We start from the raw sequence: 57037 nt of genomic DNA, 5'->3' as shown, positions 1-57037 counted from the left end.
AGACCACATGCCAGCCATCGGAGGGCGTGGGCGTCGGGGTCGGATTCGGCCCGGGTGTCGGCGTCGGGGTGGGGTTCGGAGTGGGATTCGGCGTTGGGGTCACCGCGCCGCTGAGATTGAATTGCGTCCACGCTGTATCGAAGGCGCCACCGGCCGCCTGCCCCACAGTGAGGAAATAGCGTACCACCGCGCCCGCTGGCAGGCCGGACACCGTGTAGCTGTTATTGGTACCCGATACCGTCATGCGCACGTTCACCTGTGCACCGCCGTTGACCTGATAGTGCAGATCCGCCCACGGCGCATTGTTGGCATAGAAGCGTACGCTGGAGGAAGACAGGATCTGGTGGCCATAGCTGCCTACCGGCGTCGGTGCCGGGGTGGGCTGCGGTGTTGGCGTCGGCGCCGGTGTGGGCGCAGGCGTCGGTACAGGAGTCGGGCTACCGCCACACACCCCCTGATCCGCCCATAGCGACGGCGTGGCCGCCGGGTTCCAGTTGGCGCCCACATAGGCGGTATGGGTTACCAGGGCCCGGTAATTGTGGCCGTTGTACGATACAACGGTGCCGGCGGCATAGGTGTTTCCTTCCACCCACCCGGCGACGCAGGCCGCCGCGTGGGTCAACATCGGGGCGCCTGCCAGCCCCGCGATCAACAGACATGAGGCCAACAGGCCCAGTTTGGGATTGTGCTTCGTCTTCATGGGGTTCCATCCTCTCCGCGTCGTTTGGCAGCTTGCGACTGCCTGTCATGAAAGCGGTTTCATGATGCGATCAACTTCGGCAAAAGTCATGAATGAAACCGACGAAGGGAGAAAACCGGCTGGCACGCCATCGCAGCCGATGAGCAAAAACGGCACCTGCAAGCACCATTGCAGTGCAGCAGAGCCTATCGTTCAGCCGATGATCGGCGGCGTTTTCAGGGCAAAGCGCGCCACACCGGTTGCCAACCGCTGGCGGTGCGATATTCCGTGGCAACCCCCAGGCCCGGCACGGCGATCAGAACGTCGTCCAGATAGAGCAATGGCAGGGCCTCGCGCAGCCAGGGGGCGATGGATGCTTCCTGATACAGCGACTTCAACGGGCGCGTGCCGTGACCGGGGTGAACGCACAGGCCCTCCCCGCCCTGCCGCCGCCGCAGGCTCAACTGCCCCCCCGCGAGCCTGGCGCCATCCAGCCCACCCGGCATGGGTAGCCATTCCAGCACACCACCCCAGGACGCCACGGGTTGCGCAGCCCCCTCCAGCCAGGAAACAGGCGTGGTTGGCCCGGCAGCCCGGGGATGCACCGGATACCAGGTCCGGCGATAACAGCGCAGGCGCTGGCCGCGCCAGCGCCAGAGCGGCATCGCGTCCGGCGCCGCATCCCCCTGACGCCACAGCTCCTCGAAGGCGCGCTCGTCGGGCACGATGCCTTGGGACCGCAACCAGTGCCGCAACGCGTGGCGCCCCCTGGGGACCCCAAGCGGAGCCGCCTGGGCGAGTGAAAAGCCGCCACTACCGTTCAGGCACTGGGGCAAATCCTGCTCCGCCTGGGCGATCAGCAACTGTGCTGCCTCCGCGGCATGGCCGGCGGTGCGCGCCAGCGCCGCATCGCAGCCTGGAAAACGCTCCCGCAGCAATGGCATCACCTGATGCCGGAGAAAGTTGCGGTCATAGCGTGGATCGGCATTGCTTTCGTCTTCCACCCAGTCCAGCGCCCGGGCGCGCGCATGGCTGAGCAATGCGTCGCGCGGTACGTCCAGCAAGGGGCGAAGCAACTGCAAATCCCCCAGCGGCCGCGATGCCGGCATCGCCGCCAGGCCGGCGGGCCCCGCGCCACGCAACAGGTTGAACAGCAGGGTCTCGGCCTGATCGTCGCGATGGTGCGCCAGGCAGAGTGCATCGGCGGCACAGCGCTCGAAGACGGCATAGCGGGCGGCACGGGCCGCCGCCTCGACCCCCAGCGCGGCGATATCGACCACCCGCACCCGCTCTACCGTGCACGGCACGCCAAGGCGATCGGCAACCGCCGCGGCATGCCGTGCCCATGCATCCGCATTGGGCGAAAGACCATGATGGACGTGCAGCGCGGTGAGGTGGAATCCGAGCCGGGAACGTAGCGTTGCCAGAATATCCAGCAACACCACGGAATCGAGGCCGCCGGACAACCCGACGCAGAGACGTCGGGCCGCCGGGGCAAGGTGGCGCGCCAGTTCGGCCGCCACCTGTTGCGCCAGATCAGGCGACGTTGACTTCCTTGAACTTGCCATAGCCCATCAGGCGCTCGAAACGGGCGTCCAGCAACTCATCGACCGATTTTTCCTGCAAGCCCTTCAGGGCATCGGCAATGGCCTTCTTCATCGAAGCCATCATCTGCGGGTAGTTGCGATGCGCGCCACCCAGCGGTTCGTTGACCACCTTGTCGATCAGGCCCAGCGTCTTCAGCCGGCCAGCGGTGATGCCCATCGCCTCGGCCGCCTCGGTCGCTTTCTCGGCCGTCTTCCACAGGATGGAAGCACACCCCTCGGGCGAGATCACCGAATAGGTGGAGTATTGCAACATCATCACGATGTCGCCAACGGCAATCGCCAGCGCGCCGCCGGAGCCACCTTCGCCGATCACGGTGGTGATGACGGGGACGCGCAGCTTGGCCATCTCGAACAGGTTGCGACCGATGGCTTCCGACTGCCCGCGTTCCTCCGCACCAATCCCGGGATAGGCGCCAGGGGTATCAACAAAGGTGAGCACAGGCAGCGCGAATTTTTCCGCCAGCTTCATCAGGCGAAGTGCCTTGCGATAGCCTTCGGGACGCGGCATGCCGAAATTACGGTACTGGCGATCCTTGGTATCGCGCCCCTTCTGGTGCCCGATGACCATCACGCTCTGGCCATTGAAACGGGCCAGGCCACCGACGATGGCAGCATCGTCGGCATAGGTGCGATCACCGTGCAGTTCCTCGAAATCGGTGCACAGCGCCTTGATGTAATCCAGGGTATAAGGCCGCTGCGGATGGCGGGCCACTTGCGAAATCTGCGTGGCGGTCAGTTTGCCGTAGATGGTCTTGGTGAGTTCCTGGCTTTTCTTTTCCAGATGGCCGATTTCCGCCGAGATATCGACGGCGGAATCGTCTTGGACAAAGCGCAGTTCTTCGATTTTGTTCTCGAGCTCCGCGATGGGCTGCTCGAAATCCAGGAATGTGGTCTTCATGCTTCTCTTTCCCCGCCCTGCGGGAGCAAGGCCGCCTTACCCCCCTGGGCATGGCGAAAAATCAGGCAATCATACAGCAAGCACCCAGGGGGCCCAATACCGGCAGCCGCCTGGGGCCCGCATGGCGGACAAAGCCATCCCGGCGCCCTTCGGTCACCCGGTGTACGCCGCATACCCACCAGCAACCGAAGGATGTCCGCTTTCCCGCTTTCCAGGGCCTCAGCACGCGATGCCGGCCCTGGGACGGGTCAGATCGCGTTGCGGAATACGATATCCGCTTGCAGCCCGGTCTTTTGCAGGCCCAGGCGACTCTTGGAATTGATGATCAGCGGCGCCTGGGTATTGGCGCTGATCGGGCGATCGCCTTCCTCCGGCGGCCGGGCCAGCACCAGCAGCAGCGTGACGTCATCGGGCTCTTCCAGTTGCAGCAACTCGCACTCTTCGTCCGAAAGCTGGATCTGGTAATTGACGCCCAGCAGTTCGCTGGTCACGACGCTGAACGCAAGCGCCGGCTCATCCAGCGATTGCAGCCACAGAATCTTGGGCTGGGGCTTGTCTTCATGCAGCAGCTTGAAGCGCGTGCACGGTTCGAACCCCGGCAGGCCCAGCGGGAAGGTAAGAACGGTGTTCGGATCGACTTCGACTTCGCCGAAGCGGGTTTTGACGATTTGCATGGTTTCTCCTCTCGACTGCGTCGGTTGCTTTGATGTGTCGTAGCATAGCGAAACGCAGCCTCGAACAATACGGCGTTGTCCTCGCATTAGGCTTAACTTATAGATCAATGATTCTCTAAAGTTTTCGGAATCGTTGTCGATAGTGAAGGCATAATCCTGAACTGCACGCCCGCGCAGAGGCGCGACGAGGTACACCGTCATGAAAATCGACAACACTGGCAAGAACACGCTGACCCAACCCCCTCGTACCGGCGGTCGCCCCGTCGAGGAGGCGAGCAAGCCTGCCGGAAACGCGGTTCAGGACAGCGTGACCCTCAATCCGGTTGCCGCGCAGATCAGCCAGGGCGACGAAACCGGCAGCACGTTCGACAGCGCCCGCGTGGCCAGCCTGCGCCAGGCCATCGCCGAAGGACGATTCTCCGTCCGCCCCGACGCCATTGCCGACAAGCTGCTCAACAGCGTGAAGGAATTATTGAGTGAGTGAAGCGGGCCATGCGCAATTGTCAGCGTTGCTGATCCAACTGGAAGCCACGCTGGCACACTTCAATGAACTGCTGGCGCAAGAAGAGGAAATTCTCGTCCACTCCAGGATAGACCTGCTGCCGCCGCTGACCGCCGACAAGCTCGCCACCAGCAATCAGCTCGACCAGCAATTCCAGGCTTTCCGCGCCTTTGCACAGTTCTCCGGCATGCCGCTCAGCCCCGCCCATGTGCTGGACGAAGCGCTGATGCGCTTCGATGCCGGACTTGGCGAGCAGTGGCACCGCATCCGCGACCTCAGCCTGGTGGCCAAAGCGCGCAATACCAGCAACGGCCAGTTGATCGATAGCCGCAAGCATCTGAACGACCGCTTGTTCAACGAGCTTTCGCAGTTGCGCGAAACACCGCAGCTCTATGGCGAGGATGGCCGCGTGCGCAGCACGATCGGCGGCCAGCCATTCGACAAGGCCTGATCGGGCCTTCGTCGCCTGTCTGCCGCCCGCTTTTCCCCATTCACTCGGCATCACGCCGCTCAACGCGCGGCGAACAGGCTGCGCCCACCCTCGAAGCGTTGGGCGAAATAGGCTTTGTCCAGCGAATCCACGCGAATCTTGCCGCCGCTCGACGGCGCGTGGATGAACTTGCCGTCGCCGATATAAACGCCGACGTGCGAGAACGATCGGCCCAGCGTATTGAAGAAAACCAGATCGCCCGCCTGTAACACGTTGCGCTCCACCGGCCGCGCCATCTGCGCGATCTGCGCCGCGTTATGCGGCAAGGCCACGCCGGCTGCGTTCCGGTAGATGAAGCTGACCATGCCGCTGCAATCGAGCCCGGCTTCCGGATTGTTCCCGCCAAACTGATAACCCACGTCCAGTAACCCCAGGGCATACATCAGGACCTCCTGCCGCTGGGTGGAATCGACGACGATCTGCCCGATCGGCGTGGGCGCCGGTGGGCGGGCGGGTCTGGCCGTTTTCTGCGGCGCGGTACCACAGGCCGCCAGCAGTATCGCAGCCATCAACAGCGATGATTTCAGTTTCGTGTGCACGGACTTCCCCGTCATCAAGGCCTGCCGATGATACCGGACGCCGCGGGCCGGAAAAACGTTCCCGCCCCATTGCGCAAGGGGTGCAATGCCCGACACATTTTCTTTCTTGCTCTTGCGGTGCATCATTCATGTCGGGAGTCCCACGCCGGAGCCACCATCATGGTAAGCACCGGTTCAGTGGTTATCGTCGTTGGGCAGCATTACTTGAATAATCGTTTATGCTCAGACGGCGATATATGCGTCCAGCATTGACTGCCAGGCCACCCCGGCCTGCCTCCAGTCGTGCGCTCGCCCTACCCCGGGGTGCTGCGCCTGGACGGGACCTCATCGCCGACGACGGTTCCCGAATCGTGTTTTCCCGCCGCGAACCGTTCGCCATCCTCGGTACATGTTATCAGGAGGGTATCAATGTTCTGGCAAGCACTGATCGACGACTTCATGAGCCGGATGCAGCTTCATGCCATTCCGGTGCGCATCCAGCTCTGGAACGGCCACGCCGTGGACCTCGCGCCCGAGCCGCCCGTCGTCATTCGCGTCAAATCGCTCAAAGGGTTGCGTCACGTGGCGCGGGCTTCGCTCGACAGCCTGGGACAAGCCTATGTCGAAGGGCATATCGATCTGGAAGGCAAGCTGCTCGACCTGATCGACGTGGCGACACAACTGGCATGCCATTCCGGCCAGGCCGAACGCAATGACAACGCCGAATCCAGCTCGCATAGCCGCGAACTGGACCGTTCGGCCATCCAGTATCACTACGATGTATCGAACGCCTTCTATGCCCAGTGGCTGGACCCGCAGATGGTGTATTCCTGCGCCTATTTCCACACGCGGGACGATACGCTGGAAGCGGCTCAACGCCAGAAGATCGACCACATCCTGACCAAGATCCGCCTCCAGCCGGGACAGACCTTACTCGACATCGGCTGCGGCTGGGGTGCGCTGGCGATCCGCGCCGCCAGTCACTACGGCGCGAAGGTGCTGGGCGTGACACTCTCCGAGAACCAGTACGAGTTCGCGCGCGAGCGCATCCAGCGCGAAGGCCTGGCCGATCGCTGCGAAGTCCGGTTACTGGATTATCGCGACGTCAGCGGGAAATTCGATCGCATCACCAGCGTCGGCATGTTCGAGCATGTCGGCCTGGCCAATCTGGAAACCTATTTCCGTTGTATCGACGAGCATCTCGAGGATGGCGGCGTGGTGATGAATCACGGCATCACCAGCACCGACCCCTGGTCGCGGTCATCGCCCTGGGGTGGTGGCGATTTCATCGATCGCTACGTGTTCCCACACGGGGAGTTGCCGCATATCAGCCTGGTGCTCCAGACCATGAGCGCGGCCGGGCTGGAAGCGGCGGATGTGGAAAACCTGCGCCATCACTATGCGCTCACCCTGCAACACTGGGCCGCGCGCTTCGAAGCGGCGGGCGACAGTATCCGCACACTGGCCGGCGAGGAGCGTTACCGGATCTGGCGCATCTACCTTGCAGGCTGCGCCCACGCCTTTACGCACGAATGGGTGGCGCTGCATCAGGTACTGGGGATCAAGCGCGGCGGCGCACGTCCGGGATATCCGTTGCCACTGACCCGCGACTACATGTACGTCCACTGAGCCCGCCATGGCGACCCGGGCCCTGCCAGGCAGACGGCGGGCCTGGATCGGCGAACGGGCCAAACAGCAATACCGGAACACCCAGTCATGTATCCCACCGCCTACCATGGCGATATTCCCGTTTCCGGTAAATCACCCATGCTGCGCGCCGTGTTGACCCTGAGCCTGCTCATGCTGTCCCTGGAAGCTGTCGCCAGCGATACCCTGCGTTGCGGCAATTCGCTGATCACCGAGGGCATGAGCGAAGAACAGGTTGCCGCCAAATGCGGCACACCTGCCAGTACCACTGTGCGCACCGCACCGATCATGTCCTACAAGCGAAATGGCACCCGCTATCAAAGTGGCGAACGCGTGATGCACCGCTGGCACTATCAACGTTCCCCCGGCCAGTTCGATGCGGTGCTGGTATTCGAGGGCGGCGCGCTCACCGCCATCGAATTGCTGCACTGACCACCCCGGCACAAACGCCCCGGCAGCCCGTCCCCATCGCTTTTTCGCGCGTTTACTTGCGCAGCTTCAACCCAGCCAGCGCCGCCGCCATCGCACCCTGCGTCTCGGGCTGACGCTCCGTAGCCCGCTGTTGCGCGCGGCTGGCGGGTACCTTCGCCGGCTCGCTGGCCGCGTGATCACGCGCGCTATCGCCCATCCGCATGGTCAGCGCCACGCGTTTGCGCTTCAGATCGACCTCCAGCACCTTCACCTTGACCACGTCACCCGCCTTGACCACTTCGCGCGGATCCTTCACGAAGCGGGTGGACAGCGCGGAGATATGCACCAGCCCGTCCTGGTGCACGCCGATATCGACAAAAGCCCCGAAGTTGGTGACGTTGGTGACCACGCCTTCCAGCACCATGTCCGGGCGCAGGTCCTTCAGGTCTTCCACGCCGTCGGCAAAGCTGGCGGTCCTGAACTCCGGACGTGGATCGCGACCCGGCTTTTCCAGTTCGGCCAGGATGTCCTTCACGGTCGGCAAACCGAAGCGCTCGTCCGTATAGGTTCTGGCATCCAGCTTTTTCAGGTAGGCGCTGTCGCCGATCAGCGTACGCACGTCCTTCTGTACCTGGGCAATGATCTTTTCCACCACCGGATACGCTTCGGGGTGCACCGCCGAGGCATCGAGCGGGTTGTCGCCATTCATCACGCGCAGAAAACCCGCCGCCTGCTCGTAGGTCTTTTCGCCCAGGCGCGGCACCTTGAGCAGCGCGGCACGATTGGCGAAGGCGCCGTTGGCATCGCGGTACTGCACGATGTTGGCCGCCAGCGTGCCGCTCAGGCCGGACACACGTGCCAGCAGCGCGGCGGAGGCGGTATTCACGTCCACGCCAACTGCGTTCACACAGTCTTCGACCACCGCATCCAGCGAGCGGGCCAGTTCCCCCTGGTTCACATCGTGCTGATACTGGCCCACGCCGATCGATTTCGGGTCGATCTTGACCAGTTCGGCCAGCGGGTCCTGCAAGCGCCGGGCGATGGATACCGCCCCGCGCAGGCTGACATCCAGATCGGGAAACTCGCGCGCAGCCAGCTCCGACGCGGAGTAAACCGACGCGCCCGCCTCGGAGACCACCAGCTTGGTGAGGCGTTGCTCGGGTTGCAGCCTGATCAGATCGGCAGCCAGCTTGTCGGTCTCGCGGCTGGCAGTGCCGTTGCCGATAGCGATCAGCTCTACCTTGTGCTTGGACGCCAGTGCCGCCAGCACGGCCAGCGAGCGATCCCAGTCACGGCGCGGCTCGTGCGGATAGATGGTGGCGGTATCGACCAGCTTGCCGGTGGCATCGACCACGGCCACCTTCACCCCCGTGCGCAGGCCGGGGTCCAGCCCCATGGTGGCACGCGGGCCAGCCGGCGCGGCCAGCAGCAGGTCCTTCAGGTTGTGCGCGAACACGCGGATCGCGTCCAGCTCGGCCTTGTCGCGCAACTGCCCGACCAGTTCGGATTCCAGGCTGAGGAAGATCCTGGCCCGCCAGGCCAGGCGCACGGTATCGCTCAGCCATTTGTCCGCCGGCCGGCCCTGGTTTTCAATGCCAAAGCACCGGGCAATCTTCATTTCGCAGACATTGGGGCCCGCTGGCCGGACGCTGGCGTCCAATTCCTCCGGCAGCAGCAGAGCCAGGTTCAGCACGCCCTCATTGCGGCCGCGCAGCACCGCCAGGATGCGGTGCGACGGCATTGCGGACAGCTTTTCGTCATAGGCGAAATAGTCGGAGAACTTGGCGCCCTCCTCCGCCTTGCCCTCCACCAGCGTGGTCTTGACCACGCCCTGTTGCAGCAAGTGATCGCGCAACTCGCCCAGCAGCGCGGCATGTTCGCCGAACTGCTCCATCAGGATGGCGCGGGCGCCATCGAGCGCGGCCTTGACATCGGCCACACCCTGCTCGGGATCGACGTAGCGCTGCGCCACATCCTCCGGCGTCTGGGCGGGGTCAGCCAGCAGACCGTCCGCCAGCGGTTGCAGGCCTGCTTCACGGGCGATCTGCGCGCGGGTGCGACGCTTGGGCTTGTAGGGCAGGTACAGGTCTTCCAGCCGTTGCTTGTTGTCGGCCTCCAGCAATTGCGCCTTCAGCTCCGGGCTGAGCTTGCCCTGCTCTTCGACACTGGCGATCACCGTCACCCGGCGATCTTCCAGTTCGCGCAGGTAGCGCAGCCGCTCATCCAGCGTGCGCAACTGGGTGTCGTCCAAACCACCGGTGACTTCCTTGCGATAACGCGCGATGAAGGGAACGGTTGCGCCATCGTCCAGCAACTGGATCGTGGCATCCACCTGATTGGGACGGCAGGCGAGTTCTTGGGCAATGCGGTGGGAAATCGGGGGCAGCATGCGAAACCTGTGAACGGTTGAAGCGAAACGCGGCGCCCCGAGGGGCACCAGCATGAGAACGCGTGTAACGCGAAGCGGCTCAGGCGCCCTGGCGCGCGGCGATCAGCGTCAGCAATTGCAGCACTGCCAGTGCCGGCAAGCGCGTGTTGTCCGCAACGCTCCACAACGTGACGCTGCGTCCATCCGCCGAAGCGCGCAACCGGCTCACCCAGACCTTGTCGGCCCCTACTGCATCCTGGCTGGCGGCCATGCCGGCGGTACCGGGCACCTGCAACAGGAACACGCGCTCGGCCGATTTGAGCGCCTCAGCAACCGCATCGAGCGCGACCGGCGCCGCGAAATGCAGCGACACCGAGGCACCATGCCCGAAGAAATGCGGCGTCCGCACGCAGGTGACGTCCACGGGGCAATCCTCGGGGACCAGGCGGCGCAGCAAGGTCAATGCCGCCTTCTCTTCCGGTGTGTTGCCGGCCTCGTCCGGCTCGCCGAAGCCGCCGAGCAGGTTGTAGGCGATGCGTTTGGGGTAGACGGCGGTTTCGTGCTCGGTCTGGGCGAACAACGCACGCGTCTGCCCGGACAGCACGTCCACGCCAGCCTGGCCTTCGGTGGACACCGAGAGCATGCCGGTGGCACTGACGGACAGCAGTTGCCCCAGTTCCGCCAGTGGCGCGACGACGCTGGCCAGTTGCTGCGAGAACGGGTCGGGCAACGAGAGGACCTGCCCGCGCGCCAGCTTGCCGCCCGGGGCCTGGCTGCCGGTCAGGTCGATCACGATCAGGCCCGCGCTGGCGGCGGCATCCATCGCTTCCCGCGCGTCGGGCAGACAGTTCACCAGCACTGGCGCCTGCGACCAGTCGAAATCGGCGACTTCCAGCTCCGGGTAATCGTCGCCACGGAACTCCACCATGCCCGGTTCGTCGCCCGGCGTGAGCGGGAACAGCATCGGCAGGCGCAAGGGGCTATCCGAAATCACATCGAGCAGGGCCGTGCCCAGCGCAGTGTCGGCGCCCAGCAGCGCAAGGTTCATCGTGGACATCCAGTTCTCCCAAAAAACGCACAGGGCGCGGCTGCGCCCTGCAAACGCGCAATTGTAAAGGATTCGCCTGCCGGAGTGCCGCACTACAATGTCGGCATCCGCCGCTTTCGCGAGGCTACCGTGATCGATCAGACTACCCGCCGCTTGCTGCCCTGGCTCGTCGCCATCGGCTTTTTCATGCAGACGCTCGACTCCACCATTCTCAACACGGCCTTGCCCGCCATGGCGCGCGGCCTGAACGAAAGCCCGCTGCGCATGCAGTCGGTGGTGGTGGCCTATATGCTGACGGTCGCGTTGCTGATTCCCGCCTCGGGCTGGCTGGCCGACCGTTTCGGCACGCGCAAGGTCTTCATGAGCGCCATCGTGCTGTTCAGCCTGGGTTCGTTGCTGTGTGCCCTGTCGAGCAGCCTGACGCAGTTGGTGGCATCGCGCGTGGTTCAGGGCATGGGCGGTGCGCTGCTGCTACCGGTGGGGCGGCTGGCCGTCCTCAAGGTCTTTCCCAAGGAGCAACTGCTGCGTGTCCTGTCGTTCGTCACCATTCCCGGCCTGATCGGGCCGCTGGTGGGCCCGACACTGGGCGGCTGGCTGGTGGAAGTGGCCACCTGGCACTGGGTGTTCCTGATCAACATCCCGGTAGGGGTCGTCGGCTGCTTCGTGACCTCGCGCTACATGCCCGAATTGCTGGGCGGCGAAACGCGGTTCGACTGGGTGGGATTCGCGCTGTTCGGCACCGGGATGGTGCTGGTATCGGTGTCGTTGCAGGGCATGGGCGAGCATGCGCTGCCATTGGCCACCTCGCTGGTCCTGCTCTTCGCCGGACTGGCCGCGATGGCGGGCTACTGGCTGCACGCCGCGCGCTCGGCGCTGCCGCTGTTCAGCCTGCGACTGTTCCATATCCATACTTACGCCATCGGCGTACTGGGCAACCTGTTTGCCCGGCTGGGCAGCGGCGCCATCCCGTTCCTGACCCCGCTGTTCCTCCAGATCGGGCTGGGCTTTCCACCCACCCAGGCCGGGATGTTCATGATTCCCACGGTGTTGGGCGCAATGGTTTCCAAGACACTGGTGGAACCATTGATCCGCCGCCAGGGCTACCGCCGAGTGCTGGTGGGCAACACCTTGCTGCTGGGCATGATGATCGCCAGCTTCGCCCTCGTCGATCGCGAGACCCCCCACTGGATGCTATTACTGCAACTGGCGGTGTTCGGCGTGATCAACTCCTTGCAGTTCACGGCCATGAACACGCTGACGTTGGGCGATCTGGAGCCGGATACGGCCAGCAGCGGCAACAGCCTGCTGTCGGTGGTCATGCAGTTGTCGATGAGCCTCGGCGTGGCCGCCGCCGCCGCGTTGCTGGCGGGCTTCTCCGATCATGGCATCGCGCCGCAGCCGGAACGGCTGCTGAGCGCATTCCAGGACACCTATATCTGCGTGGGCGTGCTGTCGATGCTGGCGGCGTGCATCTTCATGCAATTGCGCCCCGGCGATGGCGATCACGCCCGGGCGCCAGTCGTCTCCGTCGAGGAAGGCTAGGGAGTGTCACCCCAGGACCACAATCCGCCGCCCCGAAAACGAAGATCGCCCCACCCGCGGGCGGGGCCTTTCGGCCTCGCCACCAATTCAACTGACCTGAGGAAAACATCATGCCCTTGGCCCATGTCTATCTCGCCCCCGGCTTCGAGGAAGTGGAAGCGCTGACCATCGTCGATGTATTGCGCCGCGCCGGTGTCGAAACGCTGCTGGTCGCCCTGGACGATCAGCTTTCCGTCACCGGCGCACACGACGTGGTCGTGCAGGCGGACCGGGCTTTCGCCGCGGTGGAAGGCCAGTTGGCCGACGCCATCGTGCTGCCGGGTGGCCCCGGTGCCGAAGCGCTGGCCGCCCATCCCGGCATCACCACCCGACTGCGCGCCCACCAGAGCGCCGGCAAGCACGTGGCCGCGATCTGCGCCGCGCCATCGGTACTGTCACGCGCCGGCGTGCTGGAAGGCCGCAAGGCAACCTGCTTTCCGGGATACGAGGAAAAACTGCGCGCAGGTGGCGCCGAATATGCGGGCTACAACGTGGTACAGGATGGGCAGTTCACCACGGGCCGTGGTCCGGCCACCGCGGGGTTGTTCGCACTGGAACTGGCCCGGCAACTGGCGGGCGAGGAAGCCGCGCTGAAGGTGGGCCGCGCAATGCTGTATGTCTGATCGACACCGAAAACGAAACGGCGGGCAATGCCCGCCGTTTTTTTACGCGTTCAGCGTCCGGGAGGATGCGGCACCACCCGCGCCAGTTCGTAGACGGTCTTGCCGCGCAGCTTGAACAGATCGGCCGCGTGGTACAGGTTCTCGGAGTGCCCGACGAACAGCAACCCTTCCTGCTTCATCAAGGGCGCGAAGCGTTGCAGTATCTTGAGCTGCGTCGTCTTGTCGAAATAGATCATCACGTTGCGGCAGAAGATCGCATCGAAGGGCCCACGGATCATCCAGTTGGGTTCCACCAGGTTGAGGCGGCGATAGACGATCATGTCGCGTACTTCCTGCTTCACCAGATAACGGCCATCGGGCAGGCGCTCGAAAAAGCGTCGCACGCGATTGGGGTCGAGCTTTTGCACCTCTTCGCCCGCATAGATGCCGGCACGCGCCTGATCCAGCACGTTGGTGTCCAGGTCGGTGGCGATGATCTTGACCGGCGGGCGCAAGGAATCGAAGGTCTCGCACGCCGTGATCGCCATGCTGTAGGGTTCTTCGCCGGTACTGGAGGCGGAACACCACAGGTTCAGCGTGCCGGCGCCACGGCTGGCCTTGAGGTGGTCGGCCAGGATGGGGAAGTGATGCGATTCGCGGAAGAACGATGTGAGATTGGTCGTCAGCGAATTGGTGAACAGCTCGAATTCCTTCTGGTCGCCGCGCTCCAGCACGTGCAGGTAATCGTTGAATGTCTTGAGATTCAATGCGCGCAGGCGCTTGGCCAGCCGGCCATAGACCATGTCGTGCTTGGTGGGCGACAAGGCGATGCCGGCATAGTCGTAGATCATCTTGCGGATCTTGTCGAAATCCTGCTCGGTGAAGGCGAATTCTCGAGTGGGTGGTTGCAGCATGCGTTGTCCTTATGGCCTTATCGAGCGTCGCGCTTTGCCCCGTTCTGATCAGGGGGCGAGTACGTTCAGGCTGTTTTTTCTGGGGGCCCGGGCGGGGTCTCACAATTCCGAAGAATAGCCTGCTGTCAGGCAACTTGTAATCAATGCGCCGGATGGCAGCCAAGTTTGGTCAGGCTGCGCTCGACGTAATCCGGCGGAACCACCAGTGCAGGATGCCCGGAGTGCTGGAGCAGCGCATTGATACGCGCCAAGCGCTGCCGCAGCATCGCGGCCTCCTCGCCCGCCGCGGCCAGTTGCACCGCCAGTTCCACGGCCTGGGCGTGCAGTTCCAGTTCGGGCGGCAGGTAGCCGGCATTCTTCAGCACGCGATACGCCATGCGCTGATGTTCGGGCACCAGCGGGTCGATATCCTCGGCCGGCAACGGGTGCCCGCTGCCGGGAAGGTTGTCCAGCTCGCCGGCGTCGCGCGCCTCGGCGATCCGCCGTTCCGCCAGTTCGTTGAGCCACCACATGCCGTTCTCCTCGATCGCGCTGCCCGGTAGACCGGACAACCCGCGTCAAATGCCCAGTTCCTGCCAGATGGCGTCCACCCGCGCCACCACCGCCGGATCGCGCTCGATCACCCTGCCCCACTCGCGGGCGGTTTCACCCGGCCATTTGTTGGTGGCATCCAGGCCCATCTTGCCGCCCAGGCCGGACACCGGGCTGGCGAAATCCAGGTAATCGATGGGCGTGTTTTCCACCAGCACGGTATCGCGGACCGGGTCCATGCGCGTGGTGATGGCCCAGATCACCTCCTGCCACGAGCGCGTATCCACATCCTCGTCCACCACGACGATGAACTTGGTGTACATGAACTGCCGCAGGAACGACCACACCCCGAACAACACCCGCTTGGCATGACCCGGGTACTGCTTGCGGATCGAGACGACGGCCATGCGATAGCTGCACCCTTCGGCGGGCAGGTAGAAGTCGACGATTTCGGGAAACTGCTTTTGCAGGATGGGCACGAATACTTCGTTCAGCGCCACGCCCAGCATCGCCGGCTCATCCGGGGGCTTGCCGGTGTAGGTGCTGTGATAGATCGCATCGTCGCGCTGGGTGATGCGGTCGATCTCGAATACCGGGAACCAGTCCTGCTCGTTGTAGTAACCGGTGTGGTCGCCATACGGGCCTTCCAGCGCATGCAGGTAGCCGCCGATTTCCTTCAGCGGTATGCCATGCTCGGAGACGCCTTCGTAACCGGGCTCGCAGGGTTTGATGGCGCCTTCCAGCACCATTTCGGCAGTGGCGGGAACCTCCAGGTCGTTGCCGATGCAGCGGGTCAGTTCGGTCTTGCCACCACGCAGCAGCCCGGCGAACTGGTATTCGGAAAGGCTGTCGGGCACCGGTGTGACCGCGCCCAGGATGGTGGCGGGATCGCAACCGAGCACCACCGCGATGGGGAACGGCTGGCCCGGGTGCCGTGCCGCATGCTCGCGAAAATCGAGCGCGCCACCGCGATGCGCCAGCCAGCGCATGATGACCTGGTGGCGACCGATCACCTGCTGGCGATAAATCCCCAGGTTCTGGCGCTTCTTGTGCGGCCCGCGCGTGACCACCAGGCCCCAGGTGATCAGCGGCGCCACATCGCCCGGCCAGCAATGCTGCACCGGGATGCGCCCCAGGTCCACGTCGGCGCCTTCGCTCACCCGCTGCTGACAAGGCCCGTTGCGGACTATCTTGGGCGACATGCTCAGCACCTGCTTCAGCAACGGCAGCTTGTCCCAGGCATCCTTCAGGCCGCGCGGCGGCTCGGGCTCCTTCAGGTAGGCCAGCGTCCGGCCGATCTCGCGCAACGCTTCGGTCCCGCTGGCGCCCATTCCCAGTGCCACGCGCCGGGGCGTACCGAACAGATTGCCCAGGACCGGCATGCTGTGACCGGGGACATTCTCGAACAGCAGGGCCGGCCCTTGCGCGCGCAGAGTGCGATCGCAGATTTCGGTCATTTCCAGGACAGGCGATACCGGCGCCGCGATACGCTTCAATTCGCCCTGGGCTTCCAGTTGTGCGCAGAAATCGCGCAGATCACGATATTTCATTGCGGGATTCTGAAGAGGGAAGCCGTCATTGTAACCGGCAAACGAAAACGCCCGGCCGATGCCGGGCGTTCCTGGTCAGGCAGGGCCAGATCACGCCAGCGACAGCGTCAGCCATTTTTCGTAGACACCACCGGCGGCCAACGGGCGCGCGTCGTCGAACACATCGCCGCGCTCCACGCAGACAAAGTGGCGGTAGGCATCGCCGACATCGGCGATGTTGAGCGCGAATTCGGCCGGATTCCAGACCACCGCGCTGCGGGTATCGCTCTCGATCCTGGTGGTGCCTTGCGCGGTACGGATGGCCTGCACCGCCGGCACGTCGAGATAGACGCGGTCGGTCGGGCCATCCAGGCGCAGCGTGCCTTGCTGCGGTTGCCGGGTGTTGGCGCCACCGACGGTGTTGATGAAGGTGCAGCCGTCGAGCCCTTCGATATCCGCCTGCGCCACGTCGGGCACAGCAAAATAGGTATGAAAGGCGCTGGAAAACGGCACTTCATGGTCGCCACGGTGCTCGAACCGCAACGCCAGGGTGAGCGAGCCCCCCACGGTCACGGCTAGGCGGGCGACGAAATCGTCGGGCCACAGCGCGCGCGTGGCATCACTGGGCAGCAACTCCAGCGTGACACGGGTGGTGCCATCAGCCAGCGCCTCGGCGCCAACCAGCGTCCAGGTGTGGTTGCGGGCGAAGCCGTGGGCCGGCTTGCCTTCGGGGTGACCACCGAACCAAGGCAGGCACAGCGGAATGCCACCACGCACCGCCTTGCCGGGAACGAACGTCGCCTTGGGCGACAGCCACAACAGATCATGACCGCCAGCCGGCACGAACGAAGTCAGGTGGGCCCCCTGCAGCGTCAGCTCGGCACGGCCCAAGGCGTTCTCCACGACCAGCATGGGCAGGCCCGCCCCGTCGCCGCCATGGATTTCGGTGGAATTGGCTACGGACACACCGGCAACATCGGCCAGGCGCGAATCGAATGCGGACAAGGTCTGCATCGTGACTTTCCTCGTGACAAAGTACTGCATTGTAGAGCAAAGCCAGCCACTGCTCGCGGCTGGCCCTTGTCTGTGCAGCACCGGCAAATCAGCCCTGGCGCGGCACCCAGACCAGGGCATCGCCGTCGAGCACCTTCTCGCCACGCACCAGGCAATAGGTGCCCAGCCGGACGCGCTGTTTTTCGGGAATGAGTTCGATGACTTCGGCCAGCGCGGTCACGGTGTCGCCGATCTTGACCGGCTTCAGGAAGCGCAGGTTCTGACCCATGTAGATGCAACCCGGTCCGGGCAGCTTCATGCCGATCACCGACGACAACAGGGCGGAAGTCAGCATACCGTGGATGATGCGCCCGCCAAACCGGGTGGCGGAGGCGAACTCCTCATCGATGTGCATCGGGTTGTTGTCGCCGGTCAGCCCGGCGAACAGCACCACATCGGTTTCGGTGACGGTTTTGCGGTATTCGGCCTTCAGGCCCACATACAGTTCTTCAAAGGTATAGGACACCGTTTTCTCCTGGCTGGGACTGCACGTTGTGCGTTGCACAATATACGCCGCCTGACCAGGCCCGAACAAATCATGCCTCGGGTTCCAGCCAGCGCGAAAACCACTTGAACAACCGGCGATAGGCATCGGCGGCGGCCTCGGGGTTCGGCCCCACCGTCACGCCCTGATGCGGGTAGCGCCCGGCCGGAATGCCGCGCCGGACATGCAACTCGGCCCCCAGCACATCGAAATCCTGGTAGGTCAGCGGATAGCCGACCAGATGCAGCGATTTCTGTTCGTCCCGTTCCACCAGCGCACGGCATGGTTCGATCAGGCTCCAGTCGTCCGACTCTCCCATCAACACCAGAGCGGGAACACGGGCATGGTAACGCTGCTGGCGGGCAAGGCTGGAGCAATCGGGATAGAACACCGCAGCCACTTCCAGCCCTTCCGTCTGACGGCCGGCCAGCGTCAGCACCGCCGAGCCACCTTGCGACCACCCCACCGCGCCGATCCGTGCCGCGTCCACCTGCAAACGCGTACGCAACCAGGCAATCGCCCATTGTGCATCGTCGGCGCGCCGTGCCGCGGTGACCTTCTGCCGCTGCGGCGCGACCGTGCATTGTTCACGCACGCCACGCGGACCATAACTGTCCGGAATCAGCACCGCGTATCCGAGTTCCTGAAACAATCCGGCCATGTGTGCATAGCGCGGTGCCAGTTGACCACGGCGCCACATGCCTTCGCAGCCATGCATCAGCACCACCGCGGGGGCACCGTGCGCGCTTTCCCTCGGTGCGAAGTACTCGCCACGCAGCGTGCGCCCCGGGCCGGCAAACGAGATCGGATCGGCAACAGCGGGTATGGCAAGCAGCAGCGACAAGCCGGACAGCAAAGCGCGCGCAAAATGGGTCATGGGGCTGAATCAGGAAAATCTGAACAACAGACAGAGGCCGCACTTTATCACGGCAGACCAGAAGAAGCTTGGCAGTCGGCCCGGCACTCGGCTAAATCGGGAAGCGCGCCTCGGAGCCATCCACGCGCCAGTGGCAGGCCCGCAAACGGGAACCCCGATATCCGGATCACCACCGGATGCGGGGCGGATGGAAAACCGGAACACGAACAAGGAGCCCGCGTGAGCGATACCTTGCAATACGCAATTGGCGACGATCATATCGCCAGGATCACGCTGGATCGCCCCACGGCCTGCAATGCGTTCGACGATGTGATGATCGCCGAACTGACCGCCTGCCTGGCCGGCCTGTCCCAGAATAGCGATCTGCGCGCGCTGATCCTGTCCGCGACGGGTCGGCATTTCTGTGCGGGGCTGGATTACCAGTGGCTGCTGCGTGCGTCGAGCCATGACCAGCACCGCAACTTCGAAGAGGCCCTGACGCTGTCGCGCCTGATGCAATTGCTGGACCGCTTTCCCGTCCCCACCATTGCCCGCGTCCAGGGTCCGGCCTTCGGCATGGGGCTGGGGCTGATCGCCTGTTGCGATCTGGTCGTCGCTCACCAGGACGCTTATTTCCAGCTTTCGGAAGTGCGGCTCGGGTTGGTGCCCGCCGTGACCGCGCCCTACATCCAGTCGAAGATCGGGGTGTCCGGCGCCCGGCGCTACTTTCTCACCGCGGAACCGATCGACTGCCGCCGTGCGCATGCGCTGGGGTTGATCCACGAAGTGGCCGAGACCGAGGCGGAACTAGAACAGTGGGTGACGCGCTGGCTGGATGCGATTGTGCAGAACGGCCCACGGGCCATGCTGGCGGCCAAGCGATTGGTGGCGGCCATCGAACACCGGCCGATCGACGACGCGCTGCTGTCGGATATCGCGCATCGTATCGCCCACCTGAGAGCAAGGGCGGAAGCGCAAGAGGGCGTCGCAGCCCATGTGGCTGGACGCCCTCCTCGCTGGCACGAAGCCGACTAGATGAAATGCGGTACTTCCGGTTGGTGGAATTGGATTTCGCGACGGCTCGCTTCAGCTTCCGCGACCGTCAATAAGCGCAGTTGCAGTTCAGGGCGCAACCGCCCGGGTTGTGCCTCCCGGGGACACGATACCGCCTGCTTCCTGGTGGTTGCGGGCGCTTCGAGCGCTTCTGCGCTCCCCGAAGACATATCGTAAGTCTTCAACATGGCCTGCCCTCCTTGAGTGGAACCGTACTGCGCGAAAACTTGCTTACACCCGGAATATCGGCGTCCCCCGCCAGAAATTCAATCCCGCCTGTCGCCAATAAAAAACGGCGGGGTTTCCGCCGTTTTTCCTTTACTCCACCGGGTTGCCGGCGTCTGCCGGTGCCTTCCGGTACTCCACCTTGAAACTCTTCTTCAGATCGTCGATGTATTTCGCCACTTCGACCTGACCATAGGTCCGCGCCACGTCCTGGCGCATGCGCAGGGCCATTTCGTCGCTCACGGGCGGAGCCGGGATTTCAGCCACGACCTTGTAGATCACATAGCCCGCGCCGGGAACATCCTTGCCCACGTAGGCGGGCAACTTACCGGCCGGGGCATGGAAGATCGCGCCCAGCGTCGCGGAGTCGATCCCTTGTTCGCCCAGGCGAGCGACAGGCCGCGAAGGTTGCCACGGCAGTTCCACAGCCTGGCCAGCCTGCAATGCCGCCAGTTGCTTGGCACCGGCTTCGGCGGCCAGCTTGGTGGCCTTTTCCAGCTTCAGGCGCTGTTCGATATCGCCGCGCACCGTTTCCAGCGGCGTCTGTTGCGCAGGCTTGTGTTCCAGAATCCGGGCCGAAACCAGGACATCCGGTGCCACTTCCACCGCTTCGGAGTTGTGCTTGCCCTTGAGGACATCGTCGCTGAACACCGCCTCGGCCAGCTTGGGGTTGTTCAGTTGCGCATCCTGGGCACCCTGGCGGGTAATCCAGCCGCTTTGCTGGACCGGCAGCTTGAACTCGTCCGCCGCGGGTTTCAGGCTGTCCGCCTTCTGATAGACCAGTTCGCTGAATGCCTGGGCCTGGCTGCGGTATTGCGACTCCGCCTTCTCACCCTGCAACTTGGCGACGATCTGCGGCTTCACCTGTTCGAAGGTGGACTTGGCCTGGATATCGTTCACACGAATGATGTGGAAGCCGAACTGGGTTTCCACCAGGTCGCTCAACTGGCCCTTCGGCAGCTTGAACATGGCCTCCTTGAACGGCGGCACCAGCGAAGCATCCGCACCGAACACACCAAGTTCACCACCGTTGGCGGCCGAGCCGGGGTCCTTGGAGTACTGCTTGGCCAGCTCGGCGAAGCGGCCGGGGTTGGCCTTCAACTCGGCCAGCACCTTTTCGGCTTCGGCACGGACCTTGGCCTTGGCATCCGGCTTGGCATCCTTGGGTACTTCGAACAGGATGTGCGCCACATCGCGCTGCTCGCCCAGCAGCTCCGCACGGTGCGTCTCGAAGTATTGCTGGATATCGGCATCGCTGACCGGCAACTGCGCCGCGATCTGCTGGCGCGACAGCATCACGTACTCCACCCGCACCATTTCGGGGGCTTTGAACTCGCTGGCATGGCCGTCGTAGTACTTCTTGATTTCGTCGGCACTCACGGCAACCTGGCCCACGTAAGTGGACGGAGCAAGAACCGTTGCCTGCACCTCGCGACGTTCGCCAACCAGCCTGGCCATGCGGGCCAGGGTGGTCTGCGGCACGATGTTGGTCACGCTATAGGCGCCCAGCAAGGTACGCGCGGCAATGCTTTCCCGCACGCGCTGCTCGAACATTGCCGGCGACATCTGTTGGGCGGCCAGCATTTCCTGATAACGCTTGGCGCTGAACTTGCCGTTCTCATGAAACGCATCGATCTGGGCAATGGCCTGCTGCAATTGCGTGGTGCTCGGGTTCAGCCGGAGCTTGTCGGCGGCGGCCAGGACCAAGCGCTGCTGAACGAGCTGCTCGACCACCATGGGACGCATCTCGTTGGAGATGGGCTGGCCATTGGTGGCTTGCTGAACGTCGTATTCGGTAATGGACTTTCCGTCGACCTTGACCAGCGCACCATCGGCACCGCCCATGGCGCTGTATCCCGTCACCCCCGCGCCGATTACCAGGCCCAGGGCGACCAGCCCGAGGACAATCTGAACCAGCGTTTTATTTTTTTGGACTATGTCAAACATGAAAACAGGCGCTCCACATCCAAGTTTTGGCGGCGACCATGATGCCAGAAGGCAGGCGCACTGTGTTGAACCATTGACCTGAACATGAACGGCGACTGCGGCGATATCGGGATGAGGCTTGCGGAAAAGCAAAAAAGCCAAGCTTGCGCTTGGCTTTTTTGTCGAAGCTGGCGGAGCGGACGGGACTCGAACCCGCGACCCCCGGCGTGACAGGCCGGTATTCTAACCAACTGAACTACCGCTCCGGTGAAGAGCAGCGATCTTAGCAGCTTTTCAGAAAATTGCAACTACTGTCGCACTACTGAATCTTGCCTGAAGCGCTGTGGTGGGTAGTAGTGGATTCGAACCACCGACCTCCTGCGTGTGAAGCAGGCGCTCTAACCAACTGAGCTAACCACCCCTTTCTTCTTTCGTCACTAATTCCTTAGCGACGAAAGACAATCATTGTACTGCATCTTTCAGGGATTTGCCAGCCCTAAATTTCGGTTGCTTGGCGGCATCGATCTGGATGGTCTCGCCAGTCCGCGGATTGCGACCATTGCGGGCTTCGCGCTCAGCCACGTAGAACGTGCCGAAGCCGACCAGCGTCACTTCGCCGCCGTTCTTCAGCGCAGCGGAAATCGCATCGATGGTGGCATCCAGTGCCTTGCCAGCGGAAGCCTTGGACAGGCCTGCGGATTCGGCGATAGCGTCGATGAGTTCGGATTTATTCACTTACGTCCCCTTTGGTTCTGGTTGGATAGGTCCGGTCGGCCGATTGCCTGAGCTTTATAGCAAGCGGCAAAAATAGGTGTCAACTAATGCTTGGTGGGCGGTGTTGTCGTTTCCGCACTAGGGTTGGCAGGGGCTTGCGCGCTGATGGGCTCCTCGGCGCCCTCTGCCTTCCCCGCCAGATCGGGCTGACGTTCCAGCGCGTGTCCCAGAACCTGGTCGAACCACTTGACCGAGTGGATCGTCAGACCACGCTTCACGTTGTCCGGAATCTCTGCAAGGTCTTTGACATTTCCGTCAGGAATCAGCACATGCTTGATGCCGCCACGGTGGGCCGCCAGCAGCTTTTCCTTCAGGCCACCGATCGGCAACACTTCGCCACGTAAGGTGATTTCCCCCGTCATGGCCACGTCGCAGCGCACCGGAATACCGGTGAGGATCGACGTCATCGCGGTGGCGATGGCAATGCCCGCGGACGGACCATCCTTCGGCGTGGCGCCTTCGGGCAAGTGGATATGAATGTCGTTCTTCTGATAGAACTCGGGGTCGATCCCCAGCGAAATAGCGCGTGAGCGCACCACCGACAGCGCCGCCTGGATCGACTCCTGCATCACGTCGCCCAGTTGGCCGGTCTGGATCATCTTGCCCTTGCCGGGCAGTTTGACCGCCTCGATGGTGAGCAACTCGCCCCCCACTTCGGTCCAGGCCAAGCCCGTCACCTGCCCCACCTGGTTCTGCTGCTCGGCGACGCCATATTCGAAGCGACGCACCCCCAGATACTTGTCGAGCGTCTTCGCGGTGATCGTCAGCTTCTTGTCGCTCGGCTTCACCATCAGGCTCTTGACGACCTTGCGGCAGATCTTGGCGATCTCGCGATCCAGGCTACGCACGCCCGCTTCGCGGGTGTAGTAACGCACGATATCGCGCACCGCACCTTCGTTGATGACCAGCTCGCCTTCCTTCACGCCGTTGTTCTTCATCTGCTTGGGCACGAGGTACTTGAGGGCGATATTGACCTTTTCGTCCTCGGTGTAGCCCGACAGACGGATGATTTCCATCCGGTCCAGCAGCGGCGCGGGGATGTTCAACGAGTTCGCGGTCGCCACGAACATCACGTCGGAAAGGTCGTAATCGACTTCCAGATAGTGGTCGCTGAACGCGTGGTTCTGCTCCGGATCGAGCACTTCCAGCAACGCCGAACTGGGGTCGCCACGGAAATCGGCGCCCATCTTGTCCACTTCGTCGAGCAGGAACAGCGGGTTCTTCACGCCGGCCTTGGTCATGCTTTGCAGGATCTTGCCCGGCATGGAGCCGATGTAGGTCCGGCGATGGCCGCGGATTTCGGCCTCGTCGCGCACCCCGCCCAGCGCCATCCGGACATACTTGCGATTCGTCGCCCGCGCGATCGATTCGCCCAGCGAGGTCTTGCCCACGCCGGGAGGGCCGACCAGGCACAGAATCGGCGCCTTCAGCTTGTCCACGCGACCTTGCACCGCGAGGTACTCGAGGATGCGCTCCTTGATCTTGTCCAGACCATAGTGATCGGCGTCGAGCACGCCTTCCGCCTCGCTCAGGTCCTTGCTGATCTTGGATCTCTTCTTCCAGGGCAGGCCGACCAGCGTATCGATGTAGTTGCGCACCACCGTGGCTTCCGCACTCATCGGCGACATCATGCGCAGCTTCTTCAGCTCGCCTTCGACCTTCTCACGGGCTTCCTTGCTCATGCCCGCGGCCTTGATGCGCTTTTCCAGCTCGTCCAGCTCGGCGTTCTCGTCGATCTCGCCGAGTTCTTTCTGGATGGCCTTCACCTGCTCGTTCAGGTAGTACTCGCGCTGGCTCTTTTCCATCTGCCGCTTGACGCGGCCGCGGATGCGCTTTTCCACCTGGAGGATGTCCAGTTCGGTTTCAAGCTGCTTGAGCAGATGCTCCATCCGCCGGCGCACGTCTTCCATCTCCAGCACGGCCTGCTTCTGCTCCAGCTTGAGCGGCAGGTGCGCGGCGATGGTATCGGCCAGGCGGCCCGCCGATTCGATACCGGACAACGAGGTCAGGATTTCCGGCGGAATCTTCTTGTTCAGTTTGACGTATTGGTCGAACTGCGAAAGCAGCGCACGGCGCATTGCCTCCGCTTCATGACCAGCGTCTTCATTGGGATCATGGGGCAAGGCATCGGCGCGGAAGTAGCCTTCGCCGTCGTGCAACGCGCTGACGGTGGCGCGCTGCAAGCCTTCCACCAGCACCTTGACGGTGCCATCGGGCAACTTGAGCAACTGGAGGACGGTCGCCACCGTGCCGACGGGATAGATATCGGCCATGCTGGGCTCGTCCTTCTGCGCATTCTTTTGCGCCACCAGAAGGATGTGCCGTCCTTCTTCCATGGCGGCTTCGAGCGCGCGGATCGATTTGGGTCGTCCCACGAAGAGCGGAATCACCATGTGCGGGAACACGACCACGTCCCGCAGCGGCAACATCGGGAACTGGGCTGGCTCTGAAGGCAGGACTTGGGATTCGGACATATTGGATGACCTGGTGAGTTTGTATGGGGCGCCGTGAAGCGCCTTTCCAATGATGTGGCCTGACTACGGGAAATTCAACGCCATCCGGGACAACCATGCGGATGGCATCGAAAAAGAACACCGCCCGCCACAATCGGCGGGCGGTGTGGATCGCGGAGAAACCGGCCGGCCTGTCCAGGCCACGGCACGGCAGTCATCGCGTTCAGGCGGCCGCGGATTCCTCGGCAGGTACCGCTACCTGCTCCGGTGCCTGCCCGGAAACGATCGTTTCCGGGCCGACCACCACGCGTGCCACGCCTTCCAGCGCCGGCAGCTCGTACATGGTGTCGAGCAGCGCGCCTTCGAGTATCGACCTGAGGCCACGCGCGCCGGTCTTGCGTTCCATCGCTTTCTTCGCGGCGGCTTCCAGCGCGGCCTGAGTCAGCTCCAGCTCCACGCCTTCCATCTCGAACAGCTTCTGGTACTGCTTGACCAAGGCGTTCTTGGGCTCGGTCAGGATAGTGATCAGCGCCGCTTCGTCCAGCTCGTCCAGCGTGGCGATCACCGGCACGCGGCCGACGAATTCGGGAATCAGGCCAAAGCGGATCAGGTCGTCCGGTTCCACCTGGTGCAGCATCTTGCCAACGCTGCTCTTGTCGTCGCGCGCCTGCACCTCGGCACTGAAGCCGATGCCGCCCTTGACCGAACGGTTGCGGATGATCTTGTCCAGCCCTTCGAAGGCACCGCCGACGATGAACAGGATATTGGTGGTATCGACCTGCGGCATCTCATGGTTCGGATGCTTGCGGCCACCATGCGGCGGCACCGAGGCAACAGTGCCCTCGATCAGCTTGAGCAGCGCCTGCTGCACGCCTTCGCCAGATACATCGCGGGTGATCGACGGGTTTTCCGACTTGCGCGCGATCTTGTCGATCTCATCGATGTAGACAATGCCCCGCTGCGCCTTCTCCACGTCGTAGTCGCATTGTTGCAGCAGCTTGGCGATGATGTGCTCGACATCCTCGCCCACGTAGCCGGCTTCGGTCAGCGTGGTGGCATCGGCGATCACGAACGGTACGTCGATCAGCTTGGCCATGGTCTGGGCCAGCAGCGTCTTGCCCGAACCGGTCGGACCGATGAGCAGGATGTTGGACTTGGACAGCTCCACATCGTTGCCCACCTTCTGATTCTTGGTGGAAAGCCGCTTGTAGTGGTTGTACACCGCCACGGCCAGGATCTTCTTGGCCCGCTCCTGCCCGATCACGTACTGATCCAGCACTTCGCGGATCTCGGTGGGCTTGGGCAGCTTCTTGCCGGAGGGCGTCTGCGTATCGGCGGTCGGCGTCTGCGCGGCTTCATCCTTGATGATGTCGTTGCATAGCTCGATGCACTCGTTGCAGATGAACACCTGCGGGCCGGCGATCAGTTTGGTCACCTCATGCTGGCTTTTGCCGCAAAAGGAGCAATAAAGCAGTTTTTCGTTGGACTTGTCGGTCATCAGCCATCTCCCTCAACACGCGGGAGCCGCGGTATCAATACAAAAGCCGCCAGCGCAACGCTGGCGGCGCATCCATGCATACAACCGGATCGATCAGGAGATCAGGGCACGCGACGTCAGCACGTCATCGATCAACCCATAGCTCTTCGCCTCATCGGCCGCCAGGAAATTATCGCGGTCGGTGTCGCGCTCGATGGTTTCCAGCGGCTGGCCCGTGTGATGAGCCAGCAGTTCGTTCAATTGCCGCTTGGTCTTCAGCAGCTCGCGGGCGTGGATTTCGATGTCCGACGCCTGCCCCGCCAGGCCGCCGATCAGCGGCTGGTGGATCATGATCCGCGAATGCGGCAATGCGAAGCGCTTACCTTTGGCGCCACCCGACAGAAGGAAGGCGCCCATCGAGGCCGCCATGCCCACGCATAGCGTGGACACATTGGGCTTGATGAACTGCATGGTGTCGTAGATCGCCATGCCGGCCGTGACCGAGCCGCCGGGGGAGTTGATATAGAAGTGGATATCCTTGTCGGGATTCTCGCTTTCCAGGAACAACAATTGCGCGACGACGAGGTTGGCACTCTGGTCATTGACCGGGCCGACCAGGAAGACGACCCGCTCCTTCAACAGGCGCGAGTAGATGTCGTATGAGCGTTCGCCACGGCCGCTCTGCTCGATCACCATGGGGATGTAACCGAGGTTTTGCGGGTCGAATTCCGATCGTTGCATTTGGGTGTTCCTCAGTGGAGGCCGCTTCAGCCCTGTTGGCCCATCAGTTCGTCGAAGGCGACGGCCTTCTCGACGGACTTGGCCTGACCGAGCACGAAGTCAACCACATTGTCTTCCAGCGCCATGGATTCCGGGCCTGCAAGCCGCTCGCGCTGCTCGTAGTACCAGGCCACGACATCCGCCGGGTCTTCGTAGTTCTCGGCCAGGTCTTCAATGATGGCCTTGACCTGTTCCGGCTTGGCTTCCAGGCCGTTGGCCTTCACCAGATCGGCAAGCACCAGACCCAGGTGGACACGGCGCTTGGCCTGCTCTTCGAACATCGCCGGCGAGAACGGTACCAACTTGGGATCGATACCGCGCGCTTTCAAGTCCGCCTGGGCTTGTTCCGCGAGACGGCCGATTTCCAGGCCGATCAGCGCGCGCGGCAGATCAACCGGAGTGGCATCGACCAGGGCGCTCATCACGCTTTCCTTCACGCGGGCCTTCAGGCGCAGACGTACTTCGCGCTCCAAGTTCTTCTTCACCTCGGCGCGCATCTTGGACACATCACCGTCGGCAATACCCAGTGCCTTGGCGAACTCGCCGTCGATTTCCGGCAGTTGCGGCGCGGCCACATTCTTCACGGTGATTTCGAACACGGCGGTCTTGCCGGCCACGTCCTTGCCTTGGTAATCGTCCGGGAACTTGACGTCGACGTTCTTGGTTTCGCCTTCCTTCATGCCGCGGATGCCGGTTTCGAAGTCGGCCAGCATCTGGCCCTTGCCCAGCAGGAATGCGTAGTTTTCAGCGGAACCACCCTGGAAAACCTCGCCGTCGATGGTGCCCTTGAAGTCGATGATCACGCGATCCTCGTCTTGCGCGGCGCGCTCCACGCGCTCGAAGCGGGTGCGCTGACGACGCAGGATTTCAACCGTCTTGTCCACTTCGGTTTCACCGACGTTCAGCACCGGCTTCTCGATTTCCTTGCCGGCCAGATCGCCCAGCTTCACTTCCGGATAAACCTCGAAAGTGGCGACGAACTGGAAATCGCCGTCTTCCTCGGCGCCGTCCTTGGGCTCGAAACGCGGGTAGCCGGCCACTTGCAGCTTCTGTTCGTAGACAGCCTTGCCGAACGAACGCTCGACGGTTTCGCCCAGCACTTCTTCCTGCACGCGGAAGCCATGTTGTTGGGCGACGATGTTCAACGGCGCCTTGCCCGGACGGAAGCCAGCGATCTTGGCCTTCTTGGCCACATCCTTCAGACGGGCGTCGACGCGCTTGGTGATTTCCTCGCGGGGAATCGAAATGCTGAGGCGTCGTTCCAGGCCGCTCAGGGTTTCCAGTTGTGCTTGCATGTGTAGATGTCCTTGATGCGAATTCTTCAACCGCGGGCGGCTGCGGGCACGCGCATACGCAGTGCGTTAATTTAAAAGTGAAAAACCGGCGCTGAACGGCCGGTACAGGGGGGAGGCGACCAGGCCGCGACGGCTTGCGAATGCCGCACCCCTCCCAACGGCAAGCTCAAAAGGATAACGCAACCCATCGCTGTTCGCCAATGAGCGCATGGCAAGGCATGCAGCCCCACCTGTATTCCTACAGACGTTTCGGCCAGCCTCCGCTGCGCGGAAATGGAGCGATGGGATGAAATGACCTCATTTCCAGGAGCCTTCCCATGCACACCCGCATCCCATCCTTGCTGCTGAGCGCCGCCCTGCTGGTCAGCATCGTTGCCGCGCTCACGCTGCACAAGGACCCCATCGTCCAGGCCGACGTCGCCGAACCTCCCCGCACCACCGTTGCCCTGGCCGGCGCGCGGGCCACAGAGCCGCCACCCACCCTGCGTTGACCATCGGGGATGCGCCCCGCCGCCCTTGATAAACAACCCGATCAGGAAGGCGAATGTCTGTTGTCGGGAGGTCGAGGAACTTCAGGATGCGCTAATTTGTTTATGCCCATGGAATACGTCATATTGGCCCGTCGCACTGACGACAATAAAACGATTCCGGAGGCAACATCATGAAGCTCGCAATTTCCTGCGCAATAGCCCTGCTCGCGTCCGCAGCCGCCCAGGCCACCTGTATTCCGCCCCCACCCGACGCATTCAGTAATGCAACGGCGAATAACCCGATCCCCCAGCGGGTCGGCGACGATGCCAGGCTGCCGGTTCGTCGGCCGCTGACCGGCGCGGGAACCGACTACAGCTGCCCAATGCCGATCGAAATCGGCGTCGCTTACCGGGTGTACAACTACCGCCCCGTAGCAATCGTTCATGCCTTGCTCGACGAACAGATCCAGCAAGCGGGCCTACCGACCACCAGCGCTCCCAGCGCCCCCGCATGGGATTCCACCCGCGTCTACCTGCAAGGCGAGCGTGCAAGCTTCAATGGTGCGGTCTACCTGGCCCAGTGGTGGACACAGGGCGAGCCGCCTGGAAGCGTCGCCTACGGCGCGTGGAAAGTGGAGGACGGCGGTGGTATCGGCGCCTGGTCGGCAAGCCGTGCTTACCAGGCCGAGGAAAAGGTCGTGTACGCGAATACCGTCTGGAAAGCACGCTGGTGGAGCCAGGGCGAGCAACCGGGCAGCAATGAATGGGGCGCGTGGCTGGCTACCACGGAAACGGTTCCGCAGCCTGTCGCCCTGCCCAGCCGCTACAGCGCGAGCCTGAGCTGGAATGGCGGCGAGCTCACCGTGAACGTGCAGAGCGTCAATGGCGCGATTTCCGGCCGGCCGGCGTATCTGGAAGTGCGCGAACAAGGCGTCGCGCTCGGCCGCATCACCCAGTTCCCCGCGCTGTATCACGATTGCTTCGGGCTACCCGAATGCCAGCCCGGCTCGTACTGGACCGGCTACGGCAAGTTCACCACCACGCAACTCCCCGGTACGGCGTGGGTCAGCCTCTGGGCCTGCAACAGCCAGAATGTCTGCCGACCGGCAGAAGCCACGCGCATTGTTCTCGGCCAGACCATCACGGGCCACCTGAGCGAACCCATGCCCCTGGAAGGCGATCCGCGTACCGTTCCGCAGTAGTCCGCTTTCCGTGGCAACGGTCGGGACAATCCGGCGCCAACCTCGATCCACCCGGATACCGGCCGACGAAGCAAAAGAAAAAGCCCACAAAATCAAGCCAAGGCCTGGTTTTGTGGGCTTTCTGCCACCCGCTGCGGCAAGCCGCGCATGATCCGGTGGTGCGAGAGGGGGGACTCGAACGGGCGCATAGATACTGGCTTAGCAGCCAGCCCGGGACAAATTTGGGACACTACCGCGAACATCCCTGGCCCCTCCAGCAACACAGCTCCCCAGGTACTGAGCAATTTCGCCACAGGCAATAAAATTGCACATGCAACAATACTAACCTATAGTTTCAAATGAATTCCATTGCTCGCCAGGAGGAACGATGACAGCACTGGCAAAAGTAGCACCTGACGCAGCGACCGTCCTCACAAAGGCCGTCGTGCGCGCCAGCGATGCCTTGGAGATCAACCAGAAGGTACTGGCGCGGATTCTCGGGAATTCCCCCTCGACGGTTTCCCGGATGGTACAGGGTGAGGCCCAGCTACGCCCCAACACCGGGGAGTGGGACGCAGCGACGGCGTTGATTCGTGTGTACCGCTCGCTGGGTGGTCTACTCGACGGGAATGATCAGCTCATCAAACTCTGGATGACAACCTTCAATCACGACTTGGCTGCGACGCCCATCGAAACGCTGGAAACGGGTGGCGGTGTATACCAACTGGGGGCTTACCTGGATGCCTATCGCGGTCGATTCTAACGCCACTTTCGACCGGGAAGTCTGGCGCGTCTGCGAGGGCCAAACCAAGCAATACACATGGTCCCTCGTAGACGACATTGCCGAACTTGACCTGCTTGAGCGCATCTTGGAGAGTTCCAAGCCCCCTTCACCGACACCTTCCGTCAAGCACTTTCTGCTGACAACGCCGTTTCGCTATCCAGAGCGTACCCCCGGGGGTTCCAGATTCGTCATGGAGGGCGCCAAGTGCGCGCTGTATAGCGCCCACAACCCAATCACTTGTTTCTGGGAGGCCGGGCATTGGGCAAAGCAATTCAGCGCGTCATCGACAGGGTTAAGCACGAAATCGATCATCCGCCGACGTTGCCTGTTCAGCCTACAGGTCGGCGGCCCCGTTATTGATCTCACGGCGCCTCCCTACAACGCCGACGCCGCTACGTGGATCCATCCTCACGACTATCACGCGTGCCAAGCTCTTGGGTCGCAAGCTCGTGCGGCGGGCGTGCCGTTGATTCAATACCAATCGGTGCGCGATCCAGATGCAGGTCTGTGCATGGCCGTGATGCTAGTCTCGGGTATTACCTGTGACAAACCCACAACGATGGAAGACTGGGATCTATTGGTCTCGCCAAAAGAAGTTGTTTGGCAACATCCTGTAAGCGGCCAACAAATCCCGGTCTAGTTGCGGATAAACACCTGTTACGCCGACTGCCGCGCCCGCTCATCAGCCATCCTGGCCAGCCTCTCCCGCTGGGCATTCAACGTGTCCAACAGTGACCGACGTTCCTCGGCATCCATTCCGCGGTCGTTGCTCACGGCTTTGATGCGCCGATTGAGTTCCGTAATCTGGCGCCCCACTGCGTTGAACACCGCGCGCTGCCGCAGGCGATTGTCGCCGGCCAGCTCCTGGGCGCGTTCCAGATCGCCCGTGGTCCTGGCCAGGTTGAATGCCGCATACAGTTGATCGACTTGCTTCTGCTGCTCGTAGAACCGACTCAGGTATTTGCCACCGTTCGCATCGCTGTCCTTCACGAAATCGCCCAACACGAACGTATCCCCGATTGCCCTGGCGGGCTTGCCCGGCAGGTCCATCAGCGGCCGGCCGACCAGATCGGAGACATTCAGCGCTTGGGTGCCTAGCCAGCCGAAGTAGCCGCGCATAAGGTGTTCAATGCGCTGCGGGGAGGCGCCGAGCAGTTGCCCCGCCGCCACGGCGCCGGCACTGGTTCGCGCGGTGTAGCGCTCCTCCGGTGGTAGCCGCATCTGCCCTGGGCTGTCGATGGCGCGATCGCGGAACGGATCGCGGTTGAAGCTGGCCTCCATGAACGGCTTGACCAGTTGTGGCGTGGGGTTCATCGCGAGCTGATCGCCAACCACACGGAGCACCGTCTGCGCGAAGTCGCGCGCCTGGTAGTCGTTGCCGGCCGTGGCCAACTCCGCGCCGCGTTCGACCACCGTGCCCAATGCGCCCAGCTCGAACGGCTTGGGGATGTAAAACGCCTTGTCGCCGAGCTTGACCCACCAGTAGGTGTTACGCACCCAGTCCGGTAGCTGCTTGTATTCCTCATCGTCCTGGTTGATCAGATGCAGCGCTACCGATGCCAGCGCCACGGCGCCGGCCACCGTGGCGAAGCGACGCGGGTCGTTCCAGCCACCGCGCCCCAGCTTGTACATGCCCTGTAGGCGCGCGTTCATGAACGGCACAATCTGGGTGAGGAAACGCACCGAGGCCCATTTGCCGGCGCTGGTGAAGTCCATCATGTCGCGGGCGGCATACGACGCTTCCAAGTGGCTCTTGCCGTCGGCACGCGCTTTTTCGTAGAGCGCGGCGCGGTTGACCGTTTCCAGCCGGTCCCCCATCTCCTGATACCAATCCCAGCCCTTGCGGAAAAACGCCTTGACCTTGGCCGGCCCGTCGAGAATCTGATCCGCCTTCACGCCGGAATCGATCAGGCGCTTGGCGTAGGTGGCCTGATCGCCATCGTTGAGCGCTCCGAACCTCACCGCGCCGCCACCGGCAATCAGTCGCGCCAGGGTGTCGCTGCCCTCCCCGGTCGCCTTCCAGCCGTCAATCACGTTGCGTACGGGGTTGTAGCCCATGTCATTGACCGCAATCGCCGACACCATATCGCGGATCAGGTTACGCACCCGGAACGTGGGCGACATGGTGACGCCAGTGGTGAGCAGGTGCTTCATGGTCCGCATGGCCTTCATGGCCGGGTTGTTCCAGCCCTGGTGGTGCAGCATGGTCAACGCATCCAGCACCAGCGGATCGTGCACCTGGTAGTGCTTCTCATGCCCGTCGCGCATCACCCGCACGCTCCCCTTCTCGGCGCTGGTGATCTGCTCGGCGATGCCCGCTTTCTCCGCCGCAGTCAGCGCGCGCTGAGCGGCCAGGTTCTTCATCGATGCCGAAAGCAGGTGCGACCAGTTGCTGAGGGTGTTGGCCAGCAGATCACCCAGCGGCTCCTTGCCACCCTTGAGCTTCTGGAAGGCGCGCTGGCCGACGATGCCACCGATCTGGCCAGGGCCGGCCGTACCGGTGCCGTCCTCTTCCATCACCCGGTAGAACGGAACGTAGAACTCCGATTCCCAGAGTTCGCGGCCCTTGCCATCGATCAAGCCAGCCTCGGTCGCCACATCGAGCACCGCCTTTTGGTAGGCGCGGAACTGCGCGATCGCCTTGGCAAAGGTGCCAGCGCGGCTACGGCCATCGGCCATCTGGCCCTGGTTCAGCGAGGTCAGTGCAGCGATGTCGTCATCGCTGAAAAGGCGTTCCCGGCCTTCGCCCTTGAGTTGCTTGGCACGGTTGCCAGCGATCCAGGCCATGAAGCGGTCATGCTCGCCACCGAGGTCGGCCAGAATGCCCTGAAGACCCTTACCATCGCGTGTCACATCCAGGGCCCCGTCGGTGAGTTTGGGCGGGCCGAACTTGAACACCGATTCCACCGCGCCGTCCGTGCCCTTGGAAAGCCGCGCCTGCATGTAGGCGGTCTCATCCAGGTCGCGTAGTGGGCGGAACTGGTCGAACACGCCCTGCACCACTTTCAGCTTCCATCGGTCGGTCAGTTCGCTGGCCGTCTCGCGGATCGGCCGTGTCCCCGCATAGGTGCCGATCTTGCCCAGTGCAGCGCGCTGGCTGTCGGTGAGGTTGTCCGGCATCGGGGTGTCGTTCCGTTGCGCGAAGCGATCCGCCAGGTCCCAGGCACGCTGGCCAGCCCGGCTGTAGGCGGATGCGGCAGCCGGCATTCCCTCGGCGGCCGGCGCGCTGCGGCCCTCCACATAGCGCCTGGCGCTGGCCAGCACACCCTGGATATCCGCATCGGTCCACGGCATGTCGAAACCAACCTGCCGCAACCAGTTCTTGATGGCCTGCACCAGCCTGGGCCAGAACGGCTGCTGCTGGATCTCGCCGCGTGCGGCCATGTCCGCCAACACCTCTTCCACCGCCAGCGCCCGGTCGTAGCCGTAGCGCTCGATCAGCGCATCGGCGCCTGCGCGCAGCTCGGCATGGCTGTGATACAGGCTGTTGAGCAGCGGGTTCAGCTTGCGGCCGAATACGCCGCGCAGACCGTGGTGACCCATCACCTCATGCAGCAGGGTGAATGCGGCATGTTTCGGACTACGCAGGTTGTCGGCCACCAGGTAGACGCGCCCGTTGTCATAAACGCCTTCCACATCGGTGGCACCATCGCGAGTGATCTGCTGGCGCAGATGGGCCGGCAAATCGTCGATGCGCTGCACCACCGCAATATCCGGCGCGTTCTCCCACCCGGCCGAGCGATTGATCAGCATGCGCTCGACCGTGGCAGCGGGGATGCCGCCGATCTTGCCCTCGGCACGCCGGTACGGCTGTCCTTCAGCGTTGCCCTCGGCATCCGTAGGCGGTACGCTGTCGGTTCTGGTCTGGTCCGCAAATCGACCAACAGGGCGTGGGTTCAGCCTCGACTCCCCACCCGACCCTGGAGCCTCTGGGCTCGCTGGCGGACCGGCTCGCTGAAAGTCGTGTAGTGGTGGTTTCGGATCCTGATCCGATGAGTGCGCCGGTGCTTGCACCGGCTCCCGGGGGCGACCACTCCAGACCAGTGTCCCTTCCGAATTGCCGTTGTCCTGCTGTGCCCGCCAAACTATACTTGCCGCATCCCCGCTATCGTCTTGCGCGTTGTGAAGGAGGGAGCGAGCAATCGCAGTGGCATCCTTCGTAGCGGGGTACTTCCTCATGCTGGCCATCGCCAGTGTCTTGCGTCCTGTCCTCACCTCCTCCACGTACAGCAACGTCCCGTCGTCCAGCCGTTTAAGCCGGCCAATGACATCTTGGCCGCGTTCGTTTTTCGCCCCATAAACACTGGCATCAGGCGTTTCAACGGCGGCTTGCGCGGCGAGAAAATCGCTATCGGTCAGCGGTATTTGGCCATGCTTGTACTCCTTGTCGGTGCCATGCCGGCGAATTGCGTGACGAATCGCATAGTTGTCAGCGGTATGGCGATAGCCAGACAAATCAACCCCAAGGGTTTGCCGCGCTTCGGCTACATCGCTAGCGCTCGCCTGAGCTAACTCAACTTCGATTTTCTCGGTCGCATTATTCTTGGCCGCCTCAAGCGCAACTTGTATCGGCTCTCCCGTAGATCGCTGGCCACCCCGGCTATACTGCGCGCTGGTTCCGCTGGGCAGGCTTTCCGGATCGGTCTTGGTCGGCTGTGCCGGTTTCGCTTGCCCAGCGGGCCGCTCCTGGATTTGGCCCGGCACAATGCGAATGCCCGACCCACGCGCGATTCCCTGCGTCGCCTCGTACTGGCGTACCCGTTCCCCGAAAGGAACCAGATACGGTGCCCGCGCTACCTCCACGCCAGCGGCATCGCGCGCCACGTACTCGCCGCCCTCCTTCGCCAGCGATAGATTCAACGGGTTGCCAGCCGGACCGGCCGGTGCAGCCGGCACTTCGACAGCCGCACCCCGGATCCTGGCCAGCGCCTGCGGGTCGTTGGCCATCCTGCTTCCAGGCGGGAAAACCAGTTCCCCATTGGCCCGGTCATACAACCCGCCCTGTATACCCCGCGCCGACAACGCGGCCCTTACCTCGGCGACCGGCCCCTTGATCCGCACGCCGCCATTGTCGGTGCGGTAGGCCGTCGCCAGATGATCAGGCTGCATCGGCATCTCGCCACGGATCTTCGCCACGGCATCCGGATCGCTGGCGAGGCGGCTGCCGGGTGGGAATACCAGTTCACCGTTGCGGCGATCATAGAGACCGCCCTTGATCCCCCGCTCGGCCAGTGCCGACCGCAGTTGCCCCACCTCGCCCTTGATCCGGATTGCGCCATAGTCGTTACGGTAGGCGCTGGCCAGCGGCCCAGAAACGACTTGCCCCGCATTGGGCGGGGCAAGGTCGGGTTGCTGAGCGGGTGACGATGGATCGGGCGGCAGTTCGGCGGTAGCGGCCGGCAGCGACTCAACCTGGTCGGCAGGCGCCGGCAGCGCGGCGACTTCACGCCCGGGGCGGGCTTGCGCCTCCATGCCTTCGGCAGCCAGCGCAGGGCGGGCGAATGCGCGCGGCTGACCAAGCTCGCCCTCAATGACAGGACCTTCCACGGCGCCTGCAACGGGTTGTGCCGGCGTCACGGCGTTTTCCGGACCCAGCCACTCCCCCTCCAACACGCGCTGCTGCGGTGCCATGGCCGCAGCACGTGCCAGCGGGCCACGCGGTGCGGCCGGCGCGGTCAGCGGATTCATCGGATTCAGTGCCAGGTGCGAAGTGTCGAGCTCCGGCGCTGGCATCGCCACCGGCTGTGCGGCGGCGCCATCCTCCAGCGCAAGTCCGGTGGTGTCGATCTGACGCTCGTAATCAATGCCATCCGGCGCGCGCTCGCTACCCTGCTCGGCTAGTGCCAGTTCCTGCTGGGGTGGCATCACCCGTTCGAATTTGATCGAGCCAGGCGGTGCAGGCGTGGCATCAGTTGCTGCGGCAGGCTGTTCAACCTGGGCGGGCAATTCACTGGCCTGCTGCGGCGCCTCGGTGCGCGACCCTCGCTCTGCGATTCCGCCAACTCCGCCCAGCGGGCCGCCCAGCAGCACCCCACCTGCGGCGGCATTGAGGATACGGCTACGTGCATCGTCACCAGTCGCGTCATAGGTGGGGTCCACACCTGCCCGGTTGGCAATGGCCAGCCCCTCTTGGGCAGCCTCGGTCGCGCCCTCGGCCAAGCCACCTTCGACCATGCCTTTCAGCCCACGCTTGACCACGCCCTGCACCACTTCCTTGGCCGCAGGCGCCACCACCTTACCGACCACCCGCCCCACCGGCAGTGCGTCGAGTGCGGCGGCCGGCGCAGCATATGCGGCGGCCTGGCCCGGATCGTCGGCCCCTGCTTGCCGCTGCTCGTCGTACATCTCGCCAAATTGCTGGACAAAGCTCGGCGCAACCGCGCCCAGCACACCCCCAATTGCAGCGCCCCGCGCACCGCCAAACCGTTGGCCCATGCGCGCACCCGCCGCAGCACCGGCAAGCGACGGCGCCATTTGCACCGCGCTACTGGTGCCCACCCCCTGGGCCCAGTCCGCCGCATCGCCCAAGCTTTGGATATCCTCAACGCGCCCAATGCGCGGCGCGTTGCGGTCTGCTGTTTCGCCCAGCGATTCAGCTACACGGCCGGCAGATTCCTTCAGGCCCTGCGCGCCGACCGCAGTGGCGATACCTTCCACCGCACGCGCCGCCGACTTACCCAGGTTGGCCGCGCCGGACTTGACGCCCTGCCAAACATCGCCAGGCGCATCAGCGGGGGCCGCTGCCGGCGTCGGACCATATTTGGTCCAGGGTGTACCGCCGCTATTGGTCCCGCTGTACTTCTTCCAAGGCTCCGCCATCACGCCTTCTCCCAGTTCTTCGGGTCCGCAGGGTCACCGCCACGGAACCGATATCCATCTTCGACAGATCCCGCTGCCGGCGCTTGCGGGCCGGATGCGATCGGCCGTGTCTCCCCCGTTCGTTGGTTGAAAAGCACAGCCCCCTTCGGCTGCTTGGCACCCATCGCATCCTCACCTCCACCAATCTCAGCAGCTCGCCATTCGTCCACCTGCCCCGGCTGGCGGTAACCCATCAAGATCATCTGGGCGATCATGTTCTTGCGCTTCGAGCCGTCCGGATCGTTTGCGTCGGTAAACCCCGCAAGTTGCCGCTCCATCTCATCGCGCCGGCTCAGGGCCTGGTTCTGCAACTGCTGGCCGCGCGCCTGCGCCATAGCCAGCGGGGAGTCAGGTCGGCTTGCGGCACGCCTGGCCAGATCCTGCTGGCCCAACTGCGCCGCCAGTTCCGCGCCAGTACGCTGGGAACGGATGTCGGTGGAGCCCAGCATGCGCAGCGCCATTTCACTGGGCGTTACCGGGGTGGCTAACCGGTTGGTGTCCATCGCGCCGATTCGCGCCTGGTGCAGATCGCGCTGGAGCTGCGTGCTCCGCTCGAGCTCGCCCACGCGCTGTGCAGTGCGCTCGGCCTGGGTCATGCCGGGGTCACCCTCCCAATGGGCACCCGAAACGTTGCCCTTGGCCAGATCCAGCGCCTTCCCAGGATCGGCAAAATTGCTGTAGGTCGGCGCTTGGCCCGGCTGGTTGATGCGCTGGAAGTATCCTTCGGGAAGCTGGAGCATCTTTTCGCCAAGCGTTTGCGGCCGATCAGGGCGGGGCTCAGGGCTCTTCGTCGGTCCGCCGTTGGCATTGGCAATGGCCTGTTGGGTCTGCGCCGCCCCCGTTGGATTCATCAATTCCGCACGCAGCTTTTCGAGGTTGGTCATGGGCGCAGCAGCAGCCGGCGCCGGCTTTGGGGCGGCCTTCACGTCGTCAAAATTGCTTGCGCCGAAATCGTAGGCCAGCATTCGGCGAGCCATATCACCGACGCTCGTGTCACCCGTGATGTGCTTCTGCGCCAGTGCCAGCGGCGACACTGCCAGCGCAGCCCCGGCCAGGTTCACACCCGAGTTGATGACGCCGCGGCCAACGTCAGAAAAGACGCCAAGCGCACGAACAGCAGTATCTCCCGCTACCCCATCCCCAAAACCGAACCGCCTCTTGCCTGCAATTTCCGGCCCCTCCCGCACTAAAGTAGCGACGTCCCCCAGCCGTTGATCGTATTCATTGGTACCAGTAGCTAGCCCACGTACACCGGCTTCAATCCCAGCACCTGCTGCCGTGCCAACCCCGGCGCGGACACCCTTGGCCAGCGCCTGCGCGGCATTCGACATCGGCGGGGTATTGATAGGAACAGGCGCGGTCGGTGTGCGCTTGATGTTGTCCCACGACAGCATCTCCAGCACTCGGTCTGAAGCCTGCCCAATTTTGCTGGTGCTGGCGGGCGAGGCAATGGCATGACGAAATTGATTCGCACGAGCGCTTACCGATGGGTTGACCGCACGCAATCGATCCGCTGCGGACATGGTGTCGCCGAAAGGCCCCGCACCACCAACATTGGGCTTTGGTGCAGCGCTAGTTTTCGGGATATCAAAATTCCGCAAACGGTCCGCTGCGGTCAACTTGTCGTTGAACGGGTTACCGGCCATGACAAAGCTCCTCAAAAGAAAATGCCCGCTTGCGCGGGCACAAAAAAGGCCCGGATTTACCGGGCCATCTGGTTTTACACACTTAGTCAGCGGGCGTATGCTCGACGCATCCATCCGCACATGTCACTTCAATGTCACGCGAAACTATTTTCTCAGACCGCCTCGTGTTGTGGTTTGTTGGGATTGGGGCTTTGCTTGCTCTCGCTCTGCCTACCATCCAATTTGCTCTTGAAGGGTATTCGCTTGCCAACGTGACAGGCGAAGTACTCTTCTTTGCAGCACTTGCCGCGGCAACGGGGGCTCTGCTGGGTCTACTCGTTTTCGGCGCGACCGTCCCGCTGCTCGCCTGGGTCCAGTATTTCCGCGTCCAACGTGGCCTCTCGTGGTTCGAAGCCGTTGCGATGGTCGTTGGCGGCCTGGCGCTCGCCGCCAGCCTTGCCTACGGCGCGGCGTGGCTCCGCTTCCAATACGGCTGGGCGGCAACAATCTGGGCGGTACTGGTTGCCATCGGCCTGATCTGCACACCGTTCTACATCATTCGCCAGCGCAAGCTGGGCAAGCACATCCGCACCATCGACGGCACGTCGCGGCGCCTGAAATGACAACGCCCCGCTTGGGCGGGGCGCAGAAAAACCATCGTATTGAATCATTGTAAATATAGGACATTGATTGGTAAAGCCCGGATCGTACAAAACCACTAGGCGATGTATATGAGACTAATTTGTCGCTCATGCGGGAAATTATGCAGCGCCAACAAAACTCATTGCCCAAAGTGCAGAAAGAGCCTAGCTGGCGCAGAGCGCGCGCGAGATTTGTGGTGGCAAACCCCTGCGACGCCGAAACCTCACGACCACACAAGCAGTACTCCACCTTCGAAAGTTGCCACAAAACCAATGAGCCAAAAGCCTTCAGAGCAAGGAAGCGCGGAAGGTTCAAAATCCCTTTACCATATACTTGTTGCGTTTGGCTTTGCCATCCTATTTATTGCTCAGTTTGAAAGCAAGTTTTCCACCCTGGGCGCAATCATCCTTTCCCCATTTATTACAGCGATCGCATTTATATTTGGATTTATTGCTTTAATTTTTCTTAGCGCCCCACTACGTGCACTAAGCAAGAAAACTTCTGAATTCGTTGACAAACACACACTGCTATTTTGCCTTACCATTGGGTATTTGTTATTTGCGCTATGCCTTTCATACTAGAAAATTTCGTTTCTTCGTACCAAATTCCATCTACAAACCTAGGCTTTCCCGAACTAAATATCATCCAGATTTTCAAAAACACCAACATCAGGATCAAGGTGCACAGTTCTCGCCAGAAAAAGCCCCACCACTTCGATTTGCTTTCCAAATCGATCCTGAAGCATGGACTTCATAGCCTTGAAGGTGCAACCAGTTGTAATGACATCATCAAAAATTACAATCGATTGGCGTGGAGGGCTCGTCAGCATTGCCTCATCAAAAGCCAGACCCGCCCTCAATGCGTTGATATCCCTGCGAGCCCCGCCATGGAGCGGAGGTCTATTCTGTTGCTGGATTATAATCTGGCGCATATCAAAGTTCGGTCTCGATCCAAAAGATCGGATTAAAACTTGTTCAATCCGGTCATCGAAATTTGGGTCTTGCCGACACTTTGATGAGGGCGTAGGAATAAAAGTCACAGAATCAGAAAATGCTGAACCTATACTCCCCAGAAGTCGGCTAGCCGTATTAATAGCATCTGCCTTATAGCGCCACTCTGGCTTACCTCTTCGCTCCATTGGCTTCTTGAGATTTTGGATCAGGCCATTCATAGGTTTCGAATAGCCATCCCTTGGGAAGTACTCACCAAAGCAATAACATACATCGCTCGCATCAAGGTAATGGTACTGCCTCAGCGATAACTGGTCGATTCTTTCAAGCTTGAACGAGCTCACGCTGAATATCCTCGTATTCGCGAACTCGGATAGCCCCTTGTTCCAAATATTTTTGTGGCCAGGTCAGCTTAGAATTCGAAAAGCAACTATCCAAAATAAATAGCTTCCTGCCTTGATTTAAGGCTGCGCGCGCCTGCGTCAAAGTCCCGGAAGTTTCTCCTGCTTCAATAATTATTGTAGCTTTCGTTAGCGCAGACATTGTAATGTTCCGCTCAGGAAAGAACAGACGATTACCATTAATCCCTTGCTGGGAATACCGTTGTATCGGAACTTGGCTGATCAATAAAAATTCCTTGGCGATCAAGTCCTGAAGCGCCCTATTTTCCGGTGGGTAGTAATGTGTAATGGGTGTGCCAATTACCGCAATAGTATCACCACCGGCCTCAATGGCTGCGGTGTGCGCTGCGGTATCCACGCCCTTCGCCAAACCAGAGACGATTGTGAAGCCGTCCTCCACGAGCTTTTTCACAAGCTTGCGAGTTCGGCGGACTCCCTCCTCAGAAGGGTTGCGAGTCCCCACCACGGCGACACATGGTGTACTGACAAGATCCCACCATCCCCGGTAGTAGAAAAACTCAATGGGGTGAGCCGCGTCCCGAAGCCGCTCTGGGTACTCAAAGCTGCCATTCAAACGTACGCCAAAATTGTCGATGTTGGCCTTTTTCAGATGCTCAAGGATAAGCGGCAGCGTCTGGTTGATCTCCTCTTCCGTTACCAAGTTGGAAGGGAACTGATCAGGGCTTTGGCGGAAGAGGTCAGCAATGGTCTTGAACGAAGCCTTTGTGTGCGACCAGAGGGCTTCGTAAGCCGCCATCTCACGCGCAGGTGAGAACGACAAACGAGAGAAGAGTGCTTCAGATGTGCCCATGGCGTATTCGCTCGCGGAAGACTTACCCCAAACAGAACATTCGTTCTGGTAGGGTGGTATCCAAGCGCATCAAAATCAAGTACTTCCAGTCCCCGCCCCGCGGGGAGTTGGCTTACCAGTACCGATCAAATGCGTCGCATGATCTATCCCCGCTCACGCGGGGAACGTTAGAAGATTCGTCCGCATGGCGCGGAGGTTTACCTGTTCGGTAGGCCAAAATATCCCATTTTGGCAGCCGAAATGCCACATTTCGGAACAGCGAATACTTACCTCAAGCGCATGAATCCAGCAAAGACGCCACTTTCAGCGAGACCCAAGGAAAGAATCTGTTGCGTCAAACGGAACAAGTAGATCAGGCGGAGGCGGCACAAGTTAACGGAGAGGGCCACCGCTTCAACGGATCATCGGACGCAGTAGCGGTCCCCGGCCGAAGCCGGGGTTACTGCTGCGATGAAGCATCATCCCCGCTCACGCGGGGAACGGACTGCGCTAATGGGTATGCCTCAGGGCGGAAGGCTTGCTGAGGAAGGCGTCCGGCAACTGCCCAATATCGACGCCATACGCCTCGCGCCAAACGTCAACATGGTAGCCTCGAACCGTGCCGTAATTTGAATCAAACGTTGCAATCGACGGCAGTCCCAGCTTCCCAGACACCCGCTTCAGCACGCGCCAATCAAAGTGACGGCTGCGATACAGCGCCTCCATTCGCTTGATCGTCGCGTACTGCTGGGATCTATCCAACTCCTGCTCAAGTTGGTTGGCACGGCGCCGTTCCGCAGAAGCCGTCGCCATTGCCGTTGCTTCGCGGCGGGATCCGATTTCCGCCTTCGTTTTTTCAGCCAAGGCTCTCGCCTCGTACTGCTCGGCCCAAGCGCGGGCGGCTGTTGCGGGGTTGGAGAAGTCGGGCAGCGCAGCCGGCTGCGAAACCTGCTTTTCCAGTACCTGCCATCGATCGACAATGGCCTTACGCAACTTGGCGCTGTATCCGGTAATCAACGTCATGCAGTGGCTGTAGTCCAGGGCTATTTCACTAACAAAGCCCCGGGCATCGTGGGATACCATAACCCCTTGAATTTGTTGATTCCCCAGTTTTGGGGAATCTACCCACCAACACATTCTGGTGCACAACGCCTCGAATACCTCCTTGCCTGGCAGTTCAGTTTGGGGCCCCTGCTCGCCATAAAGCCCGATGAGCATCGAACGGGTATCACGCAGGACATGGTCATGCCGCTTTTCAGTCAGCGCGGCCACTTCCAAGCTACTCATCGTGCGCGGCGCACTAAGAGATATCAGGTCCATGGTCACCCCCTCAGTGCTCTTGCAGCGCGTCGAAACGCGCCTGGGCGTCATCAATGTCGGTGACCATCTGGTGCTCAACATAGGTCGCCTCACTAATCAGTACATCGAGCAGCCCCACGACTACAGCGTCCCGGTCACTTGCGAGCCGCTGCACTGCGGCTGCTACTGAACCAATGCGCCGAAGAGCATCGCGAGCCAGGATGGCAGTATCAGATGCCCACCAACCGCCGAGCGCAGCGCTTGATGGGGCTGGTTTGGGCCCAAGTCTTTGGGAATGGTGACAGATGGCGGGCATGCCGCTTGCTGGGTGTCACCAGTGACGTTAAGCTTTTCCATTGGAATTACCTTTCCTTTGCTGGGTGGGGTACTGCCAATCGATGCCCTGGCGCTCTCACCCGCTGGGGCATCACTCTTTGTGGACCTAGGCCCGGTCTGTTGCGTGTTCACGCGTTTCCCTCCTCCTGCTCTCTTCCAGCGTCGCAATCAGTTCGCCGGTCAAGCTGCGATGGTTTTCTGCGGCCCGCCCCTTAAGCCAAGCCTTCAAGTCCGCGGGCATGCGGAAGTTTGTTTGCGGGTCTGCCCTGGTTCCTCGTGTCATTCGCCTTTCCTCTAAATGCCTTCACCACAAAGGCATGCCTTCACTATAAAAGCGCAGCACGCGTCGGTCAACTCTACCGTGAAGGCATTTTTTAAGCGGTGCTATACTCGCCGCATGGCGCAGCTAACCCCCCAAGACGACTACCTCAAGACCGCTCTCCGACTCCCAAGAGAGCTGCACAGCCGCATTCAAGAAGCCGCCGCAAAATCCGGCAGAAGCATGAATGCCGAGTTGATCCACCGACTAGAAAGTAGCTTTCAGCCCACGACCATCGATGAGTCGGCGGTGGCTGACCGCCTATTGATTATGTTGCGTCGCGCTGCTCAGCTTGAGATGGAGTTCGAGCGTCAACAGATGGATCTCGATCTCGACTCCGAGTGATTTAATCAAGTCACTTTCCTCTCTGGCCGCCGCAAGATCGCCGGTGGGCGTTGTTGCGGTTCGCTTGCAACGTTATAAGTCCGGTCCTTCCTCCTCTGTCGCTGCTGACGAAACCAGCTTCCCATATCGCAATCGGGAATCAAGAGCCCGCAAAAAAGAAATTTTGTGAACTAGATCACACTACTCGCGGGCGCCTAACACCCTTCAACTCGAAGTCAATGGGGCACCTCAGCACCAGCCAAAATCTACGCTTCCATCCAAGTCTCACCCGAGCTGGAAGCGCTTCAGGCGGGTTTCGGCCTGCTTATAACGTTGCAAGTGCAGCCACTCTACGGCCAGCCTGCGGTCCTAATCAGGCGTACCAGTACAGTGGGCTACGTGCACGATTTGCGCTTCGATCCAGTTTTTAGCGGCCTTGCTCCACGGCCCGCGTGCAACCGCCGACCGCCCAAAATCTACGCTCCTGCCCAGGCCACTTGCAGTGGGAAAGGTTTCTACACCTCGATGGAGCCATCCTGATCGCGGCACAAGAAAAAGCCCGCGTCAGCGGGCTTGAGCAACGATTTGCACGGGGAGTCGAGGTGCCGGGTACACTTCCCCGCTTTACGCACCTCGCATAGTCCTCATGTCCTCCTACGTCCCCCTCCTTCAAATACTGGTTTTGCCGTTGATATTCGCGGGCCTCATAAAGCTCTTTGCCCTGCTTTTCAAAACCCCAATGCGCTGGCTCCACGCGATTGGCTTTGCATATATCGCCATGGTTTCGTACAGCCTGGTGAACGCCGGCTTGATGAGCGCCGGAGTCCTGCTGCCTTGGCATGTCTGGGTACTTGCTGGTTTGTCTTTGCATCTGGCGATCGCAGTGCCGTTCTTTATGTACCTTGCTGAACTGCGGCCCGGCTGGATCGCCTTGGTTGTCGTTTTGGCAGACCTGATAGTGTTCATGATCTCGACGCAGTTACTTGTCGTGTGGTTTCTGCTGATCAATCAATTCCAGGGCGTATAGGGTCAAGGTCTGCATGTGCAAACTTGGCAGCTACAAACGACTGCGCCCCGCATTAGCGGGGCTCAACATTTCTATCGTACCGAATCATCGTAGATGTCGGGCACAGGCGAGTAAAGCACCTTTCGACATCTCACGTAGGGACGTAGCTGTTTATTTCATCGGTAATATCATTCCTTTCAGCATATGCGGCCAATGCGAACGCAGCACCAAGAGCAATTTTAGTGGTCAATTCGGCGACTTCTTCAATTTCTTTTTCACTGTAGCCTGGGAAAATATCACCGTTTAAAAATCGCCTACTGACCTGGTGCGCTCCGCAATGGGTATAGCTATTCATCGCCCTCCACCCATCATTTTTTAGTTTCGTAAAATAGCCATTTACATTTGGAATGGCCGCATCCAGATCTTTTACCATATCCCCCATCGGCACTTTGAAATTATCATTCTCATAGTTTTCGACAACATCGTTCGTGGCACACTGAGCCAACCACATACCCCTAACAAATGACTCAAACTGCGATCTAACCAAGGAAAAAGCCGATCCAACTGCGCCGGCACGTATCAAAATGGAAATAGCCAAATGATGCTCAAGCGCAACATCGAAGCATGCTATGGCGCATTTATTGGTTTTGATGCCTTGCAGCCCCTCAAGTCTTTCAATTATCCAATAATGAGCACGCATCGCCATGTCTGTTGCTGGTCGTTCGAAGAAGGACATTTCATCGTTCCAGTTGGCCATCATTAACTCAGTCAAATACACCAAAGCCCCGCTTTCGCGAGGCTCTGATTAATTCAACTGAATGCCAGCGGTGCTTTGATCTTACCGAAGAAATATCCGCCCATATTCAAAGCATTAACAAGCGCTATTACAACAAACATTGCTTGCTCCGCAGCAGCAACACGCACCAGAATAAACTTGCAGCGGATCAGTAGTCAACTCGAATGACTTCATCTGAACCCCGACAAAACCACTTTTTTTCAAAACTTCGTTGAATTTCTCCATCAAATCGGGAAGTGCATTTGATACTTTATTAGCCAACTCTTGCTGCTCTTGGCTGTATTCACCAGCTTTGCTCATAAACATCTCCTAGATTTAAGTAAGTTTTATTAAGCGGCCAGTTACCGCAATGCAATCTTAGAACACAGCACCCAACATGCAAGCCCTTACAACGTTTTTTTAATACTCAATTCAACAATGCACCTTAACTTCTTTCTGGCACCGGAATTCAGTTGGCTCAGCTAAATTTCTGTAAAAAAAGCCCGCGAACGCGGGCTTTTTTTACAGCCAATAATCAGTCGTCAATACGTCGTGCAGTTCACGGTATTTCCAAATTTATTGCAATTGGTAAATTTTGGACTATTTGCTGAAGCCGCCGCTTGAGCTGCTTGTTGTGCCGCTAAAGTTGCTCTCAAATTCTGATTGTTTTGTTGCATCAGTTTATATGCTTCAACACAGTCCATTGGCGGGCTGACTTGCCCAAGTCCATTTTTTAACGTGCACTTCTTCGGCGCATTCTGTGCTGCGATGACTTTTTGTTCTTCGGCGGCCTGACGAGCGGCCAAGTCCTGATAGGTCTTACCATCAATGATCGTGTTGTCTACCAGTCGTGGCTGAGATGCCTTGGCATTCGAAGCGCACGGCTTGTCAGAATATTCAACAGTTCCATCCGGCAGCATGCACTTGTTCACAGCAAATGATGTCGGCGCCACTAGGAGCGCCGCCAACATCAAACATTTTTTCAACATGGCACAACCTCTACTTTCTGTCTCAGAAGGAAAGGTTAGTCTTCAGCAGCGTTGTTGCCAAGGACATTCGAGAGCATCTGAGGTAGACACTTGGCCGTAGCATCATGGGCCGTCATGTCCCGACAGTTGTCTGCTGTCCCGCCACAAGCAACTGCGCCCCGCATCAGCGGGGCGCATGAGTTCAAGATTACAGAAACAATGTAGATGTCGGACATTTGCGAACAAAGCACGCGACACTGCCTGGCCAAGCTTCTGAAGAACTGGCCTTTAACGGTGACAGTGGTAATCGCCCGTCTTCCTGTTGTGGTGACAACCATCCTTGTTCAGGCCGCCCGAGTGCGCGAACGCCGTTGCGCTGAACGCGATGCACAGCAGTGCAATGACAAGTCTTTTCATTTCCTTCTCCTGTTGTGGCGCCTGCAATCGAAGGCCGCCAACTATGACAACAGGTTTAAGGTAGTTACCATCGGCTTTACGCACCGTACAGATTGTTTGAGCAAGGGCAAATTTCAGTACCGGACAATCTCACACGCGTGGTCTATATGGTGGGCTCCCTCAGCTCGCCTTATTTAAGCGGGGGGAAATCCTCAAGCGTGAACTTTGGTGGAGCAAAGGTTGGCGGAGTAAAAATTGGTGGAGGTGGAGGTGTATGCGGCCTTTCGACAAATGACCTTTTGGGTTCATATTGGAAAAATCTAATCCCAGTTCTCCGAGTGCTGCCCATTTCTTTTTGCAGTTGGGTTTCTACCTGAGCTGGCACATCCGTGGGCACGCGCCGGCCATAAGAGCCCTTGCCATAGATAGGAAATCCATGTTCATCTACGCCCTTCGGAAAGGGTGCGCCTTTCGGCAAAATAACTCCAACATCAATATCGCTTGATGATGAAAATTTCTTGCCCGTCTCATAGCTCTCACCCGTGACAGAACTGCCTGAAATAATAATTCTACTTCCGCGATATGCCTGAGCCACTCCACGAGTTATATCTCGCGAACTATCAAGATTAACGAATCCCAGTGGATATCCTTTGGCGCGTACTGGTGTATCTATCGGGCTTTCAAATAAATCCCGGCCAGGTTTCCACGACAAGGGACTTAGAACAGAGCTACCCATTTTCGGCGTCATTTTATAGTCCATAAAAAACCTCCTCAGCATCTGAAAGTCATACACTTTTGTTGGAGCTTTCACGATAAATGCTGAGCGATCGTTTGCCGTGGCAATTTATTGATTACCCTCAATAAATTCGCCTTGCTAAACTCTTCTTCATGGGCATTGCGTACACATGAAAAAAGCCCGCAAGTGCGGGCTCGGCAGCTACAAACAAGAACGCCCCGCATCAGCGGGGCGCAACATTTATATCGTATCGAATCGTTGTAGATATCGGGCATGCACAAGTAAAGCCTCAATCGATATTGGCACCGTAGGTACAAGGCTTGCTTAATTTGCCGGGTTGATGTCACGCGAAAACTTTTACTGGAAACGAATTATGCGGAACGGTGTGCTTTAAGGCCCCAAGGCTTCCGGAAACATGGCAACTCCCGCGCAATGGCACTTCGACACGTATCCATTGTGATGTGGGGGAACGGAGATCAATTAATTTTGAGAACTCATCTTCATTTAGTGCGCAAACAGTAGTAGTGCCGCAAACGAGACACAAAAAAACGATGTTTTGAGCGTCAATTTCAGCTTGAATTGCCTCAAGATCATTCAACTTAAAGGAAAAACTCCAAGGTGAGTGCGTAGCTGTACTATATTTCGCAAAGACATGACGATCAGTATTCACAAGATAGTGACCATACTTTTCGCTAGCTCGATTCAGTGCTTTGAAAGATAAGTGTTCGACAATTTGGGTAAGTGCTGCGCCGTGGAATTGATCTTGCTCTTGAATTTTCATTTCATACCCCCCTTGTAAGTTAACCACCGCACTCATGATAGCTCAGCCGCAGACCACAATCACAGGATCGTGGAAGGAACGGCCAGTGTCAGCTGGCCCAATTGATCAACTACACTGAAACCTACGTACACGGGGAAGCTCAGCAGAAGCCCTCTACGGTCTCATGAATGGGCACTTTTCGACAGGGTACGGCCTCGCCTAACCAAGAACTGTTCCGGCGAGCAAAAAAAGCCGCTGGGCCAGAAGGCCGAGCGGCAACGGATCAGAGATTCGGGCCACGGCATGCAACGCCGGACTCTATACTGCGGTTTCATTCTATTCATCAGGCATCCCTGCGTAAACAACCCGCCGACAGCCTCACTCAGCCCAATGGACCTCATCACCAAGATTCTGCTTCGCCAATTTGCACCTCCAGTGATGCTCATGCTTCTCAGCCTGGGAACATCACACCTTGGCCGCCTTCTTGCTGCATCCCAGTACGTTGCTGGCATGGCCGCGTTTGCGCACTGGGCCACAATTGGCCTTCTGCTCTGCTCTCTGTATCTCCTGCTGCGTGGTACTTGGCGTTTGTGGTTGCAACATAGGGGCACCGACAACGCCTGCTGGACCTGCGGCGGGCCTACTGAACTTCGCAGCGGGCGATACAGCCTGCACTATCGCTGTCTGCTGTGTGGTGACAACCGTTCGATGTGACCCCTTTATGAGGCGAGGCCTTCGTTCCCAAGCTTCCCCATCTGCAACTGTGCCTCATCAAGCTCACTAGCAAAGCAGTGCTCTACATCCTCGGTGAGCCAACCCGCCACATCAAGCATGGGTCCCAATAGCGGATCACCGGCTTGGTGCAGCTTGGTAATCACGTTGATTGTGGTGGCCATCATGCATGCGTATCGGTGGGCGATGTTGGCAGCGTCGTAGCGGCGACTGGCCATCGCACAAAGCGTGGCGCGGTTGATGGGGTTGGTGCTGGTCATGGCTGGGTCCTCGGCTTTTTGTTGTGGAGGTGGTTGCGGACAATGGTGATTCTGCGCTTCCCCCTTCCCATACCAGCACTGCACTGCTTCACTCGCGCGGCATAAGTCATGGGGGGCGATCACCGTGAATGCAGTGTCTCCTACCCGTTCCAAAAGTTATGCCGACCTCGGTCGCAAAATTCCCTAGCCCACCGCTGTGCAGTTCACCGTCGCCGGATTGGTCTACGCCCACACATGGTGAATCCAGTTGATCGTGGTGATATCGAGTTCACCGAAACCACCCACCGAGCGTAAAGGCAGGCCGCTCAATGCGTGGGGCCCCGTGTCGGGTAGCGCCATGAACGGGCGCGCGGCGAGTAGCAGCGGCGCCGGGAAGCCTGCGGGTTGCTGGTAAGGCGGCGTCACCACCAGTAGCGTTTCTCCGGCCGGTGAAGTGAACTGCCCCAGCACCCAGGCATCGTGCACTCCGTCAGCATTGCTGAGCTGCATTTTCAGGGGTTTCATGGCCCCATCGGTGTCGAGCAGGAAGCCGTGGCAGCCGATGTCGGCCGGGCTAGACCACTTGCTGAGCCGGTTGCCGATCAGCAGTGCGGTGCAGTACCAGCCATCGTCGATCCGCTGCCGGCAGATCAGTTGCTGGGCCCAGGGGTTGAAGGGATAGTAGGCGCGCGGGTAGTCGTTCTCCCATTCACTGGCAGGTACCACCATGTAGAGGCTGGGCTCCCAGGTGGCGCCATAGCGGGTGACCAGCACATTGGCGTGCTGCATACGATCCAGCGCTGTGTTGGCTTGGTCATCGGGCACCAGCGCGAAGCGCGGGGGCTCGATCAGCGGGGTGGGTATCTGTGCGCCACGTGGTGCACCACTGGTCCAGAGCGTGACGCCGGCGAAGTCCCCATCGGGCAGCAACGATGCCAGACCGTAGCAGACCCCGGCAAAGATCAGTTGTCGATCTGCATCGAGCAGATCCTGCACCACCGAGGTGGGTGCGCCATAACTCACGCCGTAGGTATGGTTGGCGATGGTCAACGGATAAGCGAGCTGAGTCACCCAGCGTAACGGGGTGTGTTGCGGGGCCTGCGGCATCCAGGTGGAGTCGGCGAAGGCAAACACTGCCGGGGGCAAGCTGCAACTGTTGACGCTGACTGTGGCGGGCGTGCCGGCGATTGCGGCCTGGGCATCGGCCACCCAGGCATCACGTTCGGCTACCAGCGCCGGCGTATCTTCAAATCCGTCCGGTGGCAAAAAGTCAGACACCACTCCTTTGATCGCATCCACAGCGGACAGGATGTAGGGCGGCATCTCGGCGATGGTGAATTGGGTGCCGGTAAGGTCTCCATGCGGCACGACGCTGCGGCATATCCTGCCCAGCAGCGTGCCGTCGGCACTCATGGACGAGCTGTCGGTATGCACTTCCAAAGTCGCGATCATGCCGTTGACGTCTGTTTGGGGGTAGCGCTGCGTGCTGCGCGATTGCAGCGAGGTGGTCGTACTGGTCCCCTGCTGTAGTGCAACCCCGAGCGTATGCACGCCGCGCTGCATGCAGTGCCCCAACACCATGAAACCAGGACCTGGATAGGAGAGGACTGGGATAAGCGCCTTCGCACCATCAGCACTGGCCAGGGAGACTGACGCCGCACCGAAAATGTTATTACCGACCGCGATGGCTGCCTGCACCGGCGTGCCATCTGCCGCAGTGCCCCACACCGCGCTGAGCGCGTAGTAGTAATTCGGCGCCTCGAAAAACGTCTGCGGTAGCTGCACCACCTCGCCGTCGGCGGTGACGATGCCAGCGGTGCTGATCGCGAACTGGGTGCTGCGATCTTCGGTGTGCAGATGGATCAGGCCGCGCGTCATGCTGCTGGCGGCGCTCAGGGGGACATATTGCTGATAGGCGTTGTTGATCGGCGTCTGGTCCACCAGCCAGTCGCTGGTGCAGTAGGCAGCGCCCTTGGCGAACGGCCCCGCCGTGGCCTGGGTATGCTCGCGGACCGGGCCCACCACTACGCTGCCGAAGGGCAAGCTGTAGGGTTTGCCGACCACGCCGCCCGGATCGGCGTCACCAAACGCCAGCGCCTGACCAGCCCCCTGGATCTGCGCCACGCACTGCCCTTGGTGGAAGCGCAGCACGGCCGACTCGCCGCTGAACGCCAGCCGTCGCACGCCGGTAAAGCGCGGGTTGCCCAGCAGGACGGTCTGCGCGACGCCTCGCACGTGGGCGCGGGTGGCCTGCACACCGCCCAATACCAGGATCCTGGGCATCAGAACTTGAACTCCGTCACCTGCGCCACCCCAGCGATGGCAGAGGATGCCGCGCCGGCCGCGCCACCCAGCGTCTGCATCGCGGCGGCCAGGGCGCTGATCCGGCCCTCGTACCCCGAAATCGCCGTGGCCCGCACCTGACCTTCCTGCTGCGCCAGCACCTGGTTGTACTGCATCAGCGCAGTGGCCAGGGTACGGTCGAGTTCAGCGCGCAGCCGATCCTGTTCGACGGTGAGCTGGGCCGCTTGCACCTCTGTTTGATTGTTGGCCTGCGCCCCCTGCACATACGCCTCGTAGGCCGCCACCTCAGCACGCAATGCGCTGGTCCTGGCATCGACCTGGGCGCTCGCCGCCTGCACCGCGGCGGCATGGGCCCGCACCTGCTCGCCGAACACGCTGGCCTTGCTCTGTTCGCCGCGCCACAGGGCTTCGTAAAGCCGCACATTCAGCTCGTTCTGTGAATAACGGGTCGCCTCGGCCTCGACCTTGGCGCGATAGACATCGACGCGCGACCGATTCACTTCGGTCACCAGTTGCACCCCGCGCATCAGCTCGCTGTAGAGCTGTACCTTCATCTGCTCGGCGCGCAGCTCGGCCTCCCAGGCCTGCAACTGCTGGGCATTGATATCGACCTTGAGGCGTTCGGCCTGGATCTGCTGCGCGTAGACCTCGATGCGCCCCAGCGCGGTCTGCCGGTCTTCGGTGTAGGCGGCCAGCACCGTGCGTAGCTGTTCGTTGCGGGCGTTGTAGCGCTGCACTGCGTAGGCCAGTTGCGCCTGGGCCGCCTCGATCTGCATGCGCTGTACCTGCAAGGCGCGTTCCATGGCCATTGCGGCGTAGCGCTTGAGCAGGTCGATGAATTGCAGGCCGGTCGCCGTCACCTGCAATTGCTGCTGCTGCAACTGATCGGCGCGCTTGAGGGTGAGATCACGGTTCAGTTCGGCCACGGCACCAGCGGTAGCGCGCCCGACCTCGGCCAGGGCGCCCGCCAGCAACGGCGAGGCGACGCGCAGCCCGCGCGCGCTGAACTGGTTCGCCACGTCGTCGATGGTCCGCGCGCCCTCGCGCACCAGGCGATCACGCCCGGCCTCGAACAGCCGGTGGCCGTCGTCCAGGTTGTCGCCGCGCCACAGCGCCTGCAACCAGCCAGCGAATTCCTGTTCGGTCAGCGCCATCTCAAACTCGCGCTCGACGTCACCCACCGCAAAATGTGGTACCGGCGGCAAGTCGTCGGCCAGCCGGTACGCCTCGGGATCCAGATCGGTGAGCAGCACGGTCGGCGCGCCGGGAATGCTGAGCGCGAGCGCATCCGGCCGGGCACCGAACGAAACCGCGGGCGCGTTGGGCAGGCCAACGTCGTACACGATGGGGGCCTCCACCTCGCCCATCGGCACCAGGTTCGGCATAGTGGGCGCGGTGGTCTGCGGCGCTACCGGCAGCTCGGCGGGGAATGTCACGCCATCCAGGGGATTACCGCCGTTGGCCGGCTTAAACGCGTCGATCTCCTGCCGTTGCAGATTGAGCACGCCCGGGGTGAACGACGGCACGAACTGGCGGAACTCGCCCGGCACGAAGATCGGCGGGCTGGTCGCCACCGACTGGATCTGCGAAGCCGCAGTGGTGATCTGGCCCGAGATCGCTGCCAGCGAGGTCTGGGCGCCATCGATGATGCTGCCGGGATCGGCCATTATTTGGATCTCCTGGTGTTGGACACGCCGACCAGCACGTCGAGCGCGCGCAGGTGCATCGCGCCGCCGGTCCCGGTCAGCCGCAGTTGCCAGCGTCGCCCGCGCGCGCCACGGCCGAGGGTGATGCGCTGGGTATGGTTGTTGGGGTGGTAGGCCACGCGATAGGCGTATTCCCGCCCATCGACGATGCTAGCCAGATCAAGGTCGGCATCGAGATCGGCATCGATGAACACCTCGCGCACGGTCTTGGTCGCCGCCAGGTCGAAATCGGTGGCTGCCGTCAGCAGCATCGCGGCGGCATGATTGGCACCATCCAGCGTGCGGTTACTGGGACCGAGTGCCAGCACCGTGCCACCGGCGACGACGGCGTAACCTGTCGCATCGAGCGAGTGCCGGGCGATGGCGCCAGACGGGCCCATCAGATAGCCATGGCGCCGCAGCGTGGCGCGAAACCGCAGCCAGCCCAGCGGCACGGGCACTTCGCCGGCGAAGGCATATTGAACGGTGGCGGCGGTGATGAACTCGGCGCCCGGCGGCGGCAACACGCCCGCCAGGGTCAGTTCCTGGCGCCCCGCAACGTCGAATGCGCCCGACGGCGCCGGCAGTTGCGCGGCGATCCGCCACTGCGCCCCGGCCACCAGTTCGATCGCACCCTGCGCCGCGGGAATCAACCCTGCGAGCAGAAACAGGCTGCCGGCAGTGCCGACAAACGACGCCGACGGTCCAGGAACCGTGCCCTGGATCACCCACTGGCTGGTAGCCACCACCTCGAAAGCGCCCACCATGCCCGGCATCTCTCCGGCCAGGTGCATCCCACTATCCCAGGTGGGCGCCGGCACCGCCGCGCTGAGCAACCAGCCATAGCTGGACCAAGCCGCAGTGGGCGGATCGATGGCGGCCGCCAGGGTGTAGCGCTGGAGGTTGGCCGGCAGCACCTCCCACTGCCCGGTTGGCTCCGGCGTGGTGCCGGCCAGGGTGATAGGGTTGGGCTCCACCGGCGGCGCATCGCTCATAGCCGACTCCTCAGGCGCCGCCCATCACGAACGAGCCGCCGACGATGGTCTGCGGCGCACCGTTGACCACCGTCGTGGTCGCCCCCTGAAAATCCCCGCTGCCCACGCCGAACGAGCCGTCGATGCGGAAGATGCGCGGGTGGGTCGGATTGGCGGTGTCGTCGTCGGCCACGGCACCGACCGCACGCGCCCACACTGCCGTGCCACCGGCCAGCGCGGTGCCGGACCATACCTGGGTGGCCAGTTTGGGCAGCGCACCGGCGGTGGCGGCGCCATACAGCAACCCGTTGGCCGCATTGACGCCACCGGCCATATTGGCCGTGGTGGCCGTCAGACCGCCACCGGCAGTGGCGGCGACCACCTTGGCATTGCCGCTGGCGCCGACGCCCGGCATGGCGTGGAGGGTGATGGCGGGACCGCTGGCGGTGGCATACACCACTGGCACCGCCTGGCTGGCGTTGATCTGCTGCGCCACCAGCCCCGCCGTGGTGGCCAGATCACCGGCGAACTCCACTGTCGCGCCCAGCACCTCCTTGCCATCGTGGGTCACCGACGTCAGGCTGCCAGCGCTGCCGCCGAGGGTGAGGGTGCCAGTCGGGCACACCTCGGCCACGCGCACCGCACCGGCCGCGGTGATGACCGCCAACGGCGCGGCGCCGGGCGCCAGATCGGCGTTGGCCGGGCGCGAACTGCCGTAGATGCGGATCTCGCCGCCACGCAGCGCCTGCTGCAACGAGCCGCCGCAGGCGAGAAACTGACGCAGATGGGTATTGAGCTTGAGTGCCATGGGTTATTCCTCGATCGAAAAGATGAATTGCCAGCCGCGGGACAGGGTGACCATGGCCCCGGCGGCGCGGCGTCCCGCGGGGAAGGTGTAAACGTCGGCGGTGAGATTGGTGACGGTGCCGTCCTCGGAGACGTGCAGCACGCCGGACTCGGCGACCAGCAGCACGCCTTCGGGCAGCCAGCCGTCGCCGTGGCGCAATTGCTGCGGGCCGAGCGGGGTCGGGTTCTGGTGGTGCACGGATACCCATGCTAGGCGCACGAGGGTGGCCTGTGCGGCATCGTCGCCGGTCAGCAGCCACAGGCCACTCGAGGTCGCCACCAGCAACCCGGCACGCAGCCCGGCCAGCGCGGTGACCGGGTGTTCGAGCCGGTAGCCGAGCGTGCTCCACAGGTGCGGCAGATACGGCGCGGACACCACCACCGTGTCATCGACGGCCACCGCCAGTCGCGCACCCCACACCGCCACAGCCCTACCAGCGGGGAGCGGTCGTAGCCCGGCCGTTTCCAGCACCGGGCCAGCATCGCCCAAGGCGATCAGGCGAAATTCGGGCAGATCGATCGGCCAGGTGCCGCGCAGGAACAGCTCGGTCCCATCCTGGGTAGTGAGATAGACGCGTGCGGCCACGGCGGTCAGCGGTGGCGGCACGGTATGGCGCAGTGCCAGGCCTCCCGGAACGTCGAACAGGACGCGGAATGGCTCGGCATGGCTCTCGCGGCCATCTGCCAGCACCCAGGTCGCCCCCAACTCGTACTGGCCGGGCGGGATGGAACCGGTCACGCACTCGGCCTGCGGCAGCGGCGCATCAACGGTCCATGGCCGCGCACCGTCGGCATCGATCCGCAGCATGCGCTGGCCATCGGTGAGATAGGTCGCATCGGCCAGTACATCGCCGGCCAGCCAGTCGCCGGTCAGTTCCGTTGCCAGTACCTGGCCATCGTCAAGGCGATGCAGTTCGCCATTCTCGGCCAGCACCAATTGCACGCGGCCACGGCAAAAGCTGGCCCTCGTCGCCGCGCCGCCCCATGCCACCATGGCCGGCAGCGCCTCAAAGACCCCGGCTTGGGTAAAGCAGCCATCCAGCGCGTCCGCCACGTAACCGGCGGGCAGTTCCTCGGGTGGCGATGCATTGTGGACGCCGCGGAACCCCCGGTAGGTCAGGTCGGCGCGTCGCATCAGAACACCCACCCCGCGCGCACGCGCACGTCCATATCGCCGCCCTCACGCTGCTGCACATCCAGCCCGAGGCGGATGCGGCTGACGTCGCGCTCCACCCAGGCGCCGACGGTGCCCGAGTTGGCGC

At 61.7% G+C, this 57037-nt stretch carries 53 protein-coding genes and 2 tRNA genes (1 of these 55 cut by a window edge); 15 read left to right on the top strand and 40 right to left on the bottom strand.

Features of this window, described 5'->3' with window-relative positions; translation table 11 throughout:
- The 4 genes from FAZ21_RS21125 to fliW all read right to left on the bottom strand — a co-directional run.
- Positions 1 to 700, bottom strand: the start of a protein-coding gene (locus FAZ21_RS21125) for a carbohydrate-binding protein (RefSeq protein ID WP_136774225.1). It extends 809 nt beyond the left edge of the window; the window shows 700 of its 1509 coding nt (coding positions 1-700); its start codon is at positions 698 to 700; its stop codon lies beyond the left edge, outside the window.
- Between the two features lie 215 nt (positions 701 to 915).
- Entirely contained in the window at positions 916 to 2202 is a 1287-nt protein-coding gene (gene tilS / locus FAZ21_RS14830) for a tRNA lysidine(34) synthetase TilS (protein WP_169307422.1), read from the bottom strand.
- Between the two features lie 13 nt (positions 2203 to 2215).
- Complete coding sequence (locus FAZ21_RS14825; protein WP_136774223.1) at positions 2216 to 3184, bottom strand: acetyl-CoA carboxylase carboxyltransferase subunit alpha; 969 nt, start codon at positions 3182 to 3184, stop codon at positions 2216 to 2218.
- Between the two features lie 248 nt (positions 3185 to 3432).
- On the bottom strand, positions 3433 to 3858 hold the full coding sequence (gene fliW, locus FAZ21_RS14820; protein ID WP_136774222.1) for a flagellar assembly protein FliW: 426 nt from the start codon (positions 3856 to 3858) through the stop codon (positions 3433 to 3435).
- Positions 3859 to 4057: 199 nt separating this feature from the next.
- On the opposite strand from fliW, the gene flgM reads away from it, so the two are divergent.
- The gene (gene flgM, locus FAZ21_RS14815) at positions 4058 to 4342 is read left to right on the top strand and encodes a flagellar biosynthesis anti-sigma factor FlgM (protein WP_136774221.1); all 285 of its coding nucleotides are present in this window, start codon (positions 4058 to 4060) and stop codon (positions 4340 to 4342) included.
- Positions 4335 to 4811: a flagella synthesis protein FlgN gene (locus FAZ21_RS14810; protein ID WP_136774220.1), complete on the top strand. Its 477-nt coding sequence runs from the start codon at positions 4335 to 4337 to the stop codon at positions 4809 to 4811. Before flgM ends, FAZ21_RS14810 begins: the two co-directional genes overlap by 8 nt.
- A gap of 59 nt (positions 4812 to 4870) precedes the next feature.
- Here FAZ21_RS14810 and FAZ21_RS14805 read toward each other — a convergent pair whose 3' ends face one another.
- On the bottom strand, positions 4871 to 5515 hold the full coding sequence (locus tag FAZ21_RS14805; protein ID WP_246038680.1) for a C40 family peptidase: 645 nt from the start codon (positions 5513 to 5515) through the stop codon (positions 4871 to 4873).
- A gap of 282 nt (positions 5516 to 5797) precedes the next feature.
- Between FAZ21_RS14805 and FAZ21_RS14800 the strand changes: the two genes are divergently transcribed.
- Positions 5798 to 6997, top strand: coding sequence for a class I SAM-dependent methyltransferase (locus FAZ21_RS14800; protein ID WP_136774219.1), 1200 nt, complete (start codon positions 5798 to 5800; stop codon positions 6995 to 6997).
- Between the two features lie 87 nt (positions 6998 to 7084).
- Complete coding sequence (locus FAZ21_RS14795) at positions 7085 to 7447, top strand: DUF2845 domain-containing protein (protein WP_136774218.1); 363 nt, start codon at positions 7085 to 7087, stop codon at positions 7445 to 7447.
- A gap of 52 nt (positions 7448 to 7499) precedes the next feature.
- Here FAZ21_RS14795 and FAZ21_RS14790 read toward each other — a convergent pair whose 3' ends face one another.
- Both FAZ21_RS14790 and FAZ21_RS14785 read right to left on the bottom strand, forming a co-directional pair.
- On the bottom strand, positions 7500 to 9815 hold the full coding sequence (locus FAZ21_RS14790) for a Tex family protein (RefSeq protein ID WP_136774217.1): 2316 nt from the start codon (positions 9813 to 9815) through the stop codon (positions 7500 to 7502).
- 79 nt (positions 9816 to 9894) lie between these two features.
- Positions 9895 to 10851, bottom strand: a complete 957-nt coding sequence (locus FAZ21_RS14785) for an Asd/ArgC dimerization domain-containing protein (protein WP_136774216.1) — start codon at positions 10849 to 10851, stop codon at positions 9895 to 9897.
- A gap of 75 nt (positions 10852 to 10926) precedes the next feature.
- On the opposite strand from FAZ21_RS14785, the gene mdtD reads away from it, so the two are divergent.
- Entirely contained in the window at positions 10927 to 12384 is a 1458-nt protein-coding gene (gene mdtD / locus FAZ21_RS14780) for a multidrug transporter subunit MdtD (protein WP_246038678.1), read from the top strand.
- Between the two features lie 110 nt (positions 12385 to 12494).
- Complete coding sequence (locus FAZ21_RS14775; RefSeq protein ID WP_136774215.1) at positions 12495 to 13046, top strand: DJ-1 family glyoxalase III; 552 nt, start codon at positions 12495 to 12497, stop codon at positions 13044 to 13046.
- Between the two features lie 50 nt (positions 13047 to 13096).
- Here FAZ21_RS14775 and FAZ21_RS14770 read toward each other — a convergent pair whose 3' ends face one another.
- From FAZ21_RS14770 to FAZ21_RS14745, 6 genes are all read right to left on the bottom strand, one after another.
- Positions 13097 to 13939: a CheR family methyltransferase gene (locus FAZ21_RS14770; RefSeq protein ID WP_136774214.1), complete on the bottom strand. Its 843-nt coding sequence runs from the start codon at positions 13937 to 13939 to the stop codon at positions 13097 to 13099.
- A gap of 140 nt (positions 13940 to 14079) precedes the next feature.
- Entirely contained in the window at positions 14080 to 14451 is a 372-nt protein-coding gene (locus FAZ21_RS14765) for a DnaJ family domain-containing protein (protein WP_136774213.1), read from the bottom strand.
- A 45-nt stretch (positions 14452 to 14496) separates the two neighbouring features.
- Positions 14497 to 16020 carry a 4-hydroxy-3-polyprenylbenzoate decarboxylase gene (ubiD, locus tag FAZ21_RS14760; protein WP_136774212.1) on the bottom strand — a complete coding sequence of 508 codons (1524 nt, stop codon included), beginning with the start codon at positions 16018 to 16020 and terminating at the stop codon, positions 14497 to 14499.
- 90 nt (positions 16021 to 16110) lie between these two features.
- Positions 16111 to 17013: a D-hexose-6-phosphate mutarotase gene (locus FAZ21_RS14755; protein WP_169307421.1), complete on the bottom strand. Its 903-nt coding sequence runs from the start codon at positions 17011 to 17013 to the stop codon at positions 16111 to 16113.
- A gap of 88 nt (positions 17014 to 17101) precedes the next feature.
- Positions 17102 to 17518 carry a MaoC family dehydratase gene (locus tag FAZ21_RS14750; protein ID WP_136774210.1) on the bottom strand — a complete coding sequence of 139 codons (417 nt, stop codon included), beginning with the start codon at positions 17516 to 17518 and terminating at the stop codon, positions 17102 to 17104.
- A 70-nt stretch (positions 17519 to 17588) separates the two neighbouring features.
- Positions 17589 to 18413: a dienelactone hydrolase family protein gene (locus FAZ21_RS14745; protein ID WP_136774209.1), complete on the bottom strand. Its 825-nt coding sequence runs from the start codon at positions 18411 to 18413 to the stop codon at positions 17589 to 17591.
- A gap of 219 nt (positions 18414 to 18632) precedes the next feature.
- Between FAZ21_RS14745 and FAZ21_RS14740 the strand changes: the two genes are divergently transcribed.
- On the top strand, positions 18633 to 19427 hold the full coding sequence (locus FAZ21_RS14740; RefSeq protein WP_211243476.1) for an enoyl-CoA hydratase-related protein: 795 nt from the start codon (positions 18633 to 18635) through the stop codon (positions 19425 to 19427).
- Here the strand turns inward: FAZ21_RS14740 and FAZ21_RS14735 are convergent.
- The 9 genes from FAZ21_RS14735 to tig all read right to left on the bottom strand — a co-directional run bounded on the left by FAZ21_RS14735 (position 19424) and on the right by tig (position 28375).
- A complete protein-coding gene (locus FAZ21_RS14735; protein ID WP_136774207.1) occupies positions 19424 to 19633 on the bottom strand; it encodes a hypothetical protein in 210 nt (69 codons plus the stop codon). The genes FAZ21_RS14740 and FAZ21_RS14735 overlap by 4 nt on opposite strands.
- A 130-nt stretch (positions 19634 to 19763) precedes the next feature.
- Positions 19764 to 21617 (bottom strand): SurA N-terminal domain-containing protein, encoded by a 1854-nt coding sequence (locus FAZ21_RS14730; RefSeq protein WP_136774206.1) that lies wholly within the window; start codon positions 21615 to 21617, stop codon positions 19764 to 19766.
- A 168-nt stretch (positions 21618 to 21785) separates the two neighbouring features.
- Positions 21786 to 21862: transfer RNA gene (locus FAZ21_RS14725), tRNA-Asp, on the bottom strand.
- 78 nt (positions 21863 to 21940) lie between these two features.
- Positions 21941 to 22017 (bottom strand) — tRNA-Val (locus FAZ21_RS14720).
- A 41-nt stretch (positions 22018 to 22058) separates the two neighbouring features.
- Positions 22059 to 22331 (bottom strand): HU family DNA-binding protein, encoded by a 273-nt coding sequence (locus FAZ21_RS14715; RefSeq protein ID WP_136774205.1) that lies wholly within the window; start codon positions 22329 to 22331, stop codon positions 22059 to 22061.
- 83 nt (positions 22332 to 22414) lie between these two features.
- Positions 22415 to 24844: an endopeptidase La gene (gene lon / locus FAZ21_RS14710; protein ID WP_136774204.1), complete on the bottom strand. Its 2430-nt coding sequence runs from the start codon at positions 24842 to 24844 to the stop codon at positions 22415 to 22417.
- A gap of 202 nt (positions 24845 to 25046) precedes the next feature.
- Positions 25047 to 26321, bottom strand: coding sequence for an ATP-dependent Clp protease ATP-binding subunit ClpX (gene clpX / locus FAZ21_RS14705; protein ID WP_136774203.1), 1275 nt, complete (start codon positions 26319 to 26321; stop codon positions 25047 to 25049).
- 93 nt (positions 26322 to 26414) lie between these two features.
- Positions 26415 to 27041, bottom strand: coding sequence for an ATP-dependent Clp endopeptidase proteolytic subunit ClpP (gene clpP / locus FAZ21_RS14700; protein WP_136774202.1), 627 nt, complete (start codon positions 27039 to 27041; stop codon positions 26415 to 26417).
- A 26-nt stretch (positions 27042 to 27067) separates the two neighbouring features.
- Positions 27068 to 28375, bottom strand: coding sequence for a trigger factor (gene tig / locus FAZ21_RS14695; RefSeq protein WP_136774201.1), 1308 nt, complete (start codon positions 28373 to 28375; stop codon positions 27068 to 27070).
- Positions 28376 to 28692: 317 nt separating this feature from the next.
- Here tig and FAZ21_RS20345 point away from each other — a divergent pair, with 317 nt between their 5' ends.
- The 4 genes from FAZ21_RS20345 to FAZ21_RS14680 all read left to right on the top strand — a co-directional run bounded on the left by FAZ21_RS20345 (position 28693) and on the right by FAZ21_RS14680 (position 31450).
- Positions 28693 to 28866 (top strand): hypothetical protein, encoded by a 174-nt coding sequence (locus tag FAZ21_RS20345; RefSeq protein WP_169307420.1) that lies wholly within the window; start codon positions 28693 to 28695, stop codon positions 28864 to 28866.
- Positions 28867 to 29036: 170 nt separating this feature from the next.
- Positions 29037 to 30047 carry a carbohydrate-binding protein gene (locus tag FAZ21_RS14690; protein WP_136774200.1) on the top strand — a complete coding sequence of 337 codons (1011 nt, stop codon included), beginning with the start codon at positions 29037 to 29039 and terminating at the stop codon, positions 30045 to 30047.
- A 367-nt stretch (positions 30048 to 30414) separates the two neighbouring features.
- Entirely contained in the window at positions 30415 to 30789 is a 375-nt protein-coding gene (locus tag FAZ21_RS14685) for an antitoxin Xre-like helix-turn-helix domain-containing protein (protein WP_136774199.1), read from the top strand.
- The gene (locus tag FAZ21_RS14680; protein ID WP_136774198.1) at positions 30767 to 31450 is read left to right on the top strand and encodes an RES family NAD+ phosphorylase; all 684 of its coding nucleotides are present in this window, start codon (positions 30767 to 30769) and stop codon (positions 31448 to 31450) included. Before FAZ21_RS14685 ends, FAZ21_RS14680 begins: the two co-directional genes overlap by 23 nt.
- A 17-nt stretch (positions 31451 to 31467) precedes the next feature.
- Here the strand turns inward: FAZ21_RS14680 and FAZ21_RS14675 are convergent, their stop codons facing one another.
- Both FAZ21_RS14675 and FAZ21_RS14670 read right to left on the bottom strand, forming a co-directional pair.
- Positions 31468 to 37629 carry an LPD38 domain-containing protein gene (locus tag FAZ21_RS14675; protein ID WP_136774197.1) on the bottom strand — a complete coding sequence of 2054 codons (6162 nt, stop codon included), beginning with the start codon at positions 37627 to 37629 and terminating at the stop codon, positions 31468 to 31470.
- On the bottom strand, positions 37629 to 39314 hold the full coding sequence (locus FAZ21_RS14670) for a hypothetical protein (protein WP_136774196.1): 1686 nt from the start codon (positions 39312 to 39314) through the stop codon (positions 37629 to 37631). Before FAZ21_RS14670 ends, FAZ21_RS14675 begins: the two co-directional genes overlap by 1 nt.
- A 131-nt stretch (positions 39315 to 39445) precedes the next feature.
- Here FAZ21_RS14670 and FAZ21_RS14665 point away from each other — a divergent pair, with 131 nt between their 5' ends.
- On the top strand, positions 39446 to 39916 hold the full coding sequence (locus FAZ21_RS14665; RefSeq protein ID WP_136774195.1) for a hypothetical protein: 471 nt from the start codon (positions 39446 to 39448) through the stop codon (positions 39914 to 39916).
- A gap of 653 nt (positions 39917 to 40569) precedes the next feature.
- Here the strand turns inward: FAZ21_RS14665 and FAZ21_RS14660 are convergent.
- From FAZ21_RS14660 to FAZ21_RS14650, 3 genes are all read right to left on the bottom strand, one after another.
- The gene (locus FAZ21_RS14660) at positions 40570 to 41229 is read right to left on the bottom strand and encodes a phosphoribosyltransferase (protein WP_136774194.1); all 660 of its coding nucleotides are present in this window, start codon (positions 41227 to 41229) and stop codon (positions 40570 to 40572) included.
- On the bottom strand, positions 41210 to 42097 hold the full coding sequence (locus FAZ21_RS14655) for a DNA-processing protein DprA (RefSeq protein ID WP_136774193.1): 888 nt from the start codon (positions 42095 to 42097) through the stop codon (positions 41210 to 41212). The genes FAZ21_RS14660 and FAZ21_RS14655 overlap by 20 nt, the downstream gene beginning before the upstream one ends.
- Positions 42098 to 42586: 489 nt before the next feature.
- Positions 42587 to 43396, bottom strand: coding sequence for a Rha family transcriptional regulator (locus FAZ21_RS14650; protein WP_169307419.1), 810 nt, complete (start codon positions 43394 to 43396; stop codon positions 42587 to 42589).
- Between FAZ21_RS14650 and FAZ21_RS20340 the strand changes: the two genes are divergently transcribed.
- Positions 43395 to 43565 carry a hypothetical protein gene (locus FAZ21_RS20340; RefSeq protein ID WP_169307418.1) on the top strand — a complete coding sequence of 57 codons (171 nt, stop codon included), beginning with the start codon at positions 43395 to 43397 and terminating at the stop codon, positions 43563 to 43565. The two genes, FAZ21_RS14650 and FAZ21_RS20340, sit on opposite strands and share 2 nt — an antisense overlap.
- 252 nt (positions 43566 to 43817) lie before the next feature.
- On the opposite strand, the gene FAZ21_RS21290 is transcribed toward FAZ21_RS20340, so the two are convergent.
- Positions 43818 to 43994 (bottom strand): Arc family DNA-binding protein, encoded by a 177-nt coding sequence (locus tag FAZ21_RS21290; RefSeq protein ID WP_136774191.1) that lies wholly within the window; start codon positions 43992 to 43994, stop codon positions 43818 to 43820.
- Positions 43995 to 44009: 15 nt separating this feature from the next.
- Here FAZ21_RS21290 and FAZ21_RS21120 point away from each other — a divergent pair, with 15 nt between their 5' ends.
- A complete protein-coding gene (locus tag FAZ21_RS21120; RefSeq protein WP_136774190.1) occupies positions 44010 to 44375 on the top strand; it encodes an Arc family DNA-binding protein in 366 nt (121 codons plus the stop codon).
- A gap of 625 nt (positions 44376 to 45000) precedes the next feature.
- Positions 45001 to 45381 (top strand): hypothetical protein, encoded by a 381-nt coding sequence (locus tag FAZ21_RS14635; protein WP_136774189.1) that lies wholly within the window; start codon positions 45001 to 45003, stop codon positions 45379 to 45381.
- 130 nt (positions 45382 to 45511) lie between these two features.
- On the opposite strand, the gene FAZ21_RS14630 is transcribed toward FAZ21_RS14635, so the two are convergent.
- The 12 genes from FAZ21_RS14630 to FAZ21_RS14575 form a co-directional block, all read right to left on the bottom strand.
- Complete coding sequence (locus FAZ21_RS14630) at positions 45512 to 46096, bottom strand: DUF6988 family protein (protein WP_136774188.1); 585 nt, start codon at positions 46094 to 46096, stop codon at positions 45512 to 45514.
- A gap of 135 nt (positions 46097 to 46231) precedes the next feature.
- Entirely contained in the window at positions 46232 to 46456 is a 225-nt protein-coding gene (locus FAZ21_RS14625; protein WP_136774187.1) for a hypothetical protein, read from the bottom strand.
- A gap of 221 nt (positions 46457 to 46677) precedes the next feature.
- Positions 46678 to 47124, bottom strand: a complete 447-nt coding sequence (locus FAZ21_RS14620) for a DUF4124 domain-containing protein (RefSeq protein WP_136774186.1) — start codon at positions 47122 to 47124, stop codon at positions 46678 to 46680.
- Positions 47125 to 47391: 267 nt separating this feature from the next.
- The gene (locus FAZ21_RS14615) at positions 47392 to 47520 is read right to left on the bottom strand and encodes a YHYH domain-containing protein (RefSeq protein ID WP_136774185.1); all 129 of its coding nucleotides are present in this window, start codon (positions 47518 to 47520) and stop codon (positions 47392 to 47394) included.
- A 169-nt stretch (positions 47521 to 47689) separates the two neighbouring features.
- The gene (locus FAZ21_RS14610) at positions 47690 to 48259 is read right to left on the bottom strand and encodes a hypothetical protein (RefSeq protein WP_136774184.1); all 570 of its coding nucleotides are present in this window, start codon (positions 48257 to 48259) and stop codon (positions 47690 to 47692) included.
- A 319-nt stretch (positions 48260 to 48578) separates the two neighbouring features.
- Complete coding sequence (locus FAZ21_RS14605) at positions 48579 to 49016, bottom strand: hypothetical protein (protein ID WP_136774183.1); 438 nt, start codon at positions 49014 to 49016, stop codon at positions 48579 to 48581.
- A gap of 698 nt (positions 49017 to 49714) precedes the next feature.
- Complete coding sequence (locus FAZ21_RS14600; protein ID WP_136774182.1) at positions 49715 to 49987, bottom strand: hypothetical protein; 273 nt, start codon at positions 49985 to 49987, stop codon at positions 49715 to 49717.
- A gap of 222 nt (positions 49988 to 50209) precedes the next feature.
- The gene (locus tag FAZ21_RS14595) at positions 50210 to 52249 is read right to left on the bottom strand and encodes a hypothetical protein (protein ID WP_136774181.1); all 2040 of its coding nucleotides are present in this window, start codon (positions 52247 to 52249) and stop codon (positions 50210 to 50212) included.
- Positions 52249 to 53937: a coiled-coil domain-containing protein gene (locus FAZ21_RS14590; RefSeq protein WP_136774180.1), complete on the bottom strand. Its 1689-nt coding sequence runs from the start codon at positions 53935 to 53937 to the stop codon at positions 52249 to 52251. The genes FAZ21_RS14595 and FAZ21_RS14590 overlap by 1 nt, the downstream gene beginning before the upstream one ends.
- Entirely contained in the window at positions 53937 to 54950 is a 1014-nt protein-coding gene (locus tag FAZ21_RS14585) for a hypothetical protein (protein ID WP_136774179.1), read from the bottom strand. Before FAZ21_RS14585 ends, FAZ21_RS14590 begins: the two co-directional genes overlap by 1 nt.
- Before the next feature lie 10 nt (positions 54951 to 54960).
- Entirely contained in the window at positions 54961 to 55737 is a 777-nt protein-coding gene (locus tag FAZ21_RS14580; RefSeq protein WP_136774178.1) for a hypothetical protein, read from the bottom strand.
- Between the two features lie 3 nt (positions 55738 to 55740).
- The gene (locus FAZ21_RS14575; protein WP_136774177.1) at positions 55741 to 56910 is read right to left on the bottom strand and encodes a hypothetical protein; all 1170 of its coding nucleotides are present in this window, start codon (positions 56908 to 56910) and stop codon (positions 55741 to 55743) included.
- Positions 56911 to 57037: the final 127 nt, after the last annotated feature.

Source organism: Chitiniphilus eburneus (assembly GCF_005048205.1).
In the GTDB taxonomy this organism is placed as follows: Bacteria; Pseudomonadota; Gammaproteobacteria; order Burkholderiales; family Chitinibacteraceae; genus Chitiniphilus; species Chitiniphilus eburneus.
The sequence above is the reverse complement of the archived record's forward strand: the minus strand, read 5'-3'. Positions and strand labels throughout refer to the sequence as shown.

Bases quoted from the DNA above. Each gene is read 5' to 3' on its own strand.
- FAZ21_RS14735 (WP_136774207.1), bottom strand. From the start codon at position 19,633: ATGTTGAAGACTTACGATATGTCTTCGGGGAGCGCAGAAGCGCTCGAA.
- FAZ21_RS21290 (WP_136774191.1), bottom strand. From the start codon at position 43,994: ATGACACGAGGAACCAGGGCAGACCCGCAAACAAACTTCCGCATGCCC.
- FAZ21_RS14620 (WP_136774186.1), bottom strand. From the start codon at position 47,124: ATGTTGAAAAAATGTTTGATGTTGGCGGCGCTCCTAGTGGCGCCGACA.
- FAZ21_RS14765 (WP_136774213.1), bottom strand. From the start codon at position 14,451: ATGTGGTGGCTCAACGAACTGGCGGAACGGCGGATCGCCGAGGCGCGC.
- FAZ21_RS14745 (WP_136774209.1), bottom strand. From the start codon at position 18,413: ATGACCCATTTTGCGCGCGCTTTGCTGTCCGGCTTGTCGCTGCTGCTT.
- FAZ21_RS14580 (WP_136774178.1), bottom strand. From the start codon at position 55,737: ATGGCACTCAAGCTCAATACCCATCTGCGTCAGTTTCTCGCCTGCGGC.
- flgM (WP_136774221.1), top strand. From the start codon at position 4,058: ATGAAAATCGACAACACTGGCAAGAACACGCTGACCCAACCCCCTCGT.
- FAZ21_RS14615 (WP_136774185.1), bottom strand. From the start codon at position 47,520: ATGAAAAGACTTGTCATTGCACTGCTGTGCATCGCGTTCAGCGCAACG.
- FAZ21_RS14675 (WP_136774197.1), bottom strand. From the start codon at position 37,629: ATGGCGGAGCCTTGGAAGAAGTACAGCGGGACCAATAGCGGCGGTACA.
- FAZ21_RS14665 (WP_136774195.1), top strand. From the start codon at position 39,446: ATGTCACGCGAAACTATTTTCTCAGACCGCCTCGTGTTGTGGTTTGTT.
- FAZ21_RS14785 (WP_136774216.1), bottom strand. From the start codon at position 10,851: ATGTCCACGATGAACCTTGCGCTGCTGGGCGCCGACACTGCGCTGGGC.
- FAZ21_RS14605 (WP_136774183.1), bottom strand. From the start codon at position 49,016: ATGAAAATTCAAGAGCAAGATCAATTCCACGGCGCAGCACTTACCCAA.
- FAZ21_RS14805 (WP_246038680.1), bottom strand. From the start codon at position 5,515: ATGATGCACCGCAAGAGCAAGAAAGAAAATGTGTCGGGCATTGCACCC.
- fliW (WP_136774222.1), bottom strand. From the start codon at position 3,858: ATGCAAATCGTCAAAACCCGCTTCGGCGAAGTCGAAGTCGATCCGAAC.
- FAZ21_RS14610 (WP_136774184.1), bottom strand. From the start codon at position 48,259: ATGGACTATAAAATGACGCCGAAAATGGGTAGCTCTGTTCTAAGTCCC.
- FAZ21_RS14730 (WP_136774206.1), bottom strand. From the start codon at position 21,617: ATGTTTGACATAGTCCAAAAAAATAAAACGCTGGTTCAGATTGTCCTC.
- clpP (WP_136774202.1), bottom strand. From the start codon at position 27,041: ATGCAACGATCGGAATTCGACCCGCAAAACCTCGGTTACATCCCCATG.
- FAZ21_RS14590 (WP_136774180.1), bottom strand. From the start codon at position 53,937: ATGGCCGATCCCGGCAGCATCATCGATGGCGCCCAGACCTCGCTGGCA.
- FAZ21_RS14670 (WP_136774196.1), bottom strand. From the start codon at position 39,314: ATGGCCGGTAACCCGTTCAACGACAAGTTGACCGCAGCGGACCGTTTG.
- FAZ21_RS14775 (WP_136774215.1), top strand. From the start codon at position 12,495: ATGCCCTTGGCCCATGTCTATCTCGCCCCCGGCTTCGAGGAAGTGGAA.
- FAZ21_RS14575 (WP_136774177.1), bottom strand. From the start codon at position 56,910: ATGCGACGCGCCGACCTGACCTACCGGGGGTTCCGCGGCGTCCACAAT.
- lon (WP_136774204.1), bottom strand. From the start codon at position 24,844: ATGTCCGAATCCCAAGTCCTGCCTTCAGAGCCAGCCCAGTTCCCGATG.
- FAZ21_RS14595 (WP_136774181.1), bottom strand. From the start codon at position 52,249: ATGCCCAGGATCCTGGTATTGGGCGGTGTGCAGGCCACCCGCGCCCAC.
- FAZ21_RS14600 (WP_136774182.1), bottom strand. From the start codon at position 49,987: ATGACCAGCACCAACCCCATCAACCGCGCCACGCTTTGTGCGATGGCC.
- FAZ21_RS14635 (WP_136774189.1), top strand. From the start codon at position 45,001: ATGTCCTCCTACGTCCCCCTCCTTCAAATACTGGTTTTGCCGTTGATA.
- FAZ21_RS14800 (WP_136774219.1), top strand. From the start codon at position 5,798: ATGTTCTGGCAAGCACTGATCGACGACTTCATGAGCCGGATGCAGCTT.
- FAZ21_RS14795 (WP_136774218.1), top strand. From the start codon at position 7,085: ATGTATCCCACCGCCTACCATGGCGATATTCCCGTTTCCGGTAAATCA.
- FAZ21_RS14790 (WP_136774217.1), bottom strand. From the start codon at position 9,815: ATGCTGCCCCCGATTTCCCACCGCATTGCCCAAGAACTCGCCTGCCGT.
- FAZ21_RS14655 (WP_136774193.1), bottom strand. From the start codon at position 42,097: ATGGGCACATCTGAAGCACTCTTCTCTCGTTTGTCGTTCTCACCTGCG.
- FAZ21_RS14825 (WP_136774223.1), bottom strand. From the start codon at position 3,184: ATGAAGACCACATTCCTGGATTTCGAGCAGCCCATCGCGGAGCTCGAG.
- FAZ21_RS14585 (WP_136774179.1), bottom strand. From the start codon at position 54,950: ATGAGCGATGCGCCGCCGGTGGAGCCCAACCCTATCACCCTGGCCGGC.
- FAZ21_RS14680 (WP_136774198.1), top strand. From the start codon at position 30,767: ATGCCTATCGCGGTCGATTCTAACGCCACTTTCGACCGGGAAGTCTGG.
- FAZ21_RS20340 (WP_169307418.1), top strand. From the start codon at position 43,395: ATGGTCACCCCCTCAGTGCTCTTGCAGCGCGTCGAAACGCGCCTGGGC.
- FAZ21_RS14650 (WP_169307419.1), bottom strand. From the start codon at position 43,396: ATGGACCTGATATCTCTTAGTGCGCCGCGCACGATGAGTAGCTTGGAA.
- ubiD (WP_136774212.1), bottom strand. From the start codon at position 16,020: ATGAAATATCGTGATCTGCGCGATTTCTGCGCACAACTGGAAGCCCAG.
- FAZ21_RS21120 (WP_136774190.1), top strand. From the start codon at position 44,010: ATGCCTTCACCACAAAGGCATGCCTTCACTATAAAAGCGCAGCACGCG.
- FAZ21_RS14770 (WP_136774214.1), bottom strand. From the start codon at position 13,939: ATGCTGCAACCACCCACTCGAGAATTCGCCTTCACCGAGCAGGATTTC.
- clpX (WP_136774203.1), bottom strand. From the start codon at position 26,321: ATGACCGACAAGTCCAACGAAAAACTGCTTTATTGCTCCTTTTGCGGC.
- FAZ21_RS20345 (WP_169307420.1), top strand. From the start codon at position 28,693: ATGCACACCCGCATCCCATCCTTGCTGCTGAGCGCCGCCCTGCTGGTC.
- FAZ21_RS14755 (WP_169307421.1), bottom strand. From the start codon at position 17,013: ATGCAGACCTTGTCCGCATTCGATTCGCGCCTGGCCGATGTTGCCGGT.
- FAZ21_RS14685 (WP_136774199.1), top strand. From the start codon at position 30,415: ATGACAGCACTGGCAAAAGTAGCACCTGACGCAGCGACCGTCCTCACA.
- FAZ21_RS14625 (WP_136774187.1), bottom strand. From the start codon at position 46,456: ATGAGCAAAGCTGGTGAATACAGCCAAGAGCAGCAAGAGTTGGCTAAT.
- FAZ21_RS14690 (WP_136774200.1), top strand. From the start codon at position 29,037: ATGAAGCTCGCAATTTCCTGCGCAATAGCCCTGCTCGCGTCCGCAGCC.
- tig (WP_136774201.1), bottom strand. From the start codon at position 28,375: ATGCAAGCACAACTGGAAACCCTGAGCGGCCTGGAACGACGCCTCAGC.
- FAZ21_RS14630 (WP_136774188.1), bottom strand. From the start codon at position 46,096: ATGTCCTTCTTCGAACGACCAGCAACAGACATGGCGATGCGTGCTCAT.